General features: G+C 63.4%; 56 protein-coding genes (1 of these 56 only partly in view). 34 read left to right on the forward strand and 22 right to left on the reverse strand.

The features are described from left to right. Positions 1-149: 149 nt before the first annotated feature. Positions 150-1895 (reverse strand): D-aminoacylase, encoded by a 1746-nt coding sequence (locus FJ039_03190; GenBank protein ID MBM4405173.1) that lies wholly within the window; start codon positions 1893-1895, stop codon positions 150-152. A gap of 201 nt (positions 1896-2096) precedes the next feature. On the opposite strand from FJ039_03190, the gene FJ039_03195 reads away from it, so the two are divergent. The 3 genes from FJ039_03195 to FJ039_03205 all read left to right on the forward strand — a co-directional run bounded on the left by FJ039_03195 (position 2097) and on the right by FJ039_03205 (position 6720). Beyond that, a complete protein-coding gene (locus tag FJ039_03195; GenBank protein MBM4405174.1) occupies positions 2097-3875 on the forward strand; it encodes an excalibur calcium-binding domain-containing protein in 1779 nt (592 codons plus the stop codon). An 84-nt stretch (positions 3876-3959) separates the two neighbouring features. After that, positions 3960-6149 (forward strand): 4Fe-4S dicluster domain-containing protein, encoded by a 2190-nt coding sequence (locus FJ039_03200; protein ID MBM4405175.1) that lies wholly within the window; start codon positions 3960-3962, stop codon positions 6147-6149. 4 nt (positions 6150-6153) lie between these two features. Beyond that, positions 6154-6720, forward strand: a complete 567-nt coding sequence (locus FJ039_03205) for a hydrolase (GenBank protein ID MBM4405176.1) — start codon at positions 6154-6156, stop codon at positions 6718-6720. A 28-nt stretch (positions 6721-6748) separates the two neighbouring features. Here the strand turns inward: FJ039_03205 and FJ039_03210 are convergent, their stop codons facing one another. From FJ039_03210 to FJ039_03225, 4 genes are all read right to left on the reverse strand, one after another. Then, complete coding sequence (locus tag FJ039_03210) at positions 6749-7153, reverse strand: DUF3052 family protein (GenBank protein ID MBM4405177.1); 405 nt, start codon at positions 7151-7153, stop codon at positions 6749-6751. Positions 7154-7155: 2 nt separating this feature from the next. Next, the gene (locus FJ039_03215) at positions 7156-8214 is read right to left on the reverse strand and encodes a hypothetical protein (GenBank protein MBM4405178.1); all 1059 of its coding nucleotides are present in this window, start codon (positions 8212-8214) and stop codon (positions 7156-7158) included. Positions 8215-8484: 270 nt separating this feature from the next. Next, complete coding sequence (locus FJ039_03220) at positions 8485-8778, reverse strand: hypothetical protein (protein ID MBM4405179.1); 294 nt, start codon at positions 8776-8778, stop codon at positions 8485-8487. Positions 8779-8843: 65 nt separating this feature from the next. Beyond that, positions 8844-10022, reverse strand: a complete 1179-nt coding sequence (locus FJ039_03225; protein ID MBM4405180.1) for an amidohydrolase — start codon at positions 10020-10022, stop codon at positions 8844-8846. A 72-nt stretch (positions 10023-10094) separates the two neighbouring features. Between FJ039_03225 and FJ039_03230 the strand changes: the two genes are divergently transcribed. Continuing rightward, the gene (locus tag FJ039_03230; GenBank protein ID MBM4405181.1) at positions 10095-11252 is read left to right on the forward strand and encodes an amidohydrolase; all 1158 of its coding nucleotides are present in this window, start codon (positions 10095-10097) and stop codon (positions 11250-11252) included. Between the two features lie 95 nt (positions 11253-11347). Here FJ039_03230 and FJ039_03235 read toward each other — a convergent pair whose 3' ends face one another. Together FJ039_03235 and FJ039_03240 are read right to left on the reverse strand one after the other, a co-directional pair. Then, positions 11348-11692, reverse strand: a complete 345-nt coding sequence (locus FJ039_03235) for a hypothetical protein (GenBank protein ID MBM4405182.1) — start codon at positions 11690-11692, stop codon at positions 11348-11350. A gap of 231 nt (positions 11693-11923) precedes the next feature. Beyond that, entirely contained in the window at positions 11924-13072 is a 1149-nt protein-coding gene (locus FJ039_03240; GenBank protein ID MBM4405183.1) for an LLM class flavin-dependent oxidoreductase, read from the reverse strand. A 269-nt stretch (positions 13073-13341) separates the two neighbouring features. Here FJ039_03240 and FJ039_03245 point away from each other — a divergent pair, with 269 nt between their 5' ends. The 4 genes from FJ039_03245 to FJ039_03260 are packed head-to-tail and all read left to right on the forward strand — an operon-like array spanning position 13342 to position 17472. Beyond that, positions 13342-14289 carry an ABC transporter ATP-binding protein gene (locus FJ039_03245; GenBank protein MBM4405184.1) on the forward strand — a complete coding sequence of 316 codons (948 nt, stop codon included), beginning with the start codon at positions 13342-13344 and terminating at the stop codon, positions 14287-14289. Then, positions 14286-15035, forward strand: a complete 750-nt coding sequence (locus FJ039_03250) for a hypothetical protein (protein ID MBM4405185.1) — start codon at positions 14286-14288, stop codon at positions 15033-15035. The genes FJ039_03245 and FJ039_03250 overlap by 4 nt, the downstream gene beginning before the upstream one ends. Continuing rightward, positions 15035-16741, forward strand: a complete 1707-nt coding sequence (locus FJ039_03255) for a hypothetical protein (GenBank protein ID MBM4405186.1) — start codon at positions 15035-15037, stop codon at positions 16739-16741. The genes FJ039_03250 and FJ039_03255 overlap by 1 nt, the downstream gene beginning before the upstream one ends. 56 nt (positions 16742-16797) lie before the next feature. Continuing rightward, a complete protein-coding gene (locus FJ039_03260) occupies positions 16798-17472 on the forward strand; it encodes a hypothetical protein (protein ID MBM4405187.1) in 675 nt (224 codons plus the stop codon). A 1-nt stretch (position 17473) separates the two neighbouring features. Here FJ039_03260 and FJ039_03265 read toward each other — a convergent pair whose 3' ends face one another. Then, positions 17474-18499: a zinc-binding dehydrogenase gene (locus tag FJ039_03265; GenBank protein MBM4405188.1), complete on the reverse strand. Its 1026-nt coding sequence runs from the start codon at positions 18497-18499 to the stop codon at positions 17474-17476. Positions 18500-18806: 307 nt separating this feature from the next. Between FJ039_03265 and FJ039_03270 the strand changes: the two genes are divergently transcribed. From FJ039_03270 to FJ039_03285, 4 genes are all read left to right on the forward strand, one after another. After that, the gene (locus FJ039_03270) at positions 18807-19364 is read left to right on the forward strand and encodes a peptidylprolyl isomerase (protein ID MBM4405189.1); all 558 of its coding nucleotides are present in this window, start codon (positions 18807-18809) and stop codon (positions 19362-19364) included. 59 nt (positions 19365-19423) lie between these two features. Further along, entirely contained in the window at positions 19424-19882 is a 459-nt protein-coding gene (locus FJ039_03275; protein ID MBM4405190.1) for a peptidylprolyl isomerase, read from the forward strand. A 108-nt stretch (positions 19883-19990) separates the two neighbouring features. Then, entirely contained in the window at positions 19991-20503 is a 513-nt protein-coding gene (locus FJ039_03280; protein MBM4405191.1) for a hypothetical protein, read from the forward strand. Next, positions 20391-21155 carry an alpha/beta hydrolase gene (locus tag FJ039_03285; protein ID MBM4405192.1) on the forward strand — a complete coding sequence of 255 codons (765 nt, stop codon included), beginning with the start codon at positions 20391-20393 and terminating at the stop codon, positions 21153-21155. The genes FJ039_03280 and FJ039_03285 overlap by 113 nt, the downstream gene beginning before the upstream one ends. Positions 21156-21718: 563 nt before the next feature. On the opposite strand, the gene FJ039_03290 is transcribed toward FJ039_03285, so the two are convergent. After that, positions 21719-24031 (reverse strand): xanthine dehydrogenase family protein molybdopterin-binding subunit, encoded by a 2313-nt coding sequence (locus tag FJ039_03290; protein ID MBM4405193.1) that lies wholly within the window; start codon positions 24029-24031, stop codon positions 21719-21721. 107 nt (positions 24032-24138) lie between these two features. Here FJ039_03290 and lspA point away from each other — a divergent pair, with 107 nt between their 5' ends. Together lspA and FJ039_03300 are read left to right on the forward strand one after the other, a co-directional pair. Next, complete coding sequence (gene lspA, locus FJ039_03295) at positions 24139-24639, forward strand: signal peptidase II (protein MBM4405194.1); 501 nt, start codon at positions 24139-24141, stop codon at positions 24637-24639. Positions 24640-24789: 150 nt separating this feature from the next. Continuing rightward, positions 24790-25686 (forward strand): RluA family pseudouridine synthase, encoded by an 897-nt coding sequence (locus FJ039_03300; GenBank protein MBM4405195.1) that lies wholly within the window; start codon positions 24790-24792, stop codon positions 25684-25686. A 165-nt stretch (positions 25687-25851) separates the two neighbouring features. Here the strand turns inward: FJ039_03300 and FJ039_03305 are convergent, their stop codons facing one another. Next, a complete protein-coding gene (locus FJ039_03305; protein ID MBM4405196.1) occupies positions 25852-26811 on the reverse strand; it encodes an NADPH:quinone oxidoreductase family protein in 960 nt (319 codons plus the stop codon). A gap of 130 nt (positions 26812-26941) precedes the next feature. Between FJ039_03305 and FJ039_03310 the strand changes: the two genes are divergently transcribed. From FJ039_03310 to mqnC, 10 genes are all read left to right on the forward strand, one after another. Beyond that, positions 26942-27532 carry a hypothetical protein gene (locus FJ039_03310; GenBank protein ID MBM4405197.1) on the forward strand — a complete coding sequence of 197 codons (591 nt, stop codon included), beginning with the start codon at positions 26942-26944 and terminating at the stop codon, positions 27530-27532. Positions 27533-27973: 441 nt separating this feature from the next. After that, the gene (locus tag FJ039_03315) at positions 27974-28375 is read left to right on the forward strand and encodes a hypothetical protein (GenBank protein ID MBM4405198.1); all 402 of its coding nucleotides are present in this window, start codon (positions 27974-27976) and stop codon (positions 28373-28375) included. A gap of 252 nt (positions 28376-28627) precedes the next feature. Then, on the forward strand, positions 28628-29215 hold the full coding sequence (locus tag FJ039_03320) for a TetR/AcrR family transcriptional regulator (GenBank protein ID MBM4405199.1): 588 nt from the start codon (positions 28628-28630) through the stop codon (positions 29213-29215). Further along, a complete protein-coding gene (locus tag FJ039_03325) occupies positions 29212-30096 on the forward strand; it encodes a 4-hydroxybenzoate octaprenyltransferase (protein ID MBM4405200.1) in 885 nt (294 codons plus the stop codon). The genes FJ039_03320 and FJ039_03325 overlap by 4 nt, the downstream gene beginning before the upstream one ends. 65 nt (positions 30097-30161) lie before the next feature. Beyond that, positions 30162-30794 carry a UbiX family flavin prenyltransferase gene (locus FJ039_03330; GenBank protein MBM4405201.1) on the forward strand — a complete coding sequence of 211 codons (633 nt, stop codon included), beginning with the start codon at positions 30162-30164 and terminating at the stop codon, positions 30792-30794. A gap of 83 nt (positions 30795-30877) precedes the next feature. Then, on the forward strand, positions 30878-32641 hold the full coding sequence (locus tag FJ039_03335) for a UbiD family decarboxylase (GenBank protein ID MBM4405202.1): 1764 nt from the start codon (positions 30878-30880) through the stop codon (positions 32639-32641). Beyond that, on the forward strand, positions 32620-33726 hold the full coding sequence (gene mqnE, locus FJ039_03340) for an aminofutalosine synthase MqnE (GenBank protein ID MBM4405203.1): 1107 nt from the start codon (positions 32620-32622) through the stop codon (positions 33724-33726). The genes FJ039_03335 and mqnE overlap by 22 nt, the downstream gene beginning before the upstream one ends. Positions 33727-33770: 44 nt before the next feature. Continuing rightward, entirely contained in the window at positions 33771-34466 is a 696-nt protein-coding gene (locus tag FJ039_03345; GenBank protein ID MBM4405204.1) for a hypothetical protein, read from the forward strand. Next, a complete protein-coding gene (locus tag FJ039_03350; GenBank protein ID MBM4405205.1) occupies positions 34429-35202 on the forward strand; it encodes a menaquinone biosynthesis protein in 774 nt (257 codons plus the stop codon). The genes FJ039_03345 and FJ039_03350 overlap by 38 nt, the downstream gene beginning before the upstream one ends. A 36-nt stretch (positions 35203-35238) precedes the next feature. Further along, on the forward strand, positions 35239-36384 hold the full coding sequence (gene mqnC, locus FJ039_03355) for a dehypoxanthine futalosine cyclase (GenBank protein ID MBM4405206.1): 1146 nt from the start codon (positions 35239-35241) through the stop codon (positions 36382-36384). Between the two features lie 9 nt (positions 36385-36393). Here mqnC and FJ039_03360 read toward each other — a convergent pair whose 3' ends face one another. After that, positions 36394-37452 carry a CoA ester lyase gene (locus FJ039_03360; protein ID MBM4405207.1) on the reverse strand — a complete coding sequence of 353 codons (1059 nt, stop codon included), beginning with the start codon at positions 37450-37452 and terminating at the stop codon, positions 36394-36396. A 131-nt stretch (positions 37453-37583) separates the two neighbouring features. Here FJ039_03360 and FJ039_03365 point away from each other — a divergent pair, with 131 nt between their 5' ends. From FJ039_03365 to FJ039_03375, 3 genes are all read left to right on the forward strand, one after another. Next, complete coding sequence (locus FJ039_03365) at positions 37584-38171, forward strand: SRPBCC family protein (protein MBM4405208.1); 588 nt, start codon at positions 37584-37586, stop codon at positions 38169-38171. 58 nt (positions 38172-38229) lie between these two features. Then, positions 38230-39072 carry an SDR family oxidoreductase gene (locus FJ039_03370; protein ID MBM4405209.1) on the forward strand — a complete coding sequence of 281 codons (843 nt, stop codon included), beginning with the start codon at positions 38230-38232 and terminating at the stop codon, positions 39070-39072. Between the two features lie 114 nt (positions 39073-39186). Further along, on the forward strand, positions 39187-39957 hold the full coding sequence (locus FJ039_03375) for a matrixin family metalloprotease (GenBank protein MBM4405210.1): 771 nt from the start codon (positions 39187-39189) through the stop codon (positions 39955-39957). A 58-nt stretch (positions 39958-40015) separates the two neighbouring features. Here FJ039_03375 and FJ039_03380 read toward each other — a convergent pair whose 3' ends face one another. Beyond that, a complete protein-coding gene (locus tag FJ039_03380; protein ID MBM4405211.1) occupies positions 40016-40315 on the reverse strand; it encodes a hypothetical protein in 300 nt (99 codons plus the stop codon). 82 nt (positions 40316-40397) lie between these two features. On the opposite strand from FJ039_03380, the gene FJ039_03385 reads away from it, so the two are divergent. From FJ039_03385 to FJ039_03395, 3 genes are all read left to right on the forward strand, one after another. Beyond that, on the forward strand, positions 40398-41048 hold the full coding sequence (locus tag FJ039_03385) for a hypothetical protein (protein MBM4405212.1): 651 nt from the start codon (positions 40398-40400) through the stop codon (positions 41046-41048). 65 nt (positions 41049-41113) lie between these two features. Beyond that, positions 41114-41581, forward strand: a complete 468-nt coding sequence (locus FJ039_03390) for a MaoC family dehydratase (protein ID MBM4405213.1) — start codon at positions 41114-41116, stop codon at positions 41579-41581. Positions 41582-41841: 260 nt separating this feature from the next. Continuing rightward, positions 41842-42255 carry a hypothetical protein gene (locus tag FJ039_03395; protein ID MBM4405214.1) on the forward strand — a complete coding sequence of 138 codons (414 nt, stop codon included), beginning with the start codon at positions 41842-41844 and terminating at the stop codon, positions 42253-42255. Between the two features lie 237 nt (positions 42256-42492). Here FJ039_03395 and FJ039_03400 read toward each other — a convergent pair whose 3' ends face one another. From FJ039_03400 to FJ039_03410, 3 genes are all read right to left on the reverse strand, one after another. Continuing rightward, the gene (locus FJ039_03400; protein ID MBM4405215.1) at positions 42493-43569 is read right to left on the reverse strand and encodes an ABC transporter substrate-binding protein; all 1077 of its coding nucleotides are present in this window, start codon (positions 43567-43569) and stop codon (positions 42493-42495) included. A 188-nt stretch (positions 43570-43757) separates the two neighbouring features. Beyond that, positions 43758-44609: an ABC transporter permease gene (locus tag FJ039_03405; GenBank protein MBM4405216.1), complete on the reverse strand. Its 852-nt coding sequence runs from the start codon at positions 44607-44609 to the stop codon at positions 43758-43760. Next, on the reverse strand, positions 44572-45432 hold the full coding sequence (locus FJ039_03410) for an ABC transporter ATP-binding protein (GenBank protein MBM4405217.1): 861 nt from the start codon (positions 45430-45432) through the stop codon (positions 44572-44574). Before FJ039_03410 ends, FJ039_03405 begins: the two co-directional genes overlap by 38 nt. Before the next feature lie 86 nt (positions 45433-45518). Here FJ039_03410 and FJ039_03415 point away from each other — a divergent pair, with 86 nt between their 5' ends. Further along, positions 45519-46685 (forward strand): LL-diaminopimelate aminotransferase, encoded by a 1167-nt coding sequence (locus tag FJ039_03415; GenBank protein ID MBM4405218.1) that lies wholly within the window; start codon positions 45519-45521, stop codon positions 46683-46685. A gap of 20 nt (positions 46686-46705) precedes the next feature. Continuing rightward, a complete protein-coding gene (hflX, locus tag FJ039_03420) occupies positions 46706-47938 on the forward strand; it encodes a GTPase HflX (protein MBM4405219.1) in 1233 nt (410 codons plus the stop codon). Between the two features lie 3 nt (positions 47939-47941). Here hflX and FJ039_03425 read toward each other — a convergent pair whose 3' ends face one another. Then, positions 47942-48808: an rRNA methyltransferase gene (locus FJ039_03425; GenBank protein ID MBM4405220.1), complete on the reverse strand. Its 867-nt coding sequence runs from the start codon at positions 48806-48808 to the stop codon at positions 47942-47944. A gap of 65 nt (positions 48809-48873) precedes the next feature. On the opposite strand from FJ039_03425, the gene FJ039_03430 reads away from it, so the two are divergent. Both FJ039_03430 and FJ039_03435 read left to right on the forward strand, forming a co-directional pair. Next, positions 48874-49656, forward strand: coding sequence for a glucose 1-dehydrogenase (locus FJ039_03430; GenBank protein MBM4405221.1), 783 nt, complete (start codon positions 48874-48876; stop codon positions 49654-49656). Between the two features lie 257 nt (positions 49657-49913). Next, positions 49914-50507, forward strand: coding sequence for a glycerol-3-phosphate acyltransferase (locus tag FJ039_03435; GenBank protein MBM4405222.1), 594 nt, complete (start codon positions 49914-49916; stop codon positions 50505-50507). A gap of 113 nt (positions 50508-50620) precedes the next feature. On the opposite strand, the gene miaA is transcribed toward FJ039_03435, so the two are convergent. The 6 genes from miaA to FJ039_03465 all read right to left on the reverse strand — a co-directional run. Beyond that, the gene (gene miaA, locus FJ039_03440) at positions 50621-51559 is read right to left on the reverse strand and encodes a tRNA (adenosine(37)-N6)-dimethylallyltransferase MiaA (protein MBM4405223.1); all 939 of its coding nucleotides are present in this window, start codon (positions 51557-51559) and stop codon (positions 50621-50623) included. Continuing rightward, positions 51559-52020 carry a helix-turn-helix transcriptional regulator gene (locus FJ039_03445; protein ID MBM4405224.1) on the reverse strand — a complete coding sequence of 154 codons (462 nt, stop codon included), beginning with the start codon at positions 52018-52020 and terminating at the stop codon, positions 51559-51561. The genes miaA and FJ039_03445 overlap by 1 nt, the downstream gene beginning before the upstream one ends. Beyond that, entirely contained in the window at positions 51939-52298 is a 360-nt protein-coding gene (locus FJ039_03450; protein ID MBM4405225.1) for a hypothetical protein, read from the reverse strand. The genes FJ039_03445 and FJ039_03450 overlap by 82 nt, the downstream gene beginning before the upstream one ends. Positions 52299-52328: 30 nt before the next feature. After that, the gene (locus tag FJ039_03455) at positions 52329-53090 is read right to left on the reverse strand and encodes a triose-phosphate isomerase (GenBank protein MBM4405226.1); all 762 of its coding nucleotides are present in this window, start codon (positions 53088-53090) and stop codon (positions 52329-52331) included. Positions 53091-53119: 29 nt separating this feature from the next. Then, a complete protein-coding gene (locus FJ039_03460; protein ID MBM4405227.1) occupies positions 53120-54319 on the reverse strand; it encodes a 2,3-bisphosphoglycerate-independent phosphoglycerate mutase in 1200 nt (399 codons plus the stop codon). An 85-nt stretch (positions 54320-54404) separates the two neighbouring features. Then, positions 54405-55443, reverse strand: the 3' portion of a protein-coding gene (locus FJ039_03465) for a phosphoglycerate kinase (protein ID MBM4405228.1). 146 nt of this gene lie beyond the right edge of the window; 1039 of the gene's 1185 nt are visible here — the last part of the coding sequence; the start codon falls outside the window, past its right edge; the stop codon is at positions 54405-54407.

Genomic DNA, 55443 nt, shown 5'->3' on the forward strand with positions numbered 1-55443 from the left:
CGGTCCTGGTACTTCTTCTCCAGCCACTTGCTCCAGAGGTCGGGCGGCTCGATGGTGTGGGAATCGCCCGAGATGATCTTGTAAGGGTGACCCGTCGTGGACTTGTACATCAATACTCCTTTATTTTCTAGCGCGAGGCTCGACCCGCGTTACGCGGTGAACTTGTAATCGGTGCTCTTGGCCACCTTGCCGGGGAAGGCGCCCGTGTGGTCGCCGTTCTTGAAGGCCACCTGGCCGTTCACGATCAGGTAGTCCACGCCTTCGGCGCGGTTGCCCAGGCGCGTCTCTCCGCCTGGGAAGTCGTTGAAGCGCTCGGTGGGCAGAGGCGCGACCTTCTCCGCGTCAAAGATGACGATATCGGCGTTCAGGCCCTCGCGGATGAGGCCCCGGTCCCACATGCCGTAGATGGAGGCGGGGACAAAGCTGAGGCGGCGGACCGCCTCCTCCAGAGTGATGAGGTGATGCTTGCGCACCCAGTGGCTCAGGAGGAAGGTGGAGTAGTTGGAGCCGCTGAGGCGGTTGGTGTGGGCCCCGGCGTCTGAGATGCCCGCGATAGAGTAGGGACTGCGCAGGATCTCGGCCACCGCCTCCATATCGCCGTTGCGCAGGCCCGTGACGGCGAACTCCGTCTCCAGGTTCTCCTCCAGGGCGATATCGAACATGGCGTCCAAAACGTCCTTGCCGAGCCGCTTCGAGACTTCGCCAAGGGTCAGGCCCTGGTACTGCTTGTGCTTGCCCGTGGTGCTCCGCACCAGCTCCAGCTCGCCCATGGTGCGCATGCGCCCGCCGAGCTTGATCGGCTCGCTCGCCTCCGCTTTCAGCGCCGCGCGCGCCTTGGGGTCCTTGAGCCTGGCCGCGATCTGGGCCGGCGGCAGGTTGAAGGTCTCTTTCCAGGTGGCCCACCGCTCGAAGGCGATGTTGCTGCTGCGCAGGTTGAAGACGCTGTCCAGCCGCTGGCAGCGCGCCACGGCGAAGACCTGCGCCCCTTGGCGGGAGGCCTCTTCCATATAGGCCATCTGGAGCTTCCACTTCATGGGGTGGTCCCAGTTGTGGGAGAGCTCGTTCCAGTTGACCGGACGGCCCGTGCGCAGGGCGATCTCCGTCATGAGCTGCTTATCGGCGTCGCTGAAGCGGTCGGCGCCCATCACGGCCGTCTCCGTGATGATTTCCACGCTGCCCACATGGTGATCGGCCATGGGCTCAACCAGCTCCAAGACTTCGTCATGGGTAGAGAGGCGGCTGGGCACAGGCTTGCCATCGAAGCCGTAGTGCGTGGGTGAAAGGGACGTGGTGAAGCCGAAGGCGCCGGCGTTCAGGGCCTCCTGCACCAGGGCCTTCATCTTTTTGACCTCGTCCGGCTTGGAGGGGCGATCGCTGGCCTCCGGGCCGATGACGTAGCGCCGCAGGGCCGAGTGGCCGATCATGGTGGCGACGTTGATGGCGATGCGCTCCTGCTGGATGCGCTTGAGGTACTCCGGGTAGGACTGCCACTTCCAGTCCAGCCCCAGCTTGAGGGCCTTCATATCTATACCCTCGACTTTGGCGAACATCTCCGTGATGTAATCGCGGTCCTGGGGCTTGCACGGCGCGAGAGTGAAGCCGCAGTTGCCCATGACCACGGTGGTGACGCCGTGCCAGGGTGAGCAGGTCAGCAGAGGGTCCCAGAGGATCTGCCCGTCATAGTGGGTGTGGATATCCACGAACCCGGGGGCCACCATCTTGCCTGCGGCGTCTATCACCGTGGCGCCGTTGGCCTTCAAATTGCCCTTGGCGACGATCTTGCCGCCCTTGACGCCCACATCCGCTTTGTAACGAGGAAGCCCAGTCCCGTCCACAACGGTGCCGTTCTTGACAACAAGGTCGTAAGACACTCCTAAGACTCCCTCTAGGCGCATGCCGCGCAGGTGGCCCAGTTATCGCACAATTTGAAACCGTTTGCAAGTAGACCTTTGCAGTCAAATACGGTTTGTATTACACAGCCACATGGGAGCAGCAACGCAACCATTCCTCTTGACGAACTTTCCCATAACGTGTAGCGTGGCGTTTCCACCTGGGGGAGGTTACTGTCCTGGGTTATAGGGAGTGGAGACGATTCAATGCGCCGGCCTCTTGTTATTTTGCTGATACTCCTCGTGGCATCGGCAATCAACACACCTTTGAACCTTGCGTTTGCCCAGGCAAAGCAGCCCTCCATCAGCATCGCTGCGCCGAAAAGCGGGCAGACGTTAAGCGGCGCGGAAGTCGAGATAAAGGTGAAGGTCTCGAACTTCAAACTGGACGCGAAGGCGATCGGCGGCGTAAACAAGGCAGGCTCAGGGCACCTCAGCCTCCTCATTGACGGCACGGCGGTAGCGCGAACGGCTAAGACCTCTCTGAAGGTAACGGACCTCTCCCCCGGACAGCGTCGCCTTCTGGCCGCGCTCAGCCACAACGACCGCTCGCCACTCTCGCCGCCAGTGGAGGCGATGATTGATTTTGTCTATCAATTGCCCGTGAAACCCGGGAAGGTGAGCAAAGATGCGGTGCGCGTACCGCTCCCAGCAACTGCGACCCCTTTTCCCACCCCCAGGCTTAACCCAACTTCAACGCCAGCGCCGGTGCCGACGGCAGCGCCTACGCCAACAGCCGCTCCTTCGCCGATACCTGTAGCTGGGCCAAACCGATTACCAACGGCTTTACCTCGTATAGACACCAAAGAGCCGGATCGCAACTGCTCAGATTTCAAGACATGGGCGGAGGCACAAAGCTTCTTTATCGCAGCGGGCGGGCCCGAAAAAGACCCATACCGCCTCGACCAGGACCGCAATGGCATCGCTTGTGAAAGTAACCCAGGCGCGCCAACACCACCGCGAACCCTTGCACCATCCACGGCCACGCCGACCCCTGTACCTACCCCCACTCGTGCACCTGCCCCTACACCAACGCCCAGACCAGCCCCAATACTTACGCAAGTCACTGGCAACACCGTTATCACGGGCGCGCCCCTGTGGCTCCATGCTGTCGACGATGGGTCGGCAAACCTGGCCCTCTCCTCAGAGAAGAGTGGCACTATCCAGATGGGCCGTCTGAATCTCAGCAGCCCAACATCGCCAGTCTCCTGGAGGCTGGTCGCCAGCACAAGCGATGCGGGCGGCGGAGCGATAGCCGACCACTGGCACGTCTACGCCAACGGCTTCCACTGGATATCCTTCTCTGCCAACAACGCCCGGGACGCCTATCTCCTGAAGTTGGACCGTGACTTCAATCGCGTCGCGCTCTTTACTGTGGTGCGCGGCTCACAACAGCCCACGAACGACCACTTCCTCGTCGCAGAGCCGGATGGCGTCGCAGTCGCAGTCTTCCTCCCAGGGGTGGGCCACCTCGTCTACCGCTTCGATACACAAGGAACGCCCAGAGGGACGGTGCAGATTGGCGGCGGCAGCGCGATGCACGGCAATGGGTCGAGCGCCATCCCAATACAGGTAGGATTTCACGTCCTTGCCACCGAGAGCCTCACCCCTATGGCGACGAGCCGCATCCGCCTCCTTTCCTACGATTCATCCTGGCGTCTCACAGGCAATTCAACGCTCATCTCCCAGGACAGGACGAACTATGGCATGGCCAGCGGCGTACTCTTGGAGAGTGGCTACATGGTGGTGAACCTGCGGGTGAGGGAGAACGTGAACCCGCGAGGCGTGCATACACCGCCAACGGGGGGAGACGATTCCGGAGGCATCGTGCAGATTATCGTCGCGCCTGACGGCCAGGTGGCGAGCCAGCGCACCATCGTCGCTTCCGGCGGCAATAGGCCACACACGGCGCTTAAGAGCGATTTGCTCATCACGACGTGGGATGGCGGCAACCAGGTCTTCTTGCGGGTGGACAGAATCAGTTAGACCCACTTTCCTAGTTTGACTCTACACAGGGTTCCCAGGCCGGCCTTAGACCAACGCCTACGGGAATCACTATAATCTCTTCCTATGTCCAACGCGCAGGCACAGTTCAAGCGGCGGCTCGCCAAGGCCCTCGCCTCGCCCACCCTGGAGCTCGCCCTGAATAGGGCGATGCCCATGCGGCGCAAGTCCCGCGCCGCCGCCTTCGCGCAGGACGACTTCGCCGCCCTGCGCGACGACCTCCAGCGGCGCAAGCGCGCCGCCATCGAGCACCTGCCGGAACTGCTGGCGCAGTTCACGGAGAACGCCGCCAAGGCGGGCGCCACCGTTTACCTGGCGCAGAGCATCGAGGACGCTCAACGCATCGTCGGCGACCTGGTGAAGCGGCAAAACGTGAAGCTGGCCGTCAAGAGCAAGTCCCTGGCGACGGAAGAGATATCCCTGAACGAGTACCTGGAAGAGCGTCACGTGAAGGTGGTGGAGACGGACCTGGGCGAATGGATCGTCCAGCTGGCGGGGGAGAAGCCTTCCCACCTCATCACACCGGCCATGCACAAGACCCGGGAAGAGGTGGCGGAGCTCTTCAGCAAGGTCACCGGCAAAAAGATACCGCCGGACATCCCCAAGATGGTGGCCGTGGCGCGCAAGATGCTGCGGCAGTCCTTCATAGAGGCCGATATGGGCATCACCGGCGCGAACGTCGCCATCGCGGAGACGGGGAGCCTGGTCATCGTCAGCAACGAAGGCAACGGGCGCCTGGTCTCCACCCTGCCGCCGGTCCACGTCGCCATCCTGGGCATAGAAAAGATCGTCGCCACCATGGAAGATGCCCTGGCGGCACTGAAGGTCCTCTCCAAGAGCGGCACCGGCCAGCGGCTCACCACCTACATCTCCTACATCACCGGCCCCAGCCGCACGGCGGATATCGAGCTTTCGCTCACCACAGGCGTCCACGGCCCCAAGGAAGTCCACATCGTCCTCCTGGACAACGGCCGCACCACCATGCGCAACCGCCCCGAGTACCGTGACGCCCTGGACTGCATCCGCTGCGGCGCATGCCTCAACGCCTGCCCGCCCTTCCAGGCCGTCGGCGGGCACGCCTTCGGCTATAAGTATCCCGGGCCCATCGGCCTTATCCTCACGGCCTTCCACCACGGCTACGAAAATGCCCAAGGGCCGCAGACCCTCTGCCTAGGCTGCAACGCCTGCCAGACGGCCTGCCCGGCCAACATCGAGCTGCCGCGCATGATTCTGGATCTGCGCCAGGAGATGTTCGATGGCGAAAGCATCGGCATGCTGAAGGGCAACGCCCTCAACTTCCTCACTTACCAAAGGGAAGGCAAGTGGCTCGGCCTAGCGAAGGTGGCGCAAAGGGCCTTCTCCAAAGGCGAAGGGCTGGTCAGCATCCCCGGCGTCACCGGCTGGCGCTACCTGCCCAAGCTGCCCGATAAGACCTTCCTGGAGAGGCGCGGCTTGGGCGCGAAGTCCAAGGCGACGTCTCTCGTGCGATCCCAGGCGGCGGGGCAGAGCGTCCTCTATTTCCCCGGCTGCATCACGGACAACCTCTTCCCCGCGATGGGCGATTCCGCCGTCGAAGCCCTCAACGGCCTAGGGGCCGAGGTCTCGATCCCGCGCAAGGCCCAGTGCTGCGGCCTGGCGCATATGAACTCCGGCGATCGCGCAACGGCCAAGCGCCTGGCCAAAGAGACCATCGCGATGCTGGAGCAAGAGACGGCACAGCACATCGTCTGCACCTCGGCAAGCTGCGTGGTGGCCATGACGCAGGACTACCCGCACCTCCTGCGCGATGAGCCCGAGTGGGCGGAGCGCGCCAAGCGGCTGGCCGGGCGCATCAAGGACTTCACCTCGTTCGTGGACGGCGTGGCAAAGGTGAGCCCCGGCGCGCTGGCCAAGGGTGAAAGCGGCACGGTGACCTACCATGACTCGTGCCAGTCCACCAACTGCCTCAAGCTGGGCAAAGAGCAGCGGCGCATCATCCAGGGCGTCGTGGGCGCGGAGCTCAAGGAGATGGAAGAGTCCAGCCAGTGCTGCGGCTTCGGCGGGACCTTCTCTATAGACTATCCCGATATCTCAAAGCGCATCTTGAAGCATAAGCTGGACCACATCGGCGAGACGGGCGCGGAGACGGTGGTGACGGACAACCCCGGCTGCATCATGCAGCTGCGCGGCGGGCTGGAGGCGGCAGGGAAGAAGACGCGCGTTCTGCACATCGCGGAGCTGATGGCGGAACAGATGAAAAATCACAGAAAAAGGTAACGCCATGCCGCACCCGCACCTCTCATCGGCGCAATCGTCCATCCTCGTCGTCGTGGACATCCAGGAACCCTTCGCCAAGGCCATGGCCGACCGCGCGGCGCTGGTGAAGAACACCACCACCCTCATCCACGTCGCCAAGGCCGCCGGGCTGCCCACCATCGTCACGGAGCAGAACCCGGAGAAGCTGGGCCCTACGGTCCCCGAGATCAAGAAGTCCCTGCAGGACGTGGGAGCCTACGCGCCGCTGCCCAAGATGGCCTTTAGCTGCTGCGCCGCCGATGGCTTTGTGAAGCGCGTCTACGATACCGGGCGCGATACCCTCGTCATCACCGGGATGGAGGGGCACGTCTGCGTCCAGCAGACCACGCTGGAGGCGCTGAACCTGGGCTATAAGGTCCACGTGGTGCAGGACGCCGTCACCTCCCGGCGGCGGGAGGACTATGCCGCCGCCATCGAGAAGATGCGCCACGCCGGGGCCATCATCACCACCACGGAGATGGCGGCCTACGAGTGGCTCGGCACGGCGGGGACGCCCGAGTTCAAAGCGGCGATGCAGTGGCTGAAGTGGTAGCGCCGCCCAAGCGATAGGCTGACGCCCTCTACCTATCCTTGAGCCGGTTCACCAGCTTTAGGCCCGACCAAACGTCGTCCACGGCGGCCACCTTTACGTCAACCAGCCTAATCTTGAGCGCCAACTCCCGGACGATGTTCTCATTGAGGTCCGTCGGCACCTTAGATGCGCCCTTTGGCCAGGAGACCCAGATCATGCCGTTGGCCACCAAGGAGGCGCGCATCCCCGGCAGGGCCTTCTCCAAGTCAGCCTTGGACTTGGTAAAGAAATGGATGAAGTCCATGTTGGGGGCCAGCTTGGCGGAACGTTTCACCCCCGGCGGCAGAGGGCCAAGCGTCCTTTCGTAGCCCTCCGGCGCATTGAGGATGCACAAGCTGTGCCCCGGCTTGATGCCGAGCTTATCCACAAGCGGGCGCTTGGAGTAGCCGGCCATACTTAGCCCGGTATCGCCCGGGTGACGGCGTTGCCCTCCGCAAAGGGGAAGCAGGCCATGGCGTGCAGGCCGCCCAGGCCGCCGCCCACCAGGATGATGAACTGGTCAGGACGCGCCGCCAGCGGCACCTCGCCATTGACCATGCGCTTGCGCTCCTCCATCCATGGAAAGAGGACCGGCGGGAAATAGCTCAGCGGGATGTGCGACGTCACTTCCAGCAGGTACTCCTTGGCATCCTGGACGGACCAGCCGTCCCGGGAAACGATCCAGGCGAAGTCCGGGCAGAGGACCAGGATGATCTCCCCTGAGCCCGGATAGCCCAGGACCTTGTTACTGGCCGGGATGCAGAGGGAGTGGCCCAGGACTTTCAGCAGGTCCTTGGCCGATTTGCAGTTCACGTCTTGGATGTTCGTCGGCCCTTGGGAGCCGTAAACGGTGACGCAGCTTTGCTCCAGCTTGAAGCCGCGCTGCACATGGAAGGGCGGCCAGGGGCTCTTCTCCTCCCATTCGCCGATGCAGGCGGTGATACGCCCCGGCTGGCCCATGGTGGACTTGCTGACGATCCCTTCGATGGAGCCGCCGATATTGCGCATCACCAGGCGCACCGCCCGCCCGATGGTGGCGTTGGCGCGGAAGTTCCCCCCGCCGAAGAGCGAATAGCCGCAGTTGACGGCCAACTGGTTGCGCACGGGGCCGTTCAGGATAAGCATCGGCGCGACGCTGCTGGTGGTGGTGTTCACTGCGTAGAGGTTGAACTTGGGGTCGGAGCAGGCCTCGATAGCCGTGACGATGGTGGGCATGTACTCCGGCCTGGCCCCTGCCATGACGGCGTTGATGGCGATCTTCTCGATGGTGGCAGGGGCGTTGTTTGGCGGGATGGGCGCGACGACGTCCTGAGCGCCGCGCTTGGATGCGGCGATCATGCGCTCCACCCGCTCGCGCGTCGGCGGGATGACGGGCAGGCCGTCTATCCAGCCCTGGTCGGAGGCGTAGTCATAGAAGGCGTCAATGTCGTCGTTCTGCAGCGTGTGCGTCTTGGCGGTGATGTTGGCGTCCGGCATGGTGCGTTCGGTAGCTCGTCGCTACGCTTTCTTTTCGGTCAGCGCCCCGGCCACTTCGTTGAACTTCTCCCTGGCGAGTTTCAAAATCTCCTCTTTCGGCAGCGGCTCAAAGGGGTGCGGCAGGACCACCATGGGGATGTTGGGCCGGTTGCGGGCGCGCAGGAGGCTCTGCGCCAGCTTCACGAATTCGCTGGTGACGATGAGGACGGTGGGCTTGCCTTGATCGGCGACGGTAATCGTGTCGTGGACACTCCACGCGGTGCAGGAGCCTCAGGCAGCCAGGCCGACGATGACGGCATCCACCTCCGAGGCGAACTCCTTGAGCTTCCGCGTATCCTCCAGGTTAGTGGCGGTGGTGCGGCTGGTGGGGTGGTAATGCCTCACATCGCGCACTTCAAAATCGCTCCGGATGTGCTTGTCTACTTCCTCGCACCAGATATCGAAGTTCTTCCAGTCAACGCGGAAGCCGACCTTTTTCCCGTGGAGGCTCTCGAGCTTGTTGAGCTTGATGCCCTTCACTTCGGGCATGACGCCCGTGGGGTCCAGGATGACCAGTTGGCCCATAGAGACCTCCCTGCTTGGGCGGCATTGTAGCACGGGCCCGCACGACGAAAGCTGCGGAGAAGGGTCTACTTCTGCCCCAGGCCGTAGACCTTTGCGGCCGTCTCCCGGGTGAGCTTGCGCACCGTCACGGGGTCCAGCTTATGCAGCATCTCGTCCACCGCCTTGCGCGAGTGGGGGAAGGTGCTGTCCACGTGCGGGTAATCGGAGGCCCACATCACGTTGTCCGCGCCGATATCGCTCAGGAGCTTGATGCCCACCTCGTCCTCTTGGAAGGTGGCGTAGATCTGGCGCTTGAAGATCTGCCGCGGCGGCGTCTTGAGCGCCCAGTTCCTCACAATGGTGGCGTACTTCACAAACTCCATGTCCAGGCGGTTGAGGACATAGGGGATCCAGCCCAGGCCGGATTCGCCAAGAATGAACTTGAGCTTGGGATGGCGCTCCAGCACGCCGGAAAAGACGATGGAGACCAGGACTTCGTCCAGCTGCATAGGCGAGACCGCCGCAAAGGCCGCCACCGTCCACTCACCGGGCGTCGCCTTGATGGAATGGCAGCCGCCGCCTAAGTGGACGTTGAGGGCGATGCCCGTCTCCTCCGCGGCCTGCCACAGCGGCTCCCACGCCGGGTCAATGATGGAGCGCTGGGTGTGGAAGAAGCTAGCGACGACGCCCTTATGGCCCAGCTTCGCCACGCGGCGCACCTCTGCCGCGGCGGCCTCGGGCGTCTGCATGGGCAGGTAGGCCAGGAGACAGAGGCGGTCCGGGCTGGCGGCATTGAACTCGGCCGCAAAGTCGTTATAGGCGATCCAGCAGGCGCCCGTCAGCTCCGGGTCCTTGATTCTTATACCAGTGACGGGGCCGTAAATGACGGAGGCGTAGATGCCGTCCGCATCCATGTCCTGCAGTCGCAGGCGCGGCGTCGAGGGCCGCATGGGGCCTTCAGGGAGCCCTGCGCGCTGGACGGCGTTGGGGTGCGGCGGGTTGGGGATAAAGCCGCTCTGTCCCATCGTCTCGCCATCGGCCTGCCACAAGTCGCCTTGGGGCGTCTTGACCACCTTGGGGGCGCGAGCCTTCCACTTGGAGGACAAGCGCTCCTCAAACATCTTGGGCGGGATGGCCCAGATATCCAGGTGGTCATCTGCAGAGACGATCTTGTAATCAACCGGCATGGCCTGCTCCTCAAGCACAGGGCCATAGCTCCGCCCTTGCGCTGGGCTGATTATACGAGCCGCATCGTAGAAATACATGCCCGTAGATGACGCGGGTACCGCCGGGCGGCGCTCGTGCTAGGATGCGGCATCCGCTAGAGGAGGTGGGGCATGGCAAAGCACGGGTTCACAATCTTCGATTGCGATGGGCATGCGGCCGAGCCGCGGGACCTGTGGGACAGGTACATCGAGCCGCGGTACCGCGAACGGGCCAACGCGACGCTCTCCATCTACGATTTCCCCACAGGCAGCTCCGGCTTCATGCTGGAGGGGCGCTGCGTGCAGAAGGGCGTGGAGGCGGTGACCTTTGCCGGGAAGGATCCCGCCTCTTTCAAAGGGCGCTACTGGGAAGAGGGCGAGCCTGCCGCCTTCGACCCCAAGAAGCGCATCAAGGCCATGGACTCGGAGGGCATCACCATGGCCGTGGTCTACCCCAGCTTCGGCGGCGTCCTGGGCGGCGTGAACGACCCGACGCTCGCCTATGAGATGGCCAAGGCCTACAACAACTGGGTCACCGATTTCTGCAAGGCGGCCAACCTCAAGCGCATCTACGGCGTGGCCATCGTGCCGCTCCAGGATGTCGGCCTGGCCGTCACGGAGCTGCGGCGCGCCGTGAAGCAGCTCGGCTTCAAGGCCGTTATGGTACGCCCCAACCTGTACAAGGGCCTTTCGCTGGAGCATCCGACCTTTGACCCCTTCTGGCGTGAGTGCGAGGCGCTGGACGTGGCCGTGGGCTATCACCCGTTCCCCTTCCCGGACGTAGAGGGCGTGAACACCATGCTGGGCGACCTGGCGACGCTCCCCGGCACCAAGAGCATGATGGGCGATATGCTGGCCATGCCCATGGACAACATGATCACCATGGGCCGCCTTATGTTCGGCGGCGTGATGGACAGGTTCCCCAAAATGCGCTCTGCCTTCCTAGAGTCCAACGGCAGCTGGGCCGCCATGCTGGTTGACCGGATGGACAAGCGCTTCAAGCGCGGCCAGACCTACCGGAAGCAGATCAAGACGGCACCATCGGAGATCATCGCCCGGCAGTGCTTCATCGCGCTGGACGGCGATGAGAAGGCGCTCCCCTACGTGGGCAAGCTCATCGGCGAAGACGTCATCATCTGGGCCTCCGACTTCCCCCACTTCGATGGGCATTTCCCCGGCGCGGCGGCGGAGGCCGTGGAAGGCTCGGAGGCGCTGGGCAAGCGCGCCCAGCAGAAGTTCCTAGGGGAGAACGCGGCGAGGCTGTATAAGATCAAGATGCCGAAGGGTTGAGACCATTCCGCAACAGCCTGCAGGCCAAAGCAAAAGGCCCCTCCATATGGAGGGGCCTTTTGCTTATCTCAAGAACCTGTCTCGCGAAGTGTCCGCTAGCCCTTGTAGTCAAAGATCAGCTCGTTCATCGGCGGCGGAGGAGCGGAGGGGTTCATCCCGTGGATGCCCACCAGGACGTTCTCCGCGAACCACTTATCGTAGGCATTCGTTGAGGTCATGAAATGCTGGAAGACCTTCTTGGCGTCGGACGCCTCAAAGACAACCACTGCAAAATCACCCATAGGCGTGCTTTGCAGCCAGACCTGCTCTCTCTTCAGCCCAGCCTTCTTCCGGGACTCCTTATGCTCCTTCTTCCTCGGGCCCTGCATCTCAGCGATGAGCTGCTTCCACGCCGCTGTCTTCCCGGCCTTGACAGGCTGAATGAACGCATACGATGCCATAGTCGAATCTCCCCCTGTGATGATGTGCGCGCTCGGACCTCGTCTCGCCCCTGCTGCTGGCGAAGCCATGAGCGACACAAGAGCCAAACGCGGGTGTAGGGCCTATGCCTCCTGTGGGGACGTGTCAACAGCTTAGAGATAGGCTGTATCCACGGAAGGCCCTCCTGAAAGGGTGGGGAAAGAAGATACCCCGGAGTCCGGGGGATCTTCACAGGCTTTTGTGCCCTGAGGCTATCGAGACTTGAAGAAGGGGATGACCTCTTCGCCCCAGAGGCGCATGGCCTCCATAACCATCGTGTGGGGCATACCGCCCACCTGGAACTGGCACATGAGGCGATTGACGCCCGCCGCTTCGAACTCCTTCACCGTCTCGATGCAGTCCTTCGGGTCGCCGCAGATGACCATCTTTTCGCCGTAGACGTAGTCCCAGTTCGGGTTCGTCCACCACTGGGGCAGGTTGGCATGGCGCGCCCGCTCCGTATCGGTCTTCGGCGTGAAGAATTCGATGAGCTTGCTGAAGTACCACATCTCATAGGACTTCATCTGGTCAATGGCCAGCTTGGTCGTCTTGGCGCAGTGGACGGGGACCAGCGTGTTGATTTGCAGGGGGCCCATCGTCTTATCGTGGCCGGCCTTCTTCCAGGACTGCAGGGCCGTGGGCAGTTGGGCCGCCATCTGGTCCAGGGGCGTCACCGCCGTCTGAGGCATGATGTGCATGCCCATGCGCGGGTACATCTCATAGGAATCGGGACTGCCGCAGGCCGCGAACATGCGGGGCCAGGGATTTTGGATGGGCTTCGGCACCACTGTGATGGGCGCGGGGATCTTGTAGAACTTCCCTTCGTAGGTGAAGTTGTTCTTGGTCCAGCAGGTCTTGATGATGTCTATGCATTCAGAGAAGAGATCTCGGTTCAAGTCCTTGGTGGCGCCTTGGGCGTGCGGCTTATCGAAGGTCAAGAACTCGGGGGTGTAGGCGCCGCGGCCCACGCCGAAGTCATAGCGGCCGTCGGTCAGGCAGTCAATGGCGGCGATCTTTTCGGCGGTGCGCACCGGATGGTCAATCGGCAGCAGTTGGACGCCGGTGCCCAAGCGGATCGTCTTGGTGCGCTGGGAGGCGGCGGCGAAGAGGATCTCCGGGCAGGAGGAGTGCGAATAGCCGGGGTTGAAGTGGTGCTCCACGGAGTAGGCCGAATCGAACCCCATCTTCTCGGCAAACTCGATCTGGGTGAGGGCGTTATGCCACATATCCCGCTCGGTGTAGCCCGTCTCCGGGACTTCGAGCTCAAAGAAGATGCCGAAATTCATCGTCATAGAAGCCTCCTGCGGTGGCTCAAGGAAGGGGTAGCGCCGCAACCCGGCGATTGGGCGCAATTCAAACATAGGGCACCTGGCCAGTCAAGGGCGGGAGATTACCCCTGCTTGAGCCGGGCGACCTGGCGCGGGTCCGAAGCCATCCATCACGCCCATCGGCAAAACATCCCTCCATCCACGATGAGCGTATCCTTTGAGGCACCTCGCCGACATAACGGAATCGCCTTGCCGAGGCTGGGCGTTGCGGATATAATCATCGGGTTTTTGGCGCGCCGGACATCGTGTGGAACCGCCGGACGCCAGGCAGCGTAAACACAGAAAAGCAGCGGTAACACGCCTTGATCGAAGTCGAGCACCTGACGAAATACTACGGCGATTTCATCGCCATTGAGGACGTCTCCTTTGACGTCCAAAAGGGCGAGATCGTCGGCTTCCTCGGCCCCAACGGCGCCGGGAAGACCACCACGATGCGCATCATGACGGGCTTCCTGCCCCCCAGCGCCGGCACCGTGCGCATCGCGGGGCACGATGTGCTCAAGAACTCCCTGGAGGCGCGCCGCAACATCGGCTACCTGCCGGAGACCGTCCCCCTCTACACCGAGATGACCGTCCGCGACTATCTGCGCTTCATGGGCAAGCTTCGCCAGATGAGCTCGGCACAGATCAAAGAGCGCGTTGATTATGTCATCGAGCGCCTGCGCCTGAACGACTACGCCAATATCGCCATCGGCCGCCTCTCCAAGGGCTACCGCCAGCGCGTCGGCATCGCCCAGGCCATCCTCCACAACCCGGAGGTGCTGGTCCTTGACGAGCCAACCATCGGCATTGACCCCGTCCAAGTGGTGGAGACCCGCGACCTTATCAAGAGCTTCGGCAAAGAGCACACCATCCTGATCAGCTCCCACATCCTGCCGGAAGTCAGCGTCCTCTGCGAGCGCGTCGTCGTCATCCATGAAGGGCGCATCATCGCCGTGGACAAGCCGCAGAACCTCTCCGTCCGCCTGCGCGGCACGGAGCAGATCAAGGTGGAGGTGCGCGGCCCCCAGCGGGACGTGGCGGCGCGCCTGCGCCAGGTCCCCGGCGTCCGCGAGATGACACGCCAGGAGACGGGCCAGAACACCGCCGTCTACACCCTGGAGTGCGAGCCCGGCTCCAACCTCCGGGAGACGCTGGCTGCCGAAGTGGTCAAGCAGAACTGGGGCCTCCTGGGCCTCCAGTCCTCTGCCATGAGCCTTGAGGATATCTTCCTGAAACTCACCGCCAAAGCGGAGGCTCCAAAGAGTTGAAGAACACCTGGCTCATCGCGCGCAAGGAGTTGGGGACCTACTTCTCCTCTCCCATCGCCTACGTCATCATGACGGCCTTCCTGGTCTTCACCGGGCTGCTGTTCATTGACAGCATCAGCGGCGCCTTCCGCGAGGCGACGATGCGCTCCTTCTTCGCGGGAGAGTCCGTGGGCGGCATCCTGGGTGATACGATCAACGGGGCCTTCGTCCTCCTGCTCCTCGGCCCGGTGCTCACCATGCGCCTCCTGGCGGAAGAGGCCAAGCTCGGCACCATCGAGCTGCTCCTCACCTCACCCGTCCGCGATTTCGAAGTCGTCCTCGGCAAGTTCCTGTCCGCCCTCGTCATCGTCCTCATCCTCCTGGCCCTCACCCTCTACTATCCCATCATGCTCGGCCTCTTCGCCGAGCCGGACCCCGGCCCTATCGTCTCCGGCTATCTGGGCATGGCGCTCCTGGGCGCGCTCTTTCTCAGCGTCGGTATGTTCGCCTCCTCCCTCAGCAGCAGCCAGATCGCCTCCGCCGTCATCGGCATGGTGATCCTGCTCATGTTCTGGTTCATCAATGAGGCCTCGGACTTCTTCAGCGGCCTCCCGGCGGACATCCTGAACTTCGTCTCCCCGCGCCGGCACTTCACGGACTTTGCCCGAGGCCTCGTCAACACGGACACCATCATCTACTTCATCGCCCTGACGGCCATCTTCCTCTTCCTTACCATCCGCGTCCTTGAAGCTAGGCGGTGGCGCTGATGGCCAAGCAGAAGAAAGCACCCATGCTGGGGCGGCTCACGGGCGCCCTCGGCAGCCCCTCGGGCCTCTTCCTCACCATCGCCGTCGTGCTGCTGGTGGTATCCGGGCTCGTCTACTTGGCCTTTGACGATTTCAAGACCTCGGCCCTCGTCTTCTTTGCCATCGGCCTCCTCTCCCTGCTCCTTGCCGCCGCCACCGGCTTCGACCGCATCCGTAGCGCGGCGCGCACGCGACAGGGCTTCTACGGCGTCAACACCACGGTGATGACCTTGGTCTTCCTCGCCATCGGCGCGGTGGTCATCTATGTAGGCGCGCGGCAGAACGCCCAGTTCGATCTCACGGAGACCAAGCAGTTCTCCCTCTCCCAGCAGACCAAGAAGATCCTGGGCGACCTGGACGGCAATGTGCAGGCCGTCGCCTTTTTTGTCCCCACAGACCCCAACCAGCTTCTGGTGCGCGCCAACGCCCTGGACCTGCTTGAGCAGTACGCCAACCAATCGGGCAGGTTCTCCTACCGTGTGGAGGACCCGGAGCTGAAGCCGGAAGAGGCTCGGCGTTTCGGCATCAACGCCGATTCCCAGCCCGGCACCATCGTCTTCGCCTCAGAGGGCAATCTCCAGCCCGTCGCCACGCTCTTCTTTGAAAGCCGCTCCAGCCGCTTCTTGCCGAACCCCACCTTGGAGCAAGACTTCACCTCCGCCATCCTGGCCGTCACCCACAAGCAGCGGAAAGTGGTCTATTTCCTGACGCGCCACGGGGAGCGCGATATCGCGAATATTGTTGATACCAACGGCTACGGCCTGGCCCGCGCAGGCATCGAAGGCGATAACTATGAGGTGCGCGTCCTGGACCTGGGTAGTCAACAAGTGGTGCCGCAGGATGCCGCAGTCCTCATCATCGCAAGCCCCAAGAACGACTTGCTGGATGAAGAGGTCAAGCCCCTGGACGACTATCTGCGCAACGGCGGCAAGGCCCTCTTCCTCCTTGACCCGGAGACACCTCCCAAGTTCCGCCAGGTCCTGAAGACATGGGGCGTGGAGCTGGGCAACGGCACCATCGTGGACCTGGCCAGCTCCGTGGCCAACGACCCGCGCTCCCCCCTGGTGACCCGCGGCAACCAGCGCTACTCCATCCCCAACGGCCAGGTCAGCGAAATCACACGCACGCTGAGCGATGTGACCGTCTATCAGCGCGCCACCTCGGTATCGCCCGTAGACGCCAAGCCCGCCGCCGACTTGAACGCGCCGAACGTCTTCTATGATTCCAATAAGCTGCAAGTCCTGCCCCTTGCCGTCACAACGGCCCTCCTCAGTTGGCTGGAGACGGACCCGGAGCAGAACCAGCGCCAGTCCGGCGAGCCACAAGGCCCTCTGGCCATCGGCGTCAGCGTGGATGCCCTCGCGCCCTTCGCAGATGCCCTGCCTCCTGAGGGCCAGCGCAAGCGGACACAGATCGTCGTCTTCGGCGATTCGGATTTCGCAAGCAACCGCTTCATCACCTCCTTCGCCAATGGCGATATGCTCTTCAACTCGGTGAACTGGCTCGCGGACGATATCAACCTCATCTCCGTCCGTCCCAAGCTCGCCGAGCCGCGCCTCCTCATCGTCACCCAGGCCAAGTGGAACTTCATCCGCTGGTCCAGCCTCCTCATCCTGCCCGTCGTCATCGCCGCTGCAGGCGCCATCGTCTGGTGGCGCAGGCGGTAGAGCCTGGGCCGCATCCTTAGGGCCATGCCGAGGCGTATCATTAGGCAGAGCCACTCATGAACATCCGCACCACCATCATCCTCATCGTCCTGCTGGCCGTGGTCAGCGCCGTGAGCGCCGTCTACATCAGCACGCGCGATAAAGGCGTGCCCAAGTCCATCGGCGCGCCGCCCCGGGACTTCTTCTATCAGGTAGACGACGACGCCATCATCAGGGTCTCCGTCACATCGGAGGGCAAGACGGAGAAGTTCGTGAACGATAAGGGGACCTGGCGCTTCGATGGCGGCACCAACGAGCCTGTCTTCTTGGATCGCTGGGGCGGCGTGACACTGCTCCTCAGCGGTCCGCAGTTCAAGCGCCGCGTTATCCAGGAGGCCCAGGCGGAAGACCTCCAGCGCTACGGCCTAGCCTCGCCTTCCGTGGTCATCACGGCAGGGTTGATAGAGATCGGTGATATCGAGATCCGGGTAGGCGATAGGACGGCGGACGGGACCAGCCACTATTCGCAGTACCGCCGCAGGCCCGTTAGCGGCCCGGCCCAGAACGACCCCGGCATCTACCTGGTGGACTCATCCTGGGGGGACGTCTTCTCCCGCCTGGTGAGGGAGCCGCCGCGCATCCCCACGCCTGCGCCCGAGCCTTCGCCCACGCCCGGCCCCGGCACGCCCACGGCGGCGCCGCCCCAGACGCCGGCCGCCACCGCAGCCTCATCGCCCACACCTAGCCGCTAAGCTACGGCGTCAGCACCGCACGTCCGAACATCCTGCGCGAATAAAGCATCTGGTGGACGTTCGCCGCCGCTCCTAAAGGAAACGACTCTACAACGGGCTTGACCTTGCCCTCCTGGATAAGCTTCAGCGCCGAATCCAAGTCCTTGAAGTTGCAGCCGCTCGCCCCCATGAGTTTGGCATCCTTGAAGAGCAGGCTCGCCGGGCTGAAGCTGATCTCCCCGGCATTCACCTGCCCGATGAAGACCATCCGCCCGAACTGGGCCAGCGCTTGGAAGGCAGCCGGGAAGGCCCTGCTCCCCACTGTGTCTATCACCACGTCCACGCCGTTCTCCTCCGTGAGCGCTAGGGCCTCCCACTGGAACTCCATATCGGGGCTAAGCAGCACCTCGTCAGCCCCAAACTCCCGGAGGCGGGAGACCTTCTCTTCCGTCGTCGTCACGGCAAAGACACGCGCCCCGTGGGCTTTGAGCAGCTGGACGGCATGGACGCCTACGCCGCCGCCTGCGCCCGTCACCAGGGCCGTTTCGCCCGGCTTCGGCTGGGCCAGGTCGCGGATCGCGCCGAGGGCGACGCCGATGGGGCATGCCGCAACAGCGCCGTGCTCAAAGGAGAGGCCTTGCGGCAAAAGGCGTAGGCTGCGCTCCGTGATGCGCACATACTCCGCGTAGCCGCCGTCTACGCTATGGCCGATGCCGTGGCCGTTGCGGCAGCGATGCTCGTGCCCGGAGAGGCAGCGGTCGCAGGAGCCGCAGCATTCGGTGAGGATGGAGACCACGCGATCGCCGGGCTTGAACCGCCGGGCCTGCGCGCCGCACTGCGCCACTTCGCCGGCGATCTCATGGCCCAGGACCACGTTCGGCTTGATGCCGCGCTTCAGCGTGCCCCGCGTCACCAGGACGTCATGGAAGCAGACGCCGCAGGCCCGCACCTTGACGATGACATCGTCAGGGCCGGGAACGGGCATCGGGAGATCGCGAAGGCGAAGACCGGACGGGCTTCCCGGCTCCTCCAGAACAACGGCTTTCATCAGTGCATCTTCCTCTCAGGAACTCCCTCGTATGCTATCATAGGCGGCGTTGCTTTTTAGCCAATTCCCTGAAGTAAGGAGCGATGCTTCGACTATGCGATTGTTCCCCAAACTCCTCACCATCGGCGCTCTGCTCACAGCCGCCATGCTCGTCATCGTCGCCTGCGACGGCGAAGACCTGACACCCACGCCGACCCCAAGGCCGACGCCCACACGCGCCTTCCAGACTCCCTCCGCCGTGCCCACGGCCACACGCCCGCCTTCCGGCACCGTGGCCCCCAAGCCCACCTACACCGCCGCGCCGCGCATGACCATAGACCAGAACAAGAGATACTTCGCCACCATCAAGACCAACAGGGGCGATATGCGGCTGGAGCTGCTCCCCAAGATCGCGCCCGTCACCGTCAACAACTTCGTCTTCCTCTCCCGCCAGGGCTTCTACGATGGCGTCCGCTTCCACCGCATCATCAAGGACTTCATGATCCAGGGCGGCGACCCGTTCAGCGCCGACGACGCCAAGATCGCCGCCTGGGGAACCGGCGGCCCCGGCTACACCATTCCCGATGAGTTCCCCTGCCCCAACGGCACGGTGACCAATTCCCAACCTGCCAACTGCACGCCCACCGTCACCTTCACCAAGTCGGGCTACCTGGCCATGGCGAACACCGGCCGCCCGGCCACCGGCGGCTCCCAGTTCTTCATCACCCTGGTGCCCACGCCGCACCTCAACGGCCTGCACACCATCTTTGGGCAGATCGTCGGCGGCGCCGATATCCTTCAGGCCCTGGGCCTGGTCGCCACCGTCCCCGGCGATCGCCCGGCGCAGCCCGTCACCATTCAGACCATCGTCATAGAAGAGCAGTAACCGATACACCCTAGGAAAGTGAGCCTATCCACGTGGCACAGTACAGCAAACCGCCCGAAATGAAGATAGATGCCAAGAAGGAATACCACGTTGACATGGAGACGACGAAGGGGAAGATCCGCATCCAGCTCTTCCCCAAGAGCGCGCCGATCACCGTCAACAACTTCGTCTTCCTCTCCCGCGAAGGCTATTACGATGGCGTCCCCTTCCATCGCGTCATCCCCGGCTTCGTCGCCCAGGGCGGCGACCCCACAGGCACCGGGCGCGGCGGGCCCGGCTACCAGTTCGCCGATGAGGTGAACCCCAAGACCAACCCGCTCAAGCACGCCTCCGGCGCCCTCTCCATGGCCAACGCAGGCCCCGGCACCAACGGCAGCCAGTTCTTCATCGTCTACGACCCACAGCCGCACCTGGACGGCAAGCACACCGTCTTCGGCCAGGTGACGAGCGGCATGGACGTGGCACGCAAGCTCCAGGTAGGCGATAAGATGACCAAGGTGACCATCGAAGAGAAATAGCCCCCACCGCCGTAGACCCCTCGAAAGGCCCTCCGGCGTCTGTCGGGGGGCCTTTCTTTTTGGGATTGACCCGCCGACCTTGTGCCGCTATCCTCCTGGCATATGCAGATGCACGACCTCTGGAACCACAATAACTACGCCGTGCCGCCAGAGAACCTCCACCTGGTGGAGGCCTGCATCACCGCCGTGATGCCGTGGGAGCTATGGGTCAAGAAGCCTGACCTCCTGGGCTACCGCTTCAACGCCGATCACTATAGGGGCATGGTCTTCTTTCGCCCGGCTAAGCCCGCCGCGCAGCTTGCCGAGACGATCGAGCGGCTTCGCCGGCAAGTCCCGGACCTGGATGCCGCCCTCAAGGGCTTCGAACGGCTCCCCGCCGACCTGAACGACCACAACGGCTTTATGGTCAAAGACCTGGAGGAGTGGGAGACCCGGCTCAATATCTTCCAGAAGGCGGAACACGAGCACCCGGAATGGAAGCTGAAGGTCGTCACCGTGCTTCGGCCCCATGACCCGGACGCGGTTTCCAAAACGGTCTACCAGGCGTGGCTCCGCATCGGGCTGTTGGGGCCTATGCGCAACACCTTCGAGATGCAGTGCCGCAGCCCTGACGCGGCATAGTCTTCACCTCCGTATGCCTCAGCGCCACATCACCTTCGCCTCCGGCAAGCTGACGCTGGAGGGCTACCTCCACACCCCTGCCGGGAAGCCTCCCCGGCCCGGCATCGTTGTCTGCCACCCGCACCCGCTCTACGGCGGCGATATGGAGAGCAGCGTCGTCAGGGCCATCGTGGATGGCGTCCTTGCGCAGGGCATCGCGGCCTTGCGCTTCAACTTTCGCGGCGCCGGCGCGAGCGAAGGGGCCCATGACAAGGGCATGGGCGAGCGCGAGGACCTCTCAGCGGCGCTCAAGCGCCTCGTTGAGGAGAAGGAGATAGACACTAAGCGCATCGGCCTGGCGGGCTACTCCTTCGGCACCGGCGTCGCCATGGCCGTAGCCCCCAATGAGCCGCTGGTGCAGGCCATCGCCCTCGTCGCGCCGCTCCTCACCGGCGTCAACACGCCTGCCGCCCTCGCCTATGCCAAGCCCAAGCTCCTCATCGCGGGCGATATGGACGCCTATGTGCCTGTGGAGCAGGTCCACGAGCTGAAGCGCAAGCGCATGGCCGAGCCGCTGGCGATCGAAGTGATCCACGGAGCCGACCACTTCTTCTTCGGCCACGAAGGGCGGATCGCCGCGCTCACCGGCGATTTCTTCAAGCGCTCGCTCTAGCGTAGCGCTACACGCCGCTCCCTGAAAGGGGCGTCTCTGCGACGCATGGTGGGGACAGCCTGTCCTCCCGCTGTGGTCCCCCAACAGAGTGACGGGGGACACAGCGTCCTCCCAGGAACCATCAAGAACCATCATCTGAACCTTCCACAGGAGCGGTCGGGGCTGCGCCTTGTGCTCCGCCCCTCCCTGAAGAACAAGGCACAGCACCGGGACTCCCGGCAAAGGCTTCAGAAGGAGGAGACGGAGCGCTTCGAGAGGGTGTTCAGGGATGCCCTTCAGAGGTCGAGCCGAGCGACGGTGTAGTGGCGCGACAACCTGCGGGGGCAGGGCAGCGCTACAGCAGCGCTACAGAGCGCTACAAGACACCGTGACAAGCCAGTGACAAGGCGTGACAACCAGCCTTGCGCTTGGGCTTTTCCAGATTCAACGGCAGCGCGACAACTGCGGCACAGAGCGGCGCAACACCAGCGCTACAAGCCTAACGGCGGGACAGCTTCGACCTATCCCCTAACCCCTTCCGTAGCTCGAGGACGAGCACAAGTGGAAGGGGAAGAGGTCGTCCCCTACTTCGCGCCATTGGCCTTTGCCGCGCGCCTCTCCTTGAGGATCGTGGCCGGGCTCAGCGGCAGCTGCCGGATGCGCACGCCGGTGGCGCGGCGGACGGCGTTGGCGATGGCCGCCATGGGCGTAACGATGGATATCTCGCCGACGCCGCGCACGCCGAAGGGATGGCCCGGGTTCGGGACCTCCACCATTACCGTCTCGATCATCGGCAGGTCCAGCGTCGTAGGGATGCGATAGTCCAAGTAGGTGGGGTTGGCCATGGCGCCGTTAGCGTTATAGACATACTCCTCGTTCAGCGCCCAGCCGATGCCCTGGACGGTCCCGCCCTGCATCTGGCCCTCCACGTAGCCGGGGTGCACGGCCTTCCCCACATCCTGCACGATGGTGCAGCGCACCACGTCCGTCTTCCCCGTCTCCGGGTCCACGCGCACATCCGCAATGGTGCCCGCGTACGAGGGTCCCACGCCTGTGGGGCTGGCCGAGGCGGAGGCCACGATGGGCCCACCGAAGGGGTGGATCTTGGGGATTAGCTCCTTGAAGGTGGCCTTGTTCGCCGGGTTGCTCTTGCTGGAGATCACGCCCTGCTCGTAGATGATTTCGTCGGGCGTCGTCTGCCAGAGCGTCGCGGCGCGGGCCTTCACCTGCCGCTTGATCTCCTCCGCCGCGTTAATGGCGGCGATGCCTGTGGCGAAGGCGACGCGGCTGCCGCCGGTGGGGCCGGTGAAGCCGATCGTATCGGTATCGCCCACGTTCGGGGTGATGTCCTCCGCCGCGATGCCGAGCACTTCCGCCACCTGCTGGGCTGTGGCGGCGCGCGTCCCGCCGATGTCCGGCGAACCGGTGATAAGGGCCAGCTTGCCGCTGGGGTTCACTGCAATGGTGGCCGATGATGCGCCTCCGGTGTTGCTCCAATAGCCGATGGCGACCCCCCGGCCCGTGTTCGGCGGGAGGGGCGCGGTGTACTGCGGGTGGCGTTTCATCGCCTCGATGACCTCCACGCACCCGATCTTGGGCACCGCGACGCCGCTCACCAAGCGGTCGCCGGTGCGGATGGCGTTCTTAAGGCGCAGGTCCAGCGGGTCAATGTGCAATTGCTCCGCCAGCTCATCCAGCGCGCTCTCCAGGGCAAAGGCCGCCTGGGGAGCGCCTGGCGCGCGATAGGCGGCCACCTTCGGCTTGTTGACCACAACGTCATAGCCTTCCGCCCGCATGTTGGGGATGCGGTAGGCGGAAAAGATGCACGAGACGCCTGCGCCCATGGGCGACCCGGGGTAGGCGCCCGCCTCGTAGGCCAGCCAGGCATCAGCGGCGGTGATACGGCCATCGCGCTTTGCGCCGAGCTTGAGACGGATCACTGTGCCGGCCGTGGGGCCGCTGGCTTGGAAGACCTCGCTCCGGCTCATCGTCATCTTCACCGGGTGGCCGGACTTCCGCGAAAGGAGCGCGGCAACGGCGTCCAGGTGGAGGCTGATCTTCCCGCCGAAGCCGCCGCCGATCTCCATCGCGATGACCTTGATCATGGCGTCAGGCAGCCCCAGCATGGCCGCCAGCTGGCCGCGAACGCCGAAGTGCCCTTGGGTGCTGGTCCAGACCGTCACGCGGCCATCCGGGCCCCAGTAGGCGGTGCCGTTGTGCGGCTCGATGTATCCCTGGTGGACGGCCGTGGTGCGATATTCCCGCTCCAGGATGACCTCGGCCTCCTCGAATCCCGCCTCCAGGTCTCCCTGCTGCATCAGCAGCCGGGAGGCGATATTGCCGCGCTGGCCGCTATCCTCTCCCCGCGTGAAGCGCCTCTGCTGGAGGAGCATCGTCATGTTTTCATGGAGGAGCGGCGCCGTGGGCTTCATCGCCTCCAAAACATCTTGCACAAAGGGCAGCACTTCGTAGTCAACCTTGATCTTCTCCAGCGCCTCTTCCGCGATGTGCGGGCTGACGGCGGCCACGGCGGCTACCGCATGGCCGACGAAGAGCGCCTTCTTGGGCGCGAGGCTGATCTCGCAGAGAAGGCGGGAGTTCGCCAGCGTCTCGCCCAGGTCGACCGGAACGTTGTTCTTGATGATCGGCATATCGGCGGCGGTGACCACGGCTTTCACGCCGGGCATCGCCAGGGCGGCGGAGGCGTCTATCGCCTTGATGCGCGCGTGCGGATGGGGACTGCGCAGGACCTTGCCGTAGAGCATCCCCGGCAGGATGATGTCCGCGCCGTACTTGGCGCGGCCCGTCACCTTGTCCACGCCATCGTGACGGATGGGGCGCGTGCCCACCACGCGGAACTGCTGGCCGGTCGCCGGGCGTTCTTCAGTTGTCGTCATAGCGAACCCCCTTCATAAGGCAGAAGTGTAGCAACGCACGCTCCGGAGCGTCAACAGAAGCGGCGTCAGGCAAAAATCGCAGCGCCATCTGGTAGACTGGATAGGCTATGGCGAAACCCTCCCTCACCCCCGGCTGGCGTCGCGCCCTGCCCATCGCGAGCATCGTCGCCTTCGTTATCGCCTTCGACCAGGTGACGAAATTCATCGTCCGCCAGCGCATGGCGCTCGGCGAGTCCTACCCGGAGAACTGGCCCGTGCGCTTCACCCACGTCAACAACACCGGCAGCGCCTTCGGCCTCTTCGATAACCAGACCCTCTTCCTCATCATCGCCTCCATCGCCGCCATCGCCGTCATCCTCGTCCTCTATCGCCAGGCGGCCGGCCACGGCATCCTCCGCATTTCCCTGGGCCTCATCCTCGGCGGCGCGGTGAGCAACCTCGCCGACCGCATCCGCATGGGCCATGTCACCGATTTCATCGAGCTTCCCCGCTGGCCCGTCTTCAACGTCGCCGATTCCTGCGTCACCATCGGCATCGTCATCCTCGCCCTGGTGGTCATCTTCGGCGGCAAGACCAAGGGTGCCCCTGCCAAGTTGCCGCAGTCCTGATCCGCCTCGCGCCCCGAATGAACGTCATGAGCGTGACATGACAGATGTTCACGCTAACCCGCCTCTCCCTGGATGGGAGAGAGCCTGCGCTGAGTCTGCCGAAGCGAACTCGAGTGAAGCCCGAGAAGAGAGGGTGTCTACAAAAGGCCTATGCCCAAGTCCCACCTGCTCACCGCAGCCGAGTCGGCCTCGCGACTGGACAAGTTCCTGTCGGAGCAGCTGCCTTCGCTGACGCGGTCTTATGTGAAGAACTTGATTGACGACGGCCTTGTGCTGGTGAACGACCACCCAGCAAAGCCGAGCCAGAAACTGAAGGCGGGCGATAGCGTCCGCGTCACCGAGCCGGACGCCGCGCCCATCGAAGTGACGCCGCAAGAGATCCCGCTGGACGTGCTGTACGAAGATAGCGATGTGATCGTCATCAATAAGCCTGCGGGACTGACGGTCCACCCGGCGCCGGGCCACCCGGATAGCACGCTCGTGAACGCCATCCTGGCCCGCTGCCCGGACCTTGGCGCCATCAACGGCGATATCCGCCCGGGCATCGTCCACCGCCTGGATAAGGACACCTCCGGCGTCATGGTCGTCGCCAAGAACCAGGCGGCGCAGCAATCGCTGGCCCAGCAGTTCAAGGACCGCACCGTGGAGAAGAGCTACATCGCCCTGGCCACGGGCCGCGTGAAGCACGAAAAGGGGATGATCACCGCTGCGCTCGGCCGCAACCCGCGCGACCGCAAGAAGATCTCCGTCCTCGTGGGCGGCCGGCCGTCCATCACCAGCTACCAGGTGGTGCGGCGCTACAAAGAGGCCGCGCTCATCGAGGCGCTGCCGAAGACGGGGCGCACCCACCAGATCCGCGCCCACATGGCCTCCATCGGCCATCCCCTCGTCGGCGATGGCCTCTATGGCGGCGGCACCAAGCTCCTAGGGCGCCAGTTCCTCCACGCCGCCAGGCTCGCCTTCACCCACCCGCGCACCGGCCAGCGCGTGAGCTTTGAAGCCAAGCTCCCGGACGACCTGGAGCGCGTCCTGGCGCAGCTTTCGTAGGCTTCGACCTATCCCCTAACCCCTTCCCTGAGAAGGAAGGGGCATTTCGCTGATCTAGAAAGTAGCGTCGGCCCTGCTCTACTAGGCGTCCCTCTCTTCTCAGGCGCCATTCTGATGGCGGGTGCTCGGCTTCGAGCTACGTGAGGGATACAAGGGGAGAGGCCGCTACGCCATCTTGATGGCGATCTTCCCCACGCCCTTGCGCTCCTCCAGGTAGCGGTGCGCCTCCGCCGCCTGCGCCATGGGGAAGACGGTGACGGGCACCGGCTTCAGCACGCCCGATCCGAAGAGGTCCAAGACCTTGGCGTACTCGCTGCGCGGCAGCTGGTGCAAGCCCGCGCTGCCGTAGACGATGGAGATGCCGCGCACCAGGTCCAGAACGTGGAAGCGCACCATCGGGTCGCCGCTGCTGAAGCCCAGGAGCACCATGCGCCCGTCGTCGGCGAGGCACTTGATACCCTTGCCCACCGCTTCGCCGCCCAGGCCGTCCAGCACCAGGTCAACGCCGCGATTCCCCGTCAGGCGCATCGTCTCCGGCGCGAAGTCGTGCGTCGAGTAGTTGATCAGTTCGTCGGCCCCGAAGCTCTTGGCGAGCTCCAGCTTCGCCGGGCTGCTCGCCGTCGCGATGACCTTCGCCCCCAGGTGCTTCGCGATCTGCACCGCCGCGATGCCGACGCCATTTCCCGCCGAGTGGATGAGGGCCGTCTGCCCTCGCTGGAGCCTGCCGCGGACGGCCAGCGAGCACCAGGCCGTCATGAAGATCTGGGGGACCGTCGCCGCCTGCTCCATCGCCATCCCGCTTGGCACAGCGAAGACAGCATCCTGCTTCGCGATGAAGTATTCGGCGTACGAGCCGCGCAGCTTGAAGGCCAGGACGCGCTCGCCCGGCCTGCACGTGGTCACGCCCGCGCCCACGGCCTCCACCGTCCCCGAGCCTTCCAGGCCGGGGCAGAAGGGGAGGCTCTGCACCTTGATATGCCCCTTGCGGAAGGCGATATCGGCATAGTTGACGCCCGCATAGGCCGTCTTGACCAGCACCTCCCCAGGCCCGGGCGATGGCCTGGGCACGTCATCGAGGCGCAGGACGTCAGCTGCGCCGGTCTGGTGGAAGCGGATAGCGCGCATCAAACTATTGCCTTCTTCCCAGAAAGTGGCAGATATAATAACCTGCTTCTAATGCTAGGTGATACCTCCACACGAAAAGGGCAAAGTTAGGTGGCCAGATCAACGACACCTCGACTTGGAGCGACTAACTGTGAGTATTCAGCTTCAAACTATTGTTGATGACTTCGCCCACGCCCTCAAAGTTGTGGACTCAAATAGCCCAATTGGCAAATCAAAAAATCGAACATATAAACCTGGAGTAGGCCCTCTAACTGAGGCCCAAGCCATGAAATATGACCTGGATGTTCTCAAAGCCGAAAAACCAGGCTTGTACCTAGACGCCGGCCCAGTGAAGTACCCTGGGGCTTCCGCATACTGTGACTTGGTTCTTCCAGGGAGTTGGGCTCTGGAATTCAAACTACTAAGGCCCTATGGCGACAATGACAAACCCGCCGAACATTGGTCAGAGAATATCCTTCATCCTTACCCAGGTAACACAAGCTCCATCGGGGACGGACTCAAACTTAAGGCGAGCACTTTCCAAGAGCGCAAAGGCCTAATCGTGTTCGGGTTCGAGCATAGTCCTCCTCGGCTGGATCTTGAAATTGTTGTGCATTCATTTGAGCTTATAACTAGACAAATCCTTGGAATTTCGATTGGTCAGCGTTGCGTTGCCACATTTGGAGAATTAATCCATCCGACTCACCAGCAAGGACGGGTGTACGGCTGGGAGCTCATCTAGTCCTTGAGCCTTATTCATATTTCTTTCTATGGTGTAGACTCTGCCAATTCTCAAAATGGGGTGGGTGATGGAAACCGAACATCGTTTTATAGTCATGCCTACGAAGGAGGCCGCTTGGAATAATCTTGTAAGCCTCGATTATGCCCCAGGAGTCGCGCCACAACTCGCCAAACTCTTGAGCGAGCAACTGGGCAAACTGGATCATGGCTGGGACGTTGTATCTCATCAATTAGTTCCCATCGGTTCGCGGACTTATTCCATTTTCTTGATGCGCCCCCAAAGTAAGTAAAAGCCTCGTTTTCCTCTAAATCTTTCATTAATCTCCTTTCATCGGAATAGGCGCCTTCACGCCCTATTTTTGCGCCATGCTATGCTCTCGGTCATTGTGCTCCAAGCACAGGCGCTAGCTGTAGGTTCCAGAGCATCAGTAAGGAGGGTGGCGTGACGGACAAGAGTTTCGATAAAGAGGTTCTCGGAAGGATGATGAAACTACAGAGAGCCTTCGATAATCTCAAAGGCCGTGTAAAGCGCATCGAAGAAAAGCACGATATCGCAGGCTTCCAGCAACAACTAAACGGTCTCGACAAAAGATTGCGGCTCGTAGAGAAGTCGCTTCTGGACACGCGGCAACGCCTAGCTGTGGAGTCTATCTCTAGGGAGTGTGACGAGATTCTGATAGTCCTAGACCTGACGGCTGACCCAGAAGATCCTCGGAAGGCCAACGCGAGCAAAAAGGTTGTCACCACAGCCGCTTCAGCTAGAGAGCGAGCCAAATCGTCGAACACTCCAGAAAGCGTTGCCAAGGAAGTCAGCAGCCTCTGGAAGAAAGAACTCAAAAATTAGGCTTCACGGACATTTACCATACGTCACTGTAGCCGCTCACGGGCCGCAAGGTTTTTCTGCGTTTCTTTCTTTCCGTGACCTGTGTTTTCCTGACCTCCTCCCTCGCTATCTCCCGCACTCGTTTTTCCGTCAATGTCTTTTGGTTTCGTCTCTTTTGCGTCAAGGGTTCCTCCTGAAATATGAATAACGCTCCCCTTGACCCCCTCTTTCGCCCTCGGTATACTTCAACCGACTGACCAGTCGGTTTGAAGCATGACGACCCAGAAACAGCAGACGCGCGAACGGCTCCTGGAAGTGGCCGAAGAGGTCTTCGCCCAGCGCGGCTATTATGATGCCGCCGTGGACGAGATCGTCGAAAAGTCCGGCATGTCCAAGGGCGCCGTCTACTTCCACTTCCCCAGCAAGGAGCGCCTTTTCCTGGCCGTTATGGACCAGCTGGGCAAGCGCCTCATCCACCGCATCGAGCGCGAGATCGCGCCCCTGACCGACCCCGTCCGGCGCCTGGATATGGCGATGGAGACCACCGTCCGCACCCTCACCAAGCACAAGAGCCTGGCCAAGCTCCTCCTCGTCAAGGGCTACAGCATGGGCCCCGCCTTCGCCAAGAGGCGCCAGGAAATCATGGGGCGCTTCGCCGAGATGACGGAGGGCCTCATGCGTGAGGCCCAGGGCGAAAGCGCCCGCGTGGACGCCGGGCTGGCCGCCCTCGCCTGGCAGGGCGCCATCAGCGAGACCGTGGTCCGCTGGCTGGAGACGGGGCGTCCCCACCCGGTGGAGGAGGCCCTGCCCACCCTGCGGGCCATGCTCCACGGCGCGCTGGGGATAGGCGAGGCGTCATGAGCCAAGCCGCCGCAACCGCCGGCCGCGCGCCCCTGGGCAAGCTCGCCATCTTCGCCCGGTCCATCAAGTTCGAGCACAGCATCTTCGCCCTCCCCTTCGCCTACGCCGCCCTCTTCCTGGTGGAAGATGGCTGGCCATTGGCAAGCCATTTCCTCTGGATCACCCTCGCCATGGTCAGCGCCCGCACCATCGCCATGGCCGCCAACCGCCTCATAGACGCGCAGATAGACGCGCGCAACCCGCGCACCGCCGGGCGCGCCCTGCCCGCGGGGCTCCTGGCGCGGCGCGATATGCTCCTCTTCATGGGCCTCTCGCTGGCCCTCTTCCTTCTCGCCGTCTACAACCTCAGCCAGTGGGCACAGCGCCTCTGGCCCGCCGCCCTCACGCCCATGATCCTCTACCCCTATCTCAAGCGCTTCACCTGGCTCTGCCACTTCGGCATCGGCCTCGTCTATCTCGTCGTCCCCACGGGCGTCTGGCTCGCCGTTGCCGATGAGCTCACGGCGGGCTCCATCCTCCTGGCGGCAGGCGCGGCCCTCTGGGTCTCCGGCTTCGATGTCATCTACGCCCTCCAAGACCTCGCCTTCGACCGCAAGGAGGGCCTGCACTCCATCCCGGCGCGCTTCGGCAAGGTCTGGGCCTTGGCCATCGCGCGGGGCGTCCACCTCCTCACCATCGCCTTCGTCGTCGCCGCCGGGCCGCTCCTGGATGCAGGCGCCTTCTACTACACCGGCGTCGTCGCCTTCATCGCCCTCATCCTCTACGAGCACTGGCTCATGCGCTCGGGCGATGAATCGAAGATCGGCATGGCCTTCTTCAATATGAACGGCATCATCGCCGTCGTCTTCTTCCTCTTCGTCATGGCGGACGTCCTGGTCTGATCCTGTCACCCTAAGCGATCCCGGTCCTCCGAGAAGCGAAGGGCCTGCGAGAAAGGAAACGAACGATGCGCACATACGTCATAGGCATCACCGGGGCCAGCGGCGCCCCCTACGCCCGGCAGGTCCTCCGCGGCCTCCTGGAGCGCGGCTGCCACGTCAACCTCATCGTCTCTCCCGCCGGCGAGCGCGTCGTCGCCATCGAGCTCGGCCTGCAGATGAAGGGCGGACGCGCCGCGCGGCAGGAGCAGTGGGCCGATTACCTGGCCGTGGGCAAAGGCTCCCTGGAGCTTCTGCCCCACAAGGACTTCGCCGCCTCCATCTCCAGCGGCTCTTCCCCCTTCGATGGCATGGCCGTCGTGCCATGCTCCATGGGCACCGTGGGACGCATCGCCCACGGCCTCTCCACGAACCTCATCGAGCGCGCCGCCGATGTGGCGCTCAAGGAGAAGCGGCGGCTGGTCATCGTCCCGCGCGAAACGCCGCTTAACCTCATCCACCTGCGCAATATGACGGCCCTGGCCGAAGCGGGCGCGGAGATACTCCCCGCCATGCCCGGCTTCTACCACCTGCCCAAGTCCGTGGACGACCTGGTGAACAGCGTCGCCGGGCGCATCCTCGATCGCCTGGGCGTTGAAAACGACCTCTATGCGCAGTGGCGCGGCGACCCGCTGGCCCAGCTGGCACAGGTGGACGAATAGATGAGTAACATCACCCTCTCCTCTCGGGCTGCGCTCGAGTTCCTCTCCCATCTAGGGAGAAGAGCGTAGGGGAAGACAGACCTATGCCCTACCGTGATCTGCAACAGTTCGTGGCTGCCCTGGAGCGAGCCGGGGAGCTGAAGCGCGTCCGCGTTGAGGTGGACCCGGAGCTGGAAATCACCGAGATCGCCATCCGCCAGGTGCTCCAGAACGGTCCGGCCCTGCTCTTTGAAAAGGTCAAAGGCTCGCGCTACCCCCTGCTCATCAACGCCTTCGCCTCGCAGAAGCGCATCGAGATGGCCATCGGCAGGCCGCCGGCGGAGGTCGGCGCGCAGATCATCCATTTCATCGAAGAGCTCAACCCCCCTTCGCCCAAGACGCTCCTCCGCAACCGCAAGACCGTGCGGCTGCTGATGGCGGCGCGGCTCAAAAAGGCGCGCCGGGCCATCGCGCAAGAGGTCGTCGAACAGCCCAACCTGGAAGCATTGCCCGTCCTCAAGTGCTGGCCCGATGACGGCGGCCGCTTCTTCACCTTCTCGCCCACCCTCACCTACAACCCGGTGAACCGCCGCAGCAACTTCGGCCTCTACCGCCTTCAGATCTTCGATAAGGCCGCCACGGGCATGCACTGGCAGCTCGGCAAGGGCGGCGGCTACCACTACTTCGAAGCCGAACAGCAGGGTAAGCCCCTGGAGGCGGCAGTCGTGGTCGGCGGCGACCCGGCGCTGATGCTCTCCGCCATCCTGCCTCTGCCGGAGGCGCTGGAGGAGATCGTCTTCAGCGGCCTGTTGCGGACAAAGCCTCTGCCCATGGTCCAGGCCAAGACCCTCAACATGCGCGTCCCCGCCAACGCCGAGTTCATTCTGGAGGGCAAGGTCCTCCCCGAGGAGCGGCGCATGGAAGGCCCCTTCGGCGACCACTTCGGCCACTACTCCAACGCCGCGCCCTTCCCCGTCTTCCACGTGAATACCGTCACGCGCCGTCGCGATCCCATCTACCCTGCCACCGTCGTCGGCAAGCCGCCACAAGAGGACCGCTGGATGGGCGATGCCGCGCAGGAGTTCCTGAACCCCTTCCTCAAGCTCATCCGCCCTGAGGTCTCCGACCTCTGGGCCTACTACGAGGCGGGCTTCCACAACCTCCTCGTCGTCTCCGTCAGGTCGCGCTTCGCCAAGGAGCCCCTCAAGACGGCCCTCGGCCTCTTCGGCGAAGGCCAGCTCTCCCTCACCAAGTGCATCATCCTCGTCGGCCCCGGCGTGGACCCCCGTGACTTCACCGCCGTCCTCCGCGAGGTCCACAAGCACTTCAGCGCCGGGAACGACTTCCTCCTCCTGCCGCGGGTCCCCCTGGACACCCTGGATTTCACGAGCTTCAAGATGCACCTGGGCAGCAAGATGGCCCTGGATGCCACGCCCAAGGCCGGCGAGAACGGCGGCTCCTGGCCCTTCGATCCGCACTCCCTCGACCTGCGCCGCCTCGCGCCTGAAGTGACCGACTCCCGCCTGGTGGAGGAGACCCTTCTGGCGGTGAAGGTGCGCGGCGGCGGCAGCGACGTGGTCCGCCGCATCGCCTCCGCGCCGGAGGCGCGCGGCCTCAAGCTCATCGCGGCGGTGAGCGAGGATATCAACCTCAACGACCAGACCAGCCTCCTGTGGGGTATCTTTACCCGCTTCGACCCGGCGCGCGACGCCTTCTTTCCGGAGATGCGCTTCGAAGGGGCGGCCCCGCTCTACCGCGGCCCCCTCGCCATAGACGCCACTTGGAAGCAGGGCTATCCCGCGCCCCTGCTGATGGACAGCGCAATCGTAGATAAGGTGAACAAACGATGGAACGCTTACTGGACGTAGACGGCGTCATCTTCCGCGATGAGTCCCTCCTCCCCATCTGGGAGAAGGTGCGCGCGGGCAAGCGCATCACCGTGGAGGACGGCGTCAAGCTCTACCGCTCGCCCGATTTCATCGCCGTCGGCGGCATGGCTGACTGGGCCAAGCGCCGGAAGTCCGGCGATAACGTCTACTTCGTCTTCAACCGCCAGGTGAACCCCACGAACCTCTGCGTCCTCTCCTGCAAGTTCTGCGACTTCGCCGCCAAGCCGGGCGATACGCACGCCTACGAGCTCTCCATGGAGGAGATGCTCGATTCCCTCCATGAGGAGATGACCGAAGTCCACATCGTCGGCGGCCACCATCCCACCTGGCCCTTCGAAAAGTACGTCGAGATCGTGGCGGCCATCCACAAGCGCTTCCCCAAGATGCAGATCAAGGCCTTCACCGCCGCTGAATGGGACTACTTCGAAAAGCGGTGGAAGGTCCCCGTGAAGGAGGCGATGCTGCGTATGAAGGAGGCCGGCCTCCAGACACTCCCCGGCGGCGGCGCAGAGGTCTTTTCCGACCGCGTCCGCAAGGAGCTCTTCCCCGGCAAGGCCGGCTGGAAGCGCTGGATCGAGATCCACCAGACGGCCCACCGCCTGGGCATCCCCTCCAACTCCACGATGCTCTACGGCCACATCGAGACCATCGAAGAGCGCGTCACCCACATGGACATCCTCCGCAAGGCCCAGGACGAAACGGGCGGCTTCCAGGTCTTCATCCCCCTGGAGTACCAGATCGGCGATACCCACCTCGTGGCCCGCCAGGCCTCCGCCATAGACAACCTGCGCACCATCGCCGTCTCCCGCCTGATGCTGGACAACTTCAAGCACATCAAGGCCTACTGGGTCATGATGAGCGAAGAGGCCGCCGATATGGCGCTGAACTTCGGCGCCGACGATATGGACGGCACCATCGGCAAGGAGCGCATCGCCCACGCCGCTAAGGCCGCCAGCCCCATCGGCCTCGTCCGCGAACACCTGGTGGAGCTGATCAAGGACGCCGGGAAGGTCCCCGTTGAGAGAGATGCCTTGTATAACACGGTGAAGGTGTACAGGAACTAGGGCTGAGAATTGAGGAGCAAGAGAATAAAAAAACGAGAATACGGATGCCAGAGACAACCAAAAGAAGCGGAGAAACCTTAACTATTGCCCAGTTCGCAGCGGAAATAGGCTACTGGTACGACCAATATAAAAAGACTGCCTACTATGTGGGCGATGTACAGCGGAATATACCCGGATCTCCTGTTATTGAGGAGTATCTAAGTGCAAAAGCGAAGAAAGTAGGGTATCTCGATCTTGGTGATTTGAAGATGCTAGCCCTGTGGGGAGGCGACGAACGTGGCAGAGCAAAGCACGTAGAAGGAAAGAACACCCCTTCCGCGGCAATATATGCAACCAAATCAGCAATGAGCCACCTCAATAATCCAGATGTCGCCCTGAGAAAACTCCTTTGCCTCAAGCAGTGGGGGCTTTCCTACGCAAGCAAAACGCTTAGGTTTATCGATCCCTTAGAGTATGGAGCATTGGATAGCTGGATAAGAAAAGCAACTGAATCAATCATTGGCCAAATTCGAGACGGAGATGAGAACTCAATGGTGCGAGGCTATTTGCGCTTTATAGACCTGTGCAAGCGGATACAAAAATTAGCTGTCGCACAGAACCCTAGAAATCCCGAAACTGCAGGTGTTTGGTTCATAGCCGACATCGAAGATGCCCTGTACGAATTCGCCAGGTACAGGAACTTAATTAACGATGGTCTAACGAATGCCAATCAACATCGGCCTCATGCCCTACCTCAATAGCGTCGTCTTCTACCAGCGCATGCAGGGCGAGCCCTTCCACCTTGTCCCCCTGGTGCCGACGGCCATGGCCAAGGCCGCCCGCGAAGGGCGCATCGTCGCCGGCCCTGTGCCGCTCCTGGACGCCCTGGCCCTGGAGCCTGCCTGGGAGCGCCTCGGCGATTTCTGTATCGCCACCAAAAAGAAGGCCTTCAGCATCCTTCTCTTCTCCTCCGTCCCCGTGGAGCAGCTGCACGGCAAGCGCATCGGCGTGACCGACGAGACATCGTCCTCGGCGCGCCTCCTGCGCATCCTCCTGCGCAACTATTGGAAGGTGACGCCCTCGCATTACGTGGGGCTGAAGGACGAGTCGGAGGCCCACCTCCTCATTGGCGACGGGGCTCTCAAGGCGCGCAAGGGCGTCCCCGGGCACCCCTTCGCCTATGACCTCGGCGAAGTCTGGCACCGGTGGACCGGCCTCCCCTTCGTCTTTGCCACCTGGGTCGTCCGCAAGGACGTCCCCAGGGCCGAGCGCAACGCCACCGACCTTGCCCTGCGCATGGGCCTCACCATCGGCATCGCCAACCTGCCCGATGTGCGCAGCGGCCGCCCCGATCTCAATATGACCCCCGCCGAGGTGCGCGAGTATCTCGAAGGCTTCGACTACGTTCTCGGCCCCGGCGAAAAGCAGGCCATCGAACGCTTCACAAAGCTCGTTGCGGAGCTGCCGAAAGAGGAGAGCCAAGCGGCGCACACGTAGGGGCGTGCCTCAGGCGCACCCGTCAGGAGACACCACATGCGTGACATCATCAAGGCAAAAGTCGAACGCGGCGAGCGCATCACCACGGAGGAGGGCCTCTGGCTCCTCACCAATGCTAACCTTCAAGACCTGGCCGCCTTCGCCAGCCTATGGCGCTTCCGCCACAACCCGCAGCCGTACGTCACCTTCGTCGTGGACACCAACCTCAACTACACCAACGTCTGCGACGCCTATTGCACCTTCTGCGCCTTCTACCGCACCGAAGGCCACAAAGAGGCCTACACCTACACCGTGGACGAGATGCTCGTGAAGCTCGGCGAAGCTCTCAAGAAGGGCGTCACCACCGTTCTCCTGCAGGGCGGCCTGAATCCTAAACTGCCCTTGGAATACTACGAAGAGCTCGTCCGCCGCAGCATAGAGACCTACCCCAACCTGCACACCCACTTCTTCTCCGCGCCCGAGATCCAAAAGATGTCTCAGGTCTCCGGCCTTCCTCTCCGCGAGGTGCTCCAGCGCCTCCACAAGGCCGGCCTTCGCTCTCTCCCCGGCGGCGGCGCCGAGGTCCTCTCGGATCGCGTCAAGCACAAGGTGAGCCGCCTCTTCCCCAAGGGCAACGTGAAGAGCTGGATAGACGTACACCGGGAGGCCCACCAAGTCGGCATCAAGTCCACCGCCACCATGATGTACGGCCACCTGGACACCGATGAGGACATCATCGAGCACCTCGACCACATCCGGAAGCTGGAGGACGAGGCTCCCGGCTTCACCGCCTTTGTCCCCTGGAGCTTCAGCAAGGGCAACAGCGCCCTCTCCAAGAAGGTGAAGGAAGAGGCCGGCCCCACGAAATATCTTCGCGTCATCGCCGCCTCGCGCATCTTCCTGGATAACTTCCAGCACATCCAGGCCTCCTGGTTCTCCGAAGGCAAAAAGACCGGCGAGGTGGCCCTCCACTTCGGCGGCGACGACTTCGGCGGCACTCTCTTCGATGAGAACGTGATGCTCGCCTCAGGCTTCTACAACCGCACCACCGTGGACGAGGTGGTGCAGATGATCCGCGAGGCAGGCTTCAAGCCTGCCCAGCGCACGACGCTCTACGAAATCATCCGCCGATGGGAAGACGAAGAGAAGGTGAAGCCGAAGACGCGGATACCGGTCCAAGCAACGGCGAAAGCCGGGAGCTAAGCCTGCGCCCTAAAACCCCAGCTTCAGGATGTCATACCCCGTCAATTCGGTGATGCGCTTGTTCATCGCCGCCAGGTAGTCCCACGTCACCTTGCCCGCCTGGGCAGACTTGCTCAGCCCCGTCAGCGCGATCCGCAGCGTCGCGTCGTCAATCATCTCCCCCGTCTGCGGGTCCGCGATGGCGCCGCCGCCCTTCGACTGGGCATACTCCAGCACGCGCTTATAGTCATTCGTCTCTTTGTCCGTGGGCGTATAGCACTCCGCCGCGATCGCCGCCTGGGCGGGGTGGATCACCCACGTCCCGTCCATGCCGACGGCCGCCGACCACTGGTTCTTCTCCCGCAGCCCCTGCTCGATCTTCTTCACCGCCTCCGGGCTGTCGCTCTTCTGCGGCAAGCGGATATAGACGTTGTCTATCGCATGGAGCCCGTGGGCCTTCGCCGCGATAACCGTCTGCTGTTTGGCATACGCGAAGTTCATATGCTGATCGTCAATGATCTTCGGCGTGCCGATGAACGATGAGAAATCGGCGATGCCGAAGACCAGGCCCGCGCCCCGGCCTGAGCGCTGCAGCACCTCGCCGATGGCGTCCGCCTTCAGCAGAGCGTTCGGCGTCTCGATCAGTGCCTCCACCTGCACCTTCCGCGACCAGCCGAAGGCCTTCTCGCAAAAGGTCAGCACGTCGCAGGCGTAGCGGCTCTCCTCATCGCTGAACGATTTCGGCAGAATGATGCCGTCGAACTTGTCCACGGCGTGGCGCATCATGTACTCCATGTCCTGCTCGAAGAACGCCGACTTGGCATTGTTCGGCCGCCACGTCACCACCTTGTTCCCAAAGTCCAACGTGCTGAAGGCCTCCGCCAGCGCCTTGCGCACCGGCGGCCCCTTCAGGTCAAAGGCGCAGGCGTCCTCCATATCGCCCATGATGTGGTCCACCGGCGCCTTCGCCGCGCTCTTGCTCATCTTGAGCGAATCGGCGTTCTTATCGGTAAGCACATCGCGAGATATGCCGGGGTAGGTCAGCTCGGTGCGTGGAATGACGACGCGGTTGCCGGAGAGTCGGAACATGGGTGACTGCCTTTCGGGGTGAAGTGCGGCAGATAGATTACCCTATCGAGGGCGCCGGGAACACCCCCTGCGTCTGGAGAAGGGATACACATCGGGATGCAGGCCGCCGAAGCCGTTAGAAAGCGCCCCGCTTGCCTACCGGCCTGGCAGCAGGCAAGATATGGCCGTCCAACGCCATAGGAGGGGTATCCGCCATGCTGTGGGCCATCGTCATCCCGATCGTCGTCATCGTCGCGGTCCCCGCCGTCATCTACCTCATCGGCTCCCGCCTGCCAGTCAAGCACACCGCGACGGTGCGCGGGCAGATCAAGGCCCAACCTGCCGAAGTCTGGGCCATCATCACCGATTTCCCGGGCCAGACCAGGTGGCGCAAAGGCCTCAAGAAGGTCGAGCGCTCAGCCGATAAGAGCGGCCATGAGGTCTGGCTGGAGGACGGCAAGCGCGAAGGGAAGCTGCTCTTGGAAACCATGCAAGCAGAACCCCCAAAACTCCTTGTGCGCCGCATCGCCAATGAAAAGCTCCCTTTCGGCGGCGGCTGGGCCATCGAGCTGGCACAGGCCGGCTTCGGCACCCTCGTCATCGTCACCGAGAACGGCGAAGTCTACAACCCCATCTTCCGCTTCTTCTCCCGCTTCGTCATGGACCAGTCCGCCACCATCCGAAACTACCTCGCCAACCTTGAGGCCTACGTGGACAAGCTGAACGCCGAGAAAAAGTAGGGGCGCGGGGCACGCGCCCTCCAGAGCGCCTCACGCCCTCTGCTTTCCTCCCACCCCAATGCCCCCTAAATCCCAGGTCGTCCTCATCACCGGCGCCACCCGCGGCATCGGGCGCGTGGCCGCCCTCCACATGGCCCAACGGGGCCACCGCATCATCGCCACCGGGCGCAGCCGCGAGCTCCTCGAAAGCCTGGCGGCAGAGGCCAAGGCCCGCTCACTGCCCGTCACCACCGGTGCCATGGACGTGACCGATGATGGAGCCGTCCAAAGCGTCATCCAACAGTCCCTGCGCGATTTCGGGCGCATAGACGCCCTAGTAAACAACGCCGGCTACGGCCTTTGGGGGCCTATCGAAGAGCTGGAGCTCGACGAACTCCGCGCCGTTTTCGAAACCAACCTCTTCGCCGTCGTGCGCGTCAGCCAGGCCGTCATCCCCCAGATGCGGGAGCAAAAGTCCGGCGTCATCGTGAACGTCGGCTCCATGGCGGGCCAGTTCACCATGCCCGCCAACGGCGCCTACGCCGCCACCAAGTACGCCTTGGAGGCCGTCAGCCGCGCCATGCACATCGAGCTCGCCCACGCCGGCATCCGCGTCACCCTCATCGAGCCCGGCGTCTTCCAGACGGACTTCCACAAGAACGTTGTCGTGGGCAGGCGCGTGATGCAGCCCGGCTCGCCGAACTTCGAGCGTACCGTTCGCCTGCGCACCAAGCCTCCTGTGGAGAGCCGCTTGCGCGCCGACCCCATCCGCGTCGCCTGGCGGATTCGCCAGGCGATAGAGGCCAGGGGCGTGAGAGCGCGCTACGCCACTGGCCTGGATGCCCACGTCGGGAAGTACGCCGCGCGCTATGCGCCGGACTGGCTAGTGGACTTCATCCTCAAGAAGGCCCTGCGCTGGTAGGCCGTCACATTCCCTAACCGATTCCAAACCTGGGCATCAAACATCGCTATTGCACGCAGTATTACAATTACGTCAACTCGACTCACTCATAGGCATACCTAGGGGGTGCTACCTATGAAGACTTCCCGCGCCGTTCGATTGATACTCGCCGTAGCGCTGGTCCTGAGTTCGCTTTCGGCATTCAGCGATACCGGCCTCGCCGCCGGCAACGGGCCTCCTGATAAAGAAGTCATCATCTTTGTTCACTACCCCAAAGGTCATGGCCCGCCGGAGCAGGCTCGCCCTGGCGGAGGCGGGGGCGGAGGAGCCTGTCCTTCGCGCACCTTCGCAAAGTGGGCCGATCTGAACGCGGCAGTGACCTTTGTCGTTGACTCCTCGGGAAGCGGGCTCGCCGCCCAGGACGCCCTCACCGGCGTTGTGAACTCGGTGGCAGAGTGGTCAAACTGGTCGGGGCTCCCTGCGCCGGTTGGTGGGACGTTCGCCGGCGTTCCCAGCAGCTACACCGGTTCCAGCAACGGGACGAACGAGGTCGGCTGGGGTTCACTTAGCGCTTTAGGTTACTCCAACGCCATCGCAGTCACCTGGACCTGGCGCAATAGAGCCACCAAAGCCGCGGTGGAATGGGATATGGTCTTCAATACCGACCCGGGCTTCAACTGGGCGCAGAGCGACCTCGGTGGGGCTGACCCCAATACAGCCGTAGTCTCGGCGGGCGCGTACGATGTCCAGAATATCGGCACCCACGAAGCCGGTCACGCCTTCGGCCTGGATTACGTCTCGGAGGCCGCGCACACGATGTACAGCTATGGCTCCAAGGATGAGGTGAAGAAGCGAAGCCTGGAATGCGGCGATAAGGCGGGCATCCAGAAGCTCTATGGCGTCTAACGCCTAAGCTCTCGAACAGGACAAAGAGGGGCCGGTCGTTGACTGGCCCCTCTTTCTTTCATCGGGGCTGCGCCTTGTCCGCGGGCGCATCTTGCTTCACAAGCTTTTCGATCTGCTCCATATGCCCACGCAAGTAGCATTCGCCGAAGTACATGACTCGCCGGGGCTGGCCGTCCACAGGCAGGTCCTGCTCCCACTTCGGCGTGAGCTCCCACTCGTCCAGGTAGGCGCGCACCGCCCTATCGCCATCTACCGACTTCGCCGGGTCTTCGATGAGGAAGATCGCGATCATCCCGTCGGGCTTCGTCGCGCGCCGTATCTCCACGCCGCCCTCCTGTCCTTTCGGCGATTCTAGCACACGCCTCCTGCGCCGCTCACGATGCCTGTTGTCACATGCTGTACGATGGCTCTCCACTTCTCGCTCGATGAAGGAGCTCTTCATGGACGGCGCAAGCTCCCCTAGCCTGCTGGTCAATATGTCAAACTGCAAAGACCCAGCCCAGGACAAAGACTTCAACCACTGGTATGACAAGATCCACATCCCGGAGGTCCTGAATACCAAGGTCTATCACGCCGCCACGCGCTTCAAGAACGCCGCGCCCAAGCCGGAGGAGGCGCACTACCTCGCCCTCTACGAATCTACCTGGCATGATCCCGTCGCCGCCTCCAACGAGATGCGCAAGCGCGCCGGCAGCATGAACATCTCGCCCCTTCTGGAGGGCAAGTATCGAAGGGTCTTCAAACGCATCAGCGATTTCCCAGCCAAGAGCGGCCCCTACACCAGTCATCGCACCACGGGCGTCCTCGTCGTCCTTACCACCTGCAACGACCCTGCCCGCGAGGCCGAGTTCAACAAGTGGTATGACACCGTCCACGTCCCCGAGCGCATAGAGACCGGCTGCATCTATGCCGCCGCCCGCTACGCCATCGCCGACCCGCAGCCCGGAGACGCCAAGTTCCTGGCCGTCTACGAGACCGACGCCAAAGACCCGGCGGCGGCTATCGCCAAGATGCCCGGGCTGATCAAACAGCCCACCACTCGCTTTGATAACTTCACCGTCGCCTTCGTGGCCACATTCCTTCGCATCTAGGCCGGTGGCGCAGTGGCCTCTCTCAGCACGCTGACGGCACATCTTAAGCACTGGAGCCTTCACCCGTGACTGACGACCTCATCACTGAGGCCATGCGCGGGGCCATCGGCCGTCCATCGCCGCCGGTGACCTACGATATCGAAAAGGGCCACATCCGCCGCTTCGTTGAGGCCATAGGCGACGCCAATCCCCTCTACCGCGATGGATCGGCAGCCCGAGCCGGCCGCCACGGCGGCATCATCGCCCCACCCACCTTCCTCCGCGCCCTCAACCCGGCCCCGTTGCCCGTCAGCCCCTTCCAGTTCGGCAGGCTAAAACCCGGCTTCGATGCCGGCTCGGAATGGGACTACTACCACCCCGTCATGGCCGGAGACCGCATCACCGTCACTGCAGTCGTGGAAGGCTACGAAACCAGACCGGGGAGAAACGCGACCCTCGTCTTCATCAGCATCCTCAACACCTATACTAACCAACGGGGTGAGACTGTGGCGACCCAGCGCTCCCGCAGCGTCCTCCTTGGAGAGCAATCCTAGGTCACAGCGCACGATTCCCCATGTGGCAACGCGACGATTCCGGCTGGAAGACCAAAGGCTGCTTCGGCTGTATCGCCGTCGCAGCCCTCCTCTTCGTCGGCGGCCTGCTCCTCTTCTTCTACCTCCTCTCCCACGCCGCCTCCAATTGACCGTTCAGAGCGCCTTCTGGTCCAGCCGTTCTATATATCGCCCTGGGAACTTTCGCCTGCCCTCCGCCGTCTATTCAGTGATAGGGGAATGCGCCCTATGGAGGTTGCGATATGCGCAAGTGGCTTATCTCAGGGCTGATCGTCCTCACCGTCGCGGCGGTGACGCCTGCCGTGACCTTGGCCCTCTCCCACGCCAACGATCAGCCGCAAGAGCGCCCGCCGATCGTGGAGCCTGAGCCGCCTTTTGACTGCGACGACCTCCAGACCCTCTGGGCCTGCGGCGACCAGATGGCCGCCCTGGCCAAACTCGATCTCTCCAATCGCCTGATCCTCCCGCTGAGCGCCATCGCGGTGCTGCGCGTGGAGAAGGTCAACTGGCCTGATGCGAGCCTGGGCCTCCCGGCCCCGCCGGCCCTCTACGCTCAGGTCATCACCCCGGGCTACAAGGTCATCGTGGAGGCTCAAGGCCGCCGGTATGTGTACCACATTGATAGCCTCAACCGGGTGGTCCTGGCGCAGCGCTGAACGCTATCCGCGACCCCGCTTCATCATCCCATCGTCCGGGTCGCGGCTCCTCTCCCCCTTGGCGCCTGCCCTCCGCTCTTCCCGAATAATCTTTTTGTTTCGGGAGAGCGGAGGGCACTCTCTATCACCCTCGACTTCTGAGCTTTTAGCAACACAGGCAAACCGGTCTATTCAAAGCCCAAAACGCCCATTCCCCCCATCCTGCCTCTATGCTGTGGGCGAGTTCTCTGCTCTTCCCTACTTGCCATTCGCCGCCTTCACGAACCGATCGTCGTACGCCGTCTTGTAGTCGAACGGCTTCGGCAGCGCCTGGAACTCGATAAGCTGATCGTAGAGGCCCTTCCACTGGGCATCCGCCATCGCCCCAAGGCCGAACTGTTCCGTCACCGGGCCTCTGGCGTTCCGCAGTTCCTCGCGCAGCATGAATCGCTGGTGCTCCCGGTCCTCCTGGGGCGCATACTGCATGATGATGTTCAGCGTCTCTTCTTCATTCTTCGGGTCCAGCGCGAACTGCAGGCCCTTCAGCGTCGCCTTCACGAACCGCGTGTAGAGGTCGGGATCGCCATCCAGCCGCTCCTTCATCGCGATGAACGTCAGCCCAAGCGTCGGCACGCCGTAGTCTTCCGGGTTGAAGACCCGCACGCCAAGGCCGAGCTTCTGGAGAACGTCCGGCTCGTTCGAGTTGAAGACCGCCAGGATGTCCACCTGGCCTTCGCTCAAGATGCGCGGGTCAAAGCCCACGCGCACCTCGCGGATCTTGGAGCGGTCCACCCCATTCGCCTTCAGGATGGCCAGGTATTCCGGCGGCACGCTCGTCTTATAGCCGAAGGTCTTCCCCTCCCAGTCCTTTGGCGTCCTCATGCCCGATTTCTCCATCACCATGTAGGCGTTCTGCCCCTTCTGGCCAAAGAGGGCGATGGCCCGAATCGGCACATCCGGGTCCGATCGGCGGCGGAGAACCGAGCCGGCATCCGCCGTGGTCACCTGAATCTCGCCGTCCACCAATAGCTTCAGGTGTTCGCCGCTGGCGGCGTGGCGGATCGTGACGTCCAGCGCCTGCTCGGCGAAGTAGCCCTTCTTCTCCGCCACATAGGCGGCCACAAAGGGCAGGTTGGCCTGGGCCTTAAACCCGGCCATGAACGTCATCTTCTTCGGCGTTAGCGTCGGCGTCGCCGCTAGAGGCGCAGCGGTCGGCGCAGGCTGGTCGCTCTTCGATGCACTATCGTTGCTGCACGCGGCGGCGACCATCGTCAGAGAAAGGGCCGCAAGCAGCAAGGCAAAAAGTCTAGACCGAGACGGCGTTGTGAAACGCATCCGAAGTGCTCCTTAGGACGTTTGCTAAATGGTCAACTGCACGTGCCCGCGAACAGGCGCATACCCGCCCGTCCCAGGCGTTCGACAAACGCTCTATCGCACGTATGGCTCGGACGCCACCTCCACGGTGAGGCTTTCACAAACGCACCGACGACTTTTAGGAACCGGCCCAGATCTCCGGTATTTCCTCAGCGGGCCAGGTTTGATTCGTGCCAGAAAAGCAGCCGCTTCTCGATCATCCATAACAGCATCGTCAGGCCGATGCCGATGAGCGCCAGCGTGACGATCGCCGAGAAGAGCGTCGGCATATCGAGGTTATTATGCGCGACGATGATGACGCTGCCTAGCCCTCTATCGCCGCTGAACCACTCCGCCACCGTCGCGCCGATGAGCGCCAGGGGAATCACTATGCGGAACGAGGCGAAGAGGTACGGAAGCGAACTGGGCAGCCGGAGCCGGAAAAAGATCTCCGCAGGCGAGGCATGGATGGAGCGAAGAAAGTCGGCGGAGCTTGGGTTCATGGAGCGGAAGCCGACGATGGCATTGATGAGCACCGGGTAAAAGGTCAGAAAGGCGGCGATGAGCACCTTGGGAAAGCTCCCGAAGCCGAACCAGATCGTGAAGAGCGGGGCGATCGCCACGATGGGCGTCACCTTCACCAGGATCGCCAGCGGCATGACGCCTTTCTCCACTGGCCGCGAAGCCGCCATCGCGATGGCGAAGAGGATGGCGCCCCCGGCGCCAAGGGCGAAGCCCAGCATCCCTTCATACAGCGTCACCCAGCCGTGCCGCCAGAAATACGAAAGGTCGCCGAAGAAGCGGTCCAGCACCTTCGTCGGCCTGGGGAAGATATACGTCGGCGTATCGGCGGCGCGCACCCACAGCTCCCAGATGACCCCGCCGATGACAAGCGCGATAAGCGGCGGCACCAGATATCCCAGCGTCGGCAGGCTCGTCCTCACGGCGCGCCGCCAGCCTCCCGCCTCTGCGCGCGGCTGCGCCTTATCGGCGGGCCGCGGCTCTGCCAGTGGCTGGTCCACCGTAGCCTCCCGTCATCAGCAGTCGCTGGATGCGCTCCACGGCATCCAGGAAGGCCGCCGTCCGCTCGATCCCCTCTCGCCGCGGGCGCGGCAGGTCAATCGTCACCACATCGGCGATGCGCCCCGGCCGCGCCGTCATCACGGCCACCCGGTCGGACATCAGCACCGCCTCCGCGATGGAGTGCGTCACCATCACAACCGTCTTGCGGGATGTCTCCCAGATGCGCAGCAGCTCATAGCGCATAGCGCTCCGCGTCAGCTCGTCTAGAGCCCCCAGCGGCTCATCCATCAGCAGGAGCGCCGGGTCAAAGACCAGCGCCCGCGCCAGCGCTACCCGCTGCTTCATCCCGCCCGAAAGCTGATGCGGGTAGTAGCGGGCGAACTCCTGCAACCCCACGGTCGCCAGCAGCGCATCCGCGTCACCCTGGGTAGGGGCGGGCCTAAGGCCCTCCCGGCCCCTCCCCCCGTTCACCTGCAGCGGCAGCAGCACATTCTCATGCACCGTCCGCCACGGCAAGAGCGAAGGGTCTTGAAAGACGAATCCCATCTCCTTCCTCTTCTGGACCTCCCTAGGCTCGAGACCCCGCACCAGGACCCTACCCTCCGTCGTCGCCTCCAGCCCGCCGATCAGCCGCAGCAGCGTCGTCTTTCCACAGCCGCTCGGCCCAATGAGCGAGAGGAACTCCCCCTCTTGCGCCTCCAGGCTCACGCCGTCCAAAACCAGCAGGCCGCCGCCCTTCGCTGGGAAGCGCTTGCTCACCGTTTCGATCGCGACATGGATGGCCACAGCCGTCCTTCTACTCCTGGGGAATCCAGGCGTCATTCTAGCACAGCGTTTGTCTCTGACCCGTCACCGGTTTATCATGGTGCGGCCCTCTTTATCCTTCTCACCGCCCTAGGAGCCTCTGCATGCGACTCGCGAAACGGATCGAAAAACTGCCTCCCTACCTCTTCGTGGAGATCAACAAGAAGATCGCCGCCAAGCGCGCCGCCGGCGTGGACGTCGTCAGCTTCGCCATCGGCGATCCGGACCTGCCGACCCCGAAGCACATCCTGGAGAGTATGCGGAAGGCCGCCCAGGTGCCCGCCAACCACCGCTATCCCGAGTCGGACGGCCTGCCCGACTTCCGCAAGGCCATCGCCGAGTGGTACCAGAAGCGCTTCGGCGTCACGCTGGACCCGGATAAAGAGGTCCTGCCCCTCATCGGCTCCAAGGAGGGCATCGGCCACATCGCCCTCTGCTTCATAGACCCGGGCGATATCGCCCTCGTCCCGGATCCTGCATATCCCGTCTATGCCATCGGCACCATGTTTGCCGGGGGCGAAAGCCACTACATGCCCCTCACCGCCGAAAACGGCTTCCTGCCGGAGCTGGACGCCATCCCCCAGAGCGTCCTCAAAAAGGCCAAGGTCCTCTGGCTCAACTATCCCAACAACCCCACGGGCGCCGTCGCCGATCTCAAGTTCTTCGAAAAGGTCGTCGCCTTCGCCAAGAAAAACGATATCCCCGTCTGCCACGATGGCCCCTATACGGAGATCGCCTACGATGGTTACAAGCCCGTCTCCTTCCTCCAGGCCAAGGGCGCTATAGATATCGGCATCGAGTTCCATTCCCTCTCCAAGAGCTACAACATGACCGGCTGGCGCGTGGGCATGGCCGTGGGCAATGCCCAGATGATCAACGCCCTCATGCGGGTGAAGTCCAACCTGGATAGCGGCATCCCCCAGGCTATCCAGCAGATGGCGATAGACGCCCTGCGCGGGCCCCAGGGATGCATCGCTGACAACGTGAAGGTCTACCAGCGCCGCCGCGATAAGCTCGTCCCGGCGCTCAACCGGCTCGGCCTCAAGGTCTTTTCGCCCAAGGCCGCCCTCTATCTGTGGGCGCGCGTCCCTGAAGGCCAGACCTCCGCCAGCTACGCCGCTAAGCTTATTGATGAGGCCGGTATCGTCGTCACCCCCGGCCGCGGCTACGGCGAGCACGGCGAAGGCTACATCCGCCTCTCCATGACCTTGCCTGACGACCGTGTGGACGAGGCCCTGAAGCGCCTGAGCGCCCTCAAACCCACCAAGTAGGGGCGCGGGGCACGCGCCCAATCACTGCCGGGCGGGACGCGCCCCGCAAGGAGACGCCTATTCCCAGACAACCGCTGCCCACCAGATCACTTAGGGAGCGCGCGATCCTGGGCGGCATCGAGGTCAAAGGGCAGCACGCCAACTTGGCGCTTGAGGACTCCCTCGTAGAGTTGGGCGAGCTGGCCCGCACGGCAGGGGCGGACGTGGTGGCGCAGGTGGCCCAGCGCGTCGAACGGCCCACGCCCACCTACTTCGGCAAGGGCAAGCTCGGCGAGCTGACCGAGCTCGTGCGCCAGCGCCGCGCCGATACGGTCATCCTGGATGACGAGCTGACGCCCTCCCAACAGCGGGAGCTTGAGCGCGCGCTGAAGATCAAGGTCATTGACCGCGCCGCGCTCATCATAGATATCTTCGCCGGGCGCGCCCGCACCAAGGAGGGCCGCCTGCAGGTGGAGCTGGCCCAGCACGAGTACCTGCTGCCGCGCCTGGCGGGCCAGTGGTCGCACTTGGAGCGCCTGGGAGGCGGCATCGGCACCCGCGGCCCCGGCGAAACGCAGATAGAGACGGACCGCCGCCTTATCCGCGACCGCATCCAGAAGTTCAAGGAGGAGATCGAAGAGGTGCGTACCCATCGCGCCCTCCACCGCCGGCGCCGCAGGGAGCAGGGATTCCCCACCGTCTCCCTGGTCGGCTACACGAACGCCGGGAAGAGCACCCTCTTCAACACGATCGGCCGCGCCGATGTCTTTGTCCAAGACCAGGTCTTCGCAACCCTGGACCCCGTCACCCGCAAAGCGCGGCTCCCCTCCGGCCGCGAGTTCCTCCTGAGCGATACCGTGGGCTTCATCAACAAGCTACCGCCCGCCCTAGTAGCCGCCTTCCGCGCCACACTGGAAGAGCTGGAAGAGGCCGATGTGCTGGTGCATGTGGTGGATGTGACACACCCCAACGCCCAGGAGCAGGCCAACGTGGTGGAGGCGACACTCCGGGAGATGAACCTGGGGAACAAGCCCCTGGTGATCGCCCTCAACAAGGTGGACCGCATCCTGCGCGAAGCCAAGAGTGAGGCGGAGATGGAGCGCGAGCTGGCCCCTATGCGCGAAAGGCTGGGCCGGCCCGATAGGCCCACAGCCTTCATCTCAGCCGTGAAGGGCTGGGGCGTGAGAGAGCTTCTGGAGCTGGTGGAGGCGCAAGTAGACCGGCCGCAGATCATCATCCGGCGCGAGCCGTCTCCTTCCCACAAGGCCTGGTAGCCCTCATTTCATTCGCGGCGCATACACGTCGAAGCAGAAGCCCTTCCCTTCGTGCGTAGCCGACGGCCTCACGCCGAGATCCATCGCCCGCTTGGCAGGGCGCTTCACCACCACGCGCCTCGTGGCCGCTTGCAGAGCCGCCTCAAAGAGCTCCCGCGCATCCTCGTCTGCGCCCACTAGTCGCCGCAGCACGCGCATCGGGTACTTATCCGCCGTCTTCCGCCTCTCTGCCCCAGCGAACATAGGGTCAAGATAGACGATGTCCGGCCGCAGGAAGTCGCGAGCCTCCTCCGGCAGCTCATCGTTCGCGCCGCTTTGCCCCAGCGCCGCAATCGCCTTCAACAGGCTCCGCGAGTCTGCTTTGAGAAGGCGCAGGCGCCCCTGCGCCTCAGGCTGTCGCCGCCCTGCGCGCGCGATGCCGTCCGCCAGCAGCGCCGCCACGATGGGGCTGCGCTCCACCGCCAGCACCCGGCAGCCTAGGGACGCCAAGAGCCAGGCATCCTTTCCCCAACCCGCCGTGGCCTCTATCACCGTCACCGGCGATTCTCTCTTCCCTCGGAGTCCCACTGCCTTGGCGATGGGCTGGTGCAAGGTGCGCCCCGCGCCTGACGTGATATCCAGCGCCTCCAGGTCTACCCAGAGAGGCTTCGCGCCCTTGATGGCCGCCTCTCCCCTGAGCACACGCAGCTCCAGGCAATCGCTCGTCGCCGTCAGCAGCATCTCGCACCGCGCCGATGCCGCGCCTTTCACCAGCGGCAGGCCCAGCTCTGCCGCGATGCGCTGGGCCTCCGCGGCGGAGCCGCCCGGCTCGACGCAGACAGCGATGGACACCCGCCCTGTGGGATGATGCGTGCGCGTTGTGCCGCTCATAGCCTGCGCATTATAGTCGCGGCCCCTCTGCTATAATCCCGCCGACTCCCTGACCGGAGGGGCGCATGAAACTGAAGGACAAGGTCGCCATCGTGACAGGCGGAGGCTCAGGCCAGGGCCGCGCCGTCTCCCTTCTCTTTGCCAAGGAGGGGGCCTCCATCGCTGTGGCCGATATCAATGAAGAGGGCGGCCTGAAGACCGCCGATATGATCAGTTCCGCCGGCGGCAAGGCGGCCTTCATCCCCTGCAACGTCGCGCGGCAGGACCAGGTCCGACGCCTCGTCGAAAAGACCTTCCAGACCTTCGGGCGTGTGGACATCCTGTACAACAACGCGGCGCGCAACCGTCCAGATTCGGCTATCCCTGAGATCGTGGGCCAGATGCCCGATCAGCAGTGGCTGGAGACGCTGGAGACAAACCTGACGGGCTACTACTACACCCTCAAGCACGTCCTGCCGCACATGGTTGCTCAGGGCAGCGGCGCGATTATCAACGTCGCCTCCACCCTTGGCCTTGGCGGCAGCGAAAACCAGGCCGCCTATTCGGCCTCCAAGCACGGCGTCATGGGCCTCACCAAGTGCACCGCCTTGGATTATGGCCCCAAGGGCATCCGGGTCAATGCCATCTGCCCGGGGGCCATCAACACGCCCCGGCTCATGAAGCACCAGCAGGTCTATGCCGGGGACGACTATAAAAAACGTCTCGGCGTGAATGTCCCCCTCCGGCGCATCGGCGAGCCTGAAGAGATCGCCACCGTCGCCCTCTTCCTCGCCTCCGACGACTCCTCCTTCATCACCGGAACTATGATTCCGGTGGATGGAGGCACCGCCGCCAGCCGCCTCCAGTAGGGGCGCGTGCCCCGCGCCCTCGAGATCTCAACCAGCGGTGGGCGTACCCTCAGGGCCGCCCGCTCCCTTGGGCACGCGCCCCCATTCGGCCGAATATCTCCCTATCTGCCGCGGTTCCTCTCCCATAGATCACCATGAGAAGGTGTACAATAGCCCGGCACGATGGGTTTGCCTCTGCAAAACTGAAAGACGCACTAGCTCACCCGGACAATCGCTAACACCGCGCCTTCGCGCGCTTCATCGTTGGTCCCATTCTCATGAACCCACTCGAAGTCTGCCTTGCCGTGATCACCGGGTACGCCCTTGGCTCCCTTTCCTTCGCCAACCTTCTCTCCCATGATCCGGGAGAGGCCGATTACCTCCATCGCCACGGCGCGGGGGCGTCCACCACTTTCTGGCTCCACGGGCTCAAGGCCGCCTTCGCCGTGCTCCTCTGCGACATCGGGAAAGGCGCCGTCGCTATGCTGATCGCCCAAAGCTTCATCGGCGATGGCGCGGCGATCTTGGCGGGCATCGCCGCCGTGGCAGGGCACAACTGGCCCCTCTTCCATCACTTCAAGGGAGGCCGCGGCGTCGCGACCGCCGCCGGAACGCTTCTGCCCCTTATCCCGCTCGCCCTCGGTGTCGGCATCGCGGCGGCAGTCACCGTCTTTCTCCTCACCCGCAATATCCTCCTGGCAAGCCTCACCCTCTACGGCGCGACACTCGCGTTAGCCTGGAAACTTGATGTCGAAGCCTCTCTGCTTATCTACGCTCTGGCCCTCTCAGGCGCCGTCGCAGCCTATACGATGGTCGCCGGCCGTCATGAACACGTCGGCGAGCGGTGGCGCAGCACGACTCTCAAGCCGTAACGTGCTTGCGTCTCTCCTCTTCTCTCCCCCGGCGGGAGAGAACAAAAGAGAGGGGGAGCTTCTCTGGTTTTACTCGTTAAGAGTTCGATCCCATTGCAACGTCACGAGTCTCATCAGCACGCCTTCCCAAGGAAGGTCGCCACGGCTTCGGCCATCTCTGCCTGGCGCGCAGTCATCACATCAAACCATCTGATGCGCGTATCGGCAGGGCGGAACCAGGTGTACTGGTGAGCGGCATAGCGGCGGGTACGCTGCTTGATCTTCGCGACCGCCACGGGGAGCGTTACCTCGCCCCGCAGGTGCGCGATCAGCTCTTCATAGCCTAGGCTTGAAAGCGCGGGCAGTGTGGGTGAATAGCCCATCTCCAAGAGGCGGCGCACTTCATCGAGCCAGCCCGCCTCCATCATCTTGTCCACGCGCGCATCCACGCGCCGGTAAAGCTCCTCGCGGGGCATAGTAAGCCCAACCACGAGCGTCCGGTAGGGCGGCGGCTCCGCCTTGCCAACCTGGGAGAAGGGCACCCCCGTGGCGCGCGTCACCTCGATGGCGCGGATGACGCGGCGCACGTTCCTTGGGTCAATGCGCGTGGCGGCGACGGGGTCTGCCTCCTGCAGTTGGGCGAAGAGCCAGTCTACGCCGCCTTCTTCTTCGGCGATGGCCGCAAGCTCCTTGCGCAGGGCCTCTTTCGGCGGGACCTGCGGCAGGCGGAAGCCTTGCAGGAGCGACCAGACGTACTGCCCGCTGCCGCCGACGAGGAAGGGAAACTTGCCCCTCCGCTCGGTGTCCGCGATGGCCGCGCCCGCCATCTCCTGGTAGTGCGCCACGCTGAACTCTTCATCCGGCTTGATGATATCCAGCAGGTGGTGCGGGACTTCGGCGCGCTGGGCCGCCGTGGGCTTCCCCGTGCCGATGTCCATGAACCGGTATATCTGGCGGCTATCGGCGCTGACGATCTCGCCACCGTAGGCCTGGGCCAGCGCGACGCCAAGCTCGGTCTTGCCCGCCGCCGTCGGCCCCACGATCGCGACGACTGGGATGAGCCGGGGGTTCACTAGGCCGTCTTCTTGCGAAGCGCGGGCTGGGAATCTCTGTGGGGTTGCTTCCTCGTCCCATGCTTTTTCGCAAACTTGATCTGCAGGTCATAGCCCATCACTATCGCGGCGTGGGCAAGGGTATCAAGGCGCGGGCTATGCTCCATGGATTCCAGGCGGCTTACCACGTGCGGAAGCACGCCCATGCGCTTGGCCAGCTCCGTCTGGGTCAAGCCCAGCTTGTTCCTGGCCTTGATGAGTTGCATCACGGCATCAAAACGCGGACCTGCCTTGTGATACTCCAATGCCAGTTCAGGATCGTTCTTCAGTTGCTCCGCCAGAAAATCGCTGAAGTTTGTGCCCATCCGGAACTCCTTTCGAACACTGACAACCATGCTCTTCACCTCCCCAGCCAGGCTGCTAGGCGATTCCTCGCAATGTGCGCTTCGGCGATGTCCAGCTTCTGCGAACTCTTTCGCCATGCGTGCAGTAGGACGAATCGCCCTTGATATTGCGCATATGCGATCCGGTGCTTGCCTGCCCTCAATTCATAGATGCGGCTCTCCTTATCTATGAGGCGGGCATGCTGACCGCCCATCTGTGGCAATCGCCACCCGAACTCCCTGAGCAGAAGGATGTGTCCGTAGATAGAGAGGCGCTCGGCTGTCGAGCTGAGCCCCAGATAGTAATCCCGGACTGGCTCCCGGCCACTCTTGTTTTGGTAGAACTCGACGGTGTGCACAGGCACACTATCGCAAATTTGCGATAGTTGGTCAAGCCCGTGGACGGGCTACCGCTTCGCCTCTGCCGCCAGCCGCGTCAGCGCCGTGAAGTCGCTCGCCTTCAGGCTCGCGCCGCCCACCAGGCCGCCGTCTATCTCCGGCTGGCCCATGAACTCCGCGATATTCTGCGGCGTCACGCTTCCCCCGTAGAGGATGCGTATCTTCTGCGCCGTGGCCTCGCCGTATTGCTTCGCGATGAGCCGCCGTATCAGGCCGATCGTCTCATTCGCGATGGCCCCCGTCGCCGCACGCCCGGTGCCGATGGCCCAGACCGGCTCATATGCCACCACCAGCGCCTCGCTTGCAGGCACGTTCGCCAGCCCGCCGCGAACCTGGCGTGTGATGACCTCCTCCGTCTTCCCGCCCTCGCGCTCCTCCAGCCGCTCCCCCACGCACAGGATCGGCTTCAGGCCGTTGGCCAGCGCCGCCAGCATCTTCTTGTTGATAAGCGCATCGTCCTCATGGAAATACTGCCGCCGCTCCGAATGGCCTAGGATCACATAGTCGGCGAAGCCCTTCAGCATCACGGGTGCCACCTCTCCCGTGAACGCCCCCTTCGCCTCATAGTGCATGTTCTGCGCCCCAACCTGCACCGTCGAGCCTCTGAGCACATGCGCTACCGATGGGATGGAGACGAACGGCGGGCAGACCAGCTTCTCCACGCCCCTGAGCGCGTCAAGCTGCAGCCGCAGCTCCTCCGCCAGGGCCTTCGCATCGGCCAGCGTCGTGTGCATCTTCCAGTTGCCCGCGATAAGTGGGATCCGTCCCAAAGACTGCTCCTTGCTCCCTCTGCCTTGCCCTATGCTCCGAATTTATTCAGCTTCAGCGCATTCGCCATCGCCAGCACCAGCGCCGCCGAGCCGGGGATCTGTCCCAACGAGCCTCTCACACAATTCCGCTCCGTGAACTTCGGCAGTCCGTCCTTCCCGGAATATTTCCCGTGGATCAAGATAGGCACCGGGTGCCAGCTATGCGCCTTCAGCACCGCGGGCGTCGAATGGTCCCCCGTGATCACCAGCGCATCCGGCTTCATCCCAAGCACCTCCGGCAGGTAGGCGTCGAACTCCTCGATCATCTTCACCTTCCGAGCGAAGTCGCCGTCCTCTCCCGCCGAATCCGTGTACTTGTAATGCACAAAAAAGAAATCGTGCTCAGCCCAGTGCCGCTTCAGCGCCGCCAGCTCGTCCTTGAAGGAGTTTCCCCCGTTCAGGATCTTCATGCCGACTATCCGCGAAAGCCCCCGGTACATCGGGTAGGCCGAGATGCAGGCCGGGTTCAGCAGGAACTGCTCCGCCATGCTCGGCACCTTCGGCATCATGGAGAAGCCGCGCACCAAGCCCATGTTCGCCCGCTTCTCCTTCGCCAGGATCTCACGCATCTGCTTCGAGAACTGGTTCGCCACCCGCGCCATCTTCTCCGCGCCCGGCGCAAGCGCCCGCACCTCCAGCGGCGGCTTCCCCTCCCGCTGCGGGTCGCTGTCGCTCACCTCATCCAGCAGCCCCTCGCCGCTGAAGATCGCCACGAACCGGTGATCCTTCACCGGGTAGACCTTCACCTTCGCGCCCTCCAGCTGTGCCGCGTTCAGCCGCTCCACCAGCGGCATCGCCTCCTCCGTTGGGATGCGCCCGGCGCGCCTATCGGTCACGATCCCCGCCGCATCCACCGTGCAGAAGTTCCCGCGCGCCGCCACTTCGCCCTTCTCCAGCTCGATCCCCGATCCCAGCGCCTCCATCACGCCGCGCTTGATGAGATGCTTCAGCGGGTCATAGCCAAAGAGCGCCAGGTGTCCCACGCCGCTGCCCACGGCGACCCCTGGGAAAGCGGGGATGGTCAGCCCAAGGGCACTCTCCGCCGCCAGCCTATCCAAGTTCGGCGTCTTGGCCGTCTCCAGCTCGGACTTCCCCGTCTCGTTCGGGAAACCGCCGAGCCCATCGGCCACCAGCAGCACGATCTTGGATGGCGTCTGTTGCGCTATCTCTGTGATATATGGGAATGACATCGCTTTACCTTATCTAGCCCGCTCTCAGAGCCGTACCTCACCGTTCACAGGGGAGAGACTAGGAGAGAGGTCGGATGAATCTCCTTCACTTATCCATCAGCGCGGCCACACCCGGCAGCGTCTTCCCTTCCAGTATCTCCAATGAAGCGCCTCCTCCCGTGGAGACGTGGGTGATCTTCCCCTCAAGCCTCAGCTTGTGGATCGCCTCAGCCGTCGAGCCGCCGCCCACGATCGTCGTCGCCTTCAGGCTCGCTATCGCCTTCGCCACCCCTTCCGTCCCGGCCGCGAACTTCGGCATCTCAAAGACGCCCATCGGTCCGTTCCAGACCACCGTCTTCTGCCGATTCAGCTCGTTGCCAAACAGCTCCACCGTCTTCGGCCCGATGTCTAGGATCATCCAGCCTGGGGGCACGGCGTTCGCGGCCACCGTTCTGCTATTGGCGTCCGCTGCAAACCTGTCGCCGATGACGACGTCCACCGGCAAGTGCAGCGGGATCCCCCGCCGCTTCGCCTTCGCCTCCACTGCTGATGCCTTCGCCATCATCTCCGCCTCCAGCAGCGAGGTCCCGATCTCATAGCCCCGCGCCTTGAAGAACGTGGCGCACATCCCGCCCCCGATCATCATCGCATCCACCCGGTCCGCCATATGCTCCAGCATCGCCAGCTTATCGCTCACCTTCGCCCCGCCCACCACAGCCGCCATCGGCCGCTCCGGATTCGTCACCGCATTCAGAAGGAACCTCATCTCCTTCTCCATCAGAAAGCCGGCCACCGATGGCAGGTGCTTCGTCACGCCCTCCGTGGAGGCATGCGCCCGGTGCGCCGACCCGAAGGCGTCGTCCACGTAGGCCTCCGCCAGAGAGGCCAGCGCCTTCGCGAACGCCGGGTCGTTCTTCTCCTCCTGGGGATGGAAGCGCACATTCTCCAGGATCAGCACGCCGCCCGCGGGAAGCGCCTTCGCCATCGCCTCCGCCTCAGGCCCGATGCAGTCCTTCGCCATCTGCACCGGCCTGCCTAAGAGCTCGCTGAGCCGCTTTGCCGTCGGCGCCAGGCTTTCCTTTGGATTCGGCCCCTTCGGCCGTCCCAGGTGCGAGCAGAGAATCACCTTGGCCTTTTGCCCGATG

It is taken from the genome of Chloroflexota bacterium, assembly GCA_016875535.1.
Lineage (GTDB): Bacteria > Chloroflexota > Dehalococcoidia > SHYB01 > SHYB01 > VGPF01.

Bases quoted from the DNA above. Each gene is read 5' to 3' on its own strand.
- FJ039_03385 (MBM4405212.1), top strand. From the start codon at position 40,398: ATGGACGGCGCAAGCTCCCCTAGCCTGCTGGTCAATATGTCAAACTGC.
- FJ039_03410 (MBM4405217.1), bottom strand. From the start codon at position 45,432: ATGACGCCTGGATTCCCCAGGAGTAGAAGGACGGCTGTGGCCATCCAT.
- lspA (MBM4405194.1), top strand. From the start codon at position 24,139: ATGGCGAAACCCTCCCTCACCCCCGGCTGGCGTCGCGCCCTGCCCATC.
- FJ039_03320 (MBM4405199.1), top strand. From the start codon at position 28,628: ATGACGACCCAGAAACAGCAGACGCGCGAACGGCTCCTGGAAGTGGCC.
- FJ039_03460 (MBM4405227.1), bottom strand. From the start codon at position 54,319: ATGTCATTCCCATATATCACAGAGATAGCGCAACAGACGCCATCCAAG.
- FJ039_03265 (MBM4405188.1), bottom strand. From the start codon at position 18,499: ATGAAAGCCGTTGTTCTGGAGGAGCCGGGAAGCCCGTCCGGTCTTCGC.
- FJ039_03270 (MBM4405189.1), top strand. From the start codon at position 18,807: ATGACCATAGACCAGAACAAGAGATACTTCGCCACCATCAAGACCAAC.
- FJ039_03345 (MBM4405204.1), top strand. From the start codon at position 33,771: ATGCCAGAGACAACCAAAAGAAGCGGAGAAACCTTAACTATTGCCCAG.
- FJ039_03285 (MBM4405192.1), top strand. From the start codon at position 20,391: ATGACCCGGACGCGGTTTCCAAAACGGTCTACCAGGCGTGGCTCCGCA.
- mqnC (MBM4405206.1), top strand. From the start codon at position 35,239: ATGCGTGACATCATCAAGGCAAAAGTCGAACGCGGCGAGCGCATCACC.
- FJ039_03200 (MBM4405175.1), top strand. From the start codon at position 3,960: ATGTCCAACGCGCAGGCACAGTTCAAGCGGCGGCTCGCCAAGGCCCTC.
- FJ039_03435 (MBM4405222.1), top strand. From the start codon at position 49,914: ATGAACCCACTCGAAGTCTGCCTTGCCGTGATCACCGGGTACGCCCTT.
- FJ039_03400 (MBM4405215.1), bottom strand. From the start codon at position 43,569: ATGCGTTTCACAACGCCGTCTCGGTCTAGACTTTTTGCCTTGCTGCTT.
- FJ039_03425 (MBM4405220.1), bottom strand. From the start codon at position 48,808: ATGAGCGGCACAACGCGCACGCATCATCCCACAGGGCGGGTGTCCATC.
- FJ039_03230 (MBM4405181.1), top strand. From the start codon at position 10,095: ATGGCAAAGCACGGGTTCACAATCTTCGATTGCGATGGGCATGCGGCC.
- FJ039_03395 (MBM4405214.1), top strand. From the start codon at position 41,842: ATGCGCAAGTGGCTTATCTCAGGGCTGATCGTCCTCACCGTCGCGGCG.
- mqnE (MBM4405203.1), top strand. From the start codon at position 32,620: ATGGAACGCTTACTGGACGTAGACGGCGTCATCTTCCGCGATGAGTCC.
- FJ039_03375 (MBM4405210.1), top strand. From the start codon at position 39,187: ATGAAGACTTCCCGCGCCGTTCGATTGATACTCGCCGTAGCGCTGGTC.
- FJ039_03190 (MBM4405173.1), bottom strand. From the start codon at position 1,895: ATGCGCCTAGAGGGAGTCTTAGGAGTGTCTTACGACCTTGTTGTCAAG.
- FJ039_03240 (MBM4405183.1), bottom strand. From the start codon at position 13,072: ATGTTTGAATTGCGCCCAATCGCCGGGTTGCGGCGCTACCCCTTCCTT.
- FJ039_03325 (MBM4405200.1), top strand. From the start codon at position 29,212: ATGAGCCAAGCCGCCGCAACCGCCGGCCGCGCGCCCCTGGGCAAGCTC.
- FJ039_03280 (MBM4405191.1), top strand. From the start codon at position 19,991: ATGCACGACCTCTGGAACCACAATAACTACGCCGTGCCGCCAGAGAAC.
- FJ039_03210 (MBM4405177.1), bottom strand. From the start codon at position 7,153: ATGGCCGGCTACTCCAAGCGCCCGCTTGTGGATAAGCTCGGCATCAAG.
- FJ039_03430 (MBM4405221.1), top strand. From the start codon at position 48,874: ATGAAACTGAAGGACAAGGTCGCCATCGTGACAGGCGGAGGCTCAGGC.
- FJ039_03445 (MBM4405224.1), bottom strand. From the start codon at position 52,020: ATGGCGAAAGAGTTCGCAGAAGCTGGACATCGCCGAAGCGCACATTGC.
- FJ039_03350 (MBM4405205.1), top strand. From the start codon at position 34,429: ATGCCAATCAACATCGGCCTCATGCCCTACCTCAATAGCGTCGTCTTC.
- FJ039_03300 (MBM4405195.1), top strand. From the start codon at position 24,790: ATGCCCAAGTCCCACCTGCTCACCGCAGCCGAGTCGGCCTCGCGACTG.
- FJ039_03205 (MBM4405176.1), top strand. From the start codon at position 6,154: ATGCCGCACCCGCACCTCTCATCGGCGCAATCGTCCATCCTCGTCGTC.
- FJ039_03415 (MBM4405218.1), top strand. From the start codon at position 45,519: ATGCGACTCGCGAAACGGATCGAAAAACTGCCTCCCTACCTCTTCGTG.
- FJ039_03330 (MBM4405201.1), top strand. From the start codon at position 30,162: ATGCGCACATACGTCATAGGCATCACCGGGGCCAGCGGCGCCCCCTAC.
- FJ039_03275 (MBM4405190.1), top strand. From the start codon at position 19,424: ATGAAGATAGATGCCAAGAAGGAATACCACGTTGACATGGAGACGACG.
- FJ039_03220 (MBM4405179.1), bottom strand. From the start codon at position 8,778: ATGGGCCAACTGGTCATCCTGGACCCCACGGGCGTCATGCCCGAAGTG.
- FJ039_03255 (MBM4405186.1), top strand. From the start codon at position 15,035: ATGGCCAAGCAGAAGAAAGCACCCATGCTGGGGCGGCTCACGGGCGCC.
- FJ039_03370 (MBM4405209.1), top strand. From the start codon at position 38,230: ATGCCCCCTAAATCCCAGGTCGTCCTCATCACCGGCGCCACCCGCGGC.
- FJ039_03215 (MBM4405178.1), bottom strand. From the start codon at position 8,214: ATGCCGGACGCCAACATCACCGCCAAGACGCACACGCTGCAGAACGAC.
- FJ039_03235 (MBM4405182.1), bottom strand. From the start codon at position 11,692: ATGGCATCGTATGCGTTCATTCAGCCTGTCAAGGCCGGGAAGACAGCG.
- FJ039_03195 (MBM4405174.1), top strand. From the start codon at position 2,097: ATGCGCCGGCCTCTTGTTATTTTGCTGATACTCCTCGTGGCATCGGCA.
- FJ039_03360 (MBM4405207.1), bottom strand. From the start codon at position 37,452: ATGTTCCGACTCTCCGGCAACCGCGTCGTCATTCCACGCACCGAGCTG.
- FJ039_03225 (MBM4405180.1), bottom strand. From the start codon at position 10,022: ATGTATTTCTACGATGCGGCTCGTATAATCAGCCCAGCGCAAGGGCGG.
- FJ039_03260 (MBM4405187.1), top strand. From the start codon at position 16,798: ATGAACATCCGCACCACCATCATCCTCATCGTCCTGCTGGCCGTGGTC.
- FJ039_03290 (MBM4405193.1), bottom strand. From the start codon at position 24,031: ATGACGACAACTGAAGAACGCCCGGCGACCGGCCAGCAGTTCCGCGTG.
- FJ039_03335 (MBM4405202.1), top strand. From the start codon at position 30,878: ATGCCCTACCGTGATCTGCAACAGTTCGTGGCTGCCCTGGAGCGAGCC.
- FJ039_03305 (MBM4405196.1), bottom strand. From the start codon at position 26,811: ATGCGCGCTATCCGCTTCCACCAGACCGGCGCAGCTGACGTCCTGCGC.